This is a genomic window from Actinokineospora bangkokensis (genome assembly GCF_001940455.1).
In the GTDB taxonomy this organism is placed as follows: Bacteria; Actinomycetota; Actinomycetes; order Mycobacteriales; family Pseudonocardiaceae; genus Actinokineospora; species Actinokineospora bangkokensis.
On record NZ_MKQR01000017.1, the window covers coordinates 48,707 to 106,377 of the forward strand.

42 protein-coding genes (1 of these 42 cut by a window edge) are annotated in these 57,671 nt (G+C 74.2%); 8 read left to right on the forward strand and 34 right to left on the reverse strand.

The window, feature by feature from the left end:
• Window positions 1-26 precede the first annotated feature (26 nt).
• Entirely contained in the window at window positions 27-1,910 is a 1,884-nt protein-coding gene (locus tag BJP25_RS17145) for an ABC transporter ATP-binding protein (protein ID WP_198943542.1), read from the reverse strand.
• A 164-nt stretch (window positions 1,911-2,074) separates the two neighbouring features.
• Between BJP25_RS17145 and BJP25_RS17150 the strand changes: the two genes are divergently transcribed.
• Window positions 2,075-2,863, forward strand: coding sequence for an EI24 domain-containing protein (locus BJP25_RS17150; protein ID WP_233158124.1), 789 nt, complete (start codon window positions 2,075-2,077; stop codon window positions 2,861-2,863).
• Window positions 2,864-2,887: 24 nt separating this feature from the next.
• Here BJP25_RS17150 and BJP25_RS17155 read toward each other — a convergent pair whose 3' ends face one another.
• Together BJP25_RS17155 and BJP25_RS17160 are read right to left on the reverse strand one after the other, a co-directional pair.
• Window positions 2,888-3,697: an SAM-dependent methyltransferase gene (locus BJP25_RS17155; protein ID WP_075975967.1), complete on the reverse strand. Its 810-nt coding sequence runs from the start codon at window positions 3,695-3,697 to the stop codon at window positions 2,888-2,890.
• A 231-nt stretch (window positions 3,698-3,928) separates the two neighbouring features.
• The gene (locus BJP25_RS17160) at window positions 3,929-4,843 is read right to left on the reverse strand and encodes a carbohydrate kinase family protein (RefSeq protein WP_075975968.1); all 915 of its coding nucleotides are present in this window, start codon (window positions 4,841-4,843) and stop codon (window positions 3,929-3,931) included.
• 348 nt (window positions 4,844-5,191) lie between these two features.
• Here BJP25_RS17160 and BJP25_RS17165 point away from each other — a divergent pair, with 348 nt between their 5' ends.
• A complete protein-coding gene (locus BJP25_RS17165) occupies window positions 5,192-6,475 on the forward strand; it encodes a M14 family metallopeptidase (RefSeq protein ID WP_075975969.1) in 1,284 nt (427 codons plus the stop codon).
• A 60-nt stretch (window positions 6,476-6,535) separates the two neighbouring features.
• On the opposite strand, the gene BJP25_RS17170 is transcribed toward BJP25_RS17165, so the two are convergent.
• Window positions 6,536-7,786: a PucR family transcriptional regulator gene (locus tag BJP25_RS17170; protein WP_143219146.1), complete on the reverse strand. Its 1,251-nt coding sequence runs from the start codon at window positions 7,784-7,786 to the stop codon at window positions 6,536-6,538.
• Between the two features lie 257 nt (window positions 7,787-8,043).
• On the opposite strand from BJP25_RS17170, the gene BJP25_RS17175 reads away from it, so the two are divergent.
• Window positions 8,044-8,934 carry an alpha/beta fold hydrolase gene (locus BJP25_RS17175; protein WP_075975970.1) on the forward strand — a complete coding sequence of 297 codons (891 nt, stop codon included), beginning with the start codon at window positions 8,044-8,046 and terminating at the stop codon, window positions 8,932-8,934.
• 114 nt (window positions 8,935-9,048) lie between these two features.
• Here BJP25_RS17175 and BJP25_RS17180 read toward each other — a convergent pair whose 3' ends face one another.
• The 9 genes from BJP25_RS17180 to BJP25_RS17220 all read right to left on the reverse strand — a co-directional run bounded on the left by BJP25_RS17180 (window position 9,049) and on the right by BJP25_RS17220 (window position 23,222).
• Window positions 9,049-9,270, reverse strand: coding sequence for a hypothetical protein (locus BJP25_RS17180; RefSeq protein ID WP_075975971.1), 222 nt, complete (start codon window positions 9,268-9,270; stop codon window positions 9,049-9,051).
• A gap of 5 nt (window positions 9,271-9,275) precedes the next feature.
• A complete protein-coding gene (locus tag BJP25_RS17185) occupies window positions 9,276-14,735 on the reverse strand; it encodes a type I polyketide synthase (RefSeq protein ID WP_075975972.1) in 5,460 nt (1,819 codons plus the stop codon).
• Complete coding sequence (locus tag BJP25_RS17190) at window positions 14,732-16,486, reverse strand: fatty acyl-AMP ligase (RefSeq protein WP_075975973.1); 1,755 nt, start codon at window positions 16,484-16,486, stop codon at window positions 14,732-14,734. The genes BJP25_RS17185 and BJP25_RS17190 overlap by 4 nt, the downstream gene beginning before the upstream one ends.
• A gap of 142 nt (window positions 16,487-16,628) precedes the next feature.
• Window positions 16,629-18,059 carry an MFS transporter gene (locus BJP25_RS17195; RefSeq protein ID WP_233158125.1) on the reverse strand — a complete coding sequence of 477 codons (1,431 nt, stop codon included), beginning with the start codon at window positions 18,057-18,059 and terminating at the stop codon, window positions 16,629-16,631.
• 388 nt (window positions 18,060-18,447) lie between these two features.
• Complete coding sequence (locus BJP25_RS17200) at window positions 18,448-18,903, reverse strand: universal stress protein (RefSeq protein ID WP_075975974.1); 456 nt, start codon at window positions 18,901-18,903, stop codon at window positions 18,448-18,450.
• 37 nt (window positions 18,904-18,940) lie between these two features.
• Complete coding sequence (locus BJP25_RS17205) at window positions 18,941-20,539, reverse strand: dolichyl-phosphate-mannose--protein mannosyltransferase (protein WP_084794111.1); 1,599 nt, start codon at window positions 20,537-20,539, stop codon at window positions 18,941-18,943.
• Entirely contained in the window at window positions 20,529-21,980 is a 1,452-nt protein-coding gene (locus BJP25_RS17210) for a glycosyltransferase family 87 protein (RefSeq protein WP_075975975.1), read from the reverse strand. Before BJP25_RS17210 ends, BJP25_RS17205 begins: the two co-directional genes overlap by 11 nt.
• Window positions 21,980-22,495, reverse strand: coding sequence for a hypothetical protein (locus BJP25_RS36260; protein ID WP_075975976.1), 516 nt, complete (start codon window positions 22,493-22,495; stop codon window positions 21,980-21,982). The genes BJP25_RS17210 and BJP25_RS36260 overlap by 1 nt, the downstream gene beginning before the upstream one ends.
• A 127-nt stretch (window positions 22,496-22,622) precedes the next feature.
• Window positions 22,623-23,222, reverse strand: coding sequence for a hypothetical protein (locus tag BJP25_RS17220; protein ID WP_075975977.1), 600 nt, complete (start codon window positions 23,220-23,222; stop codon window positions 22,623-22,625).
• A 571-nt stretch (window positions 23,223-23,793) separates the two neighbouring features.
• Here BJP25_RS17220 and BJP25_RS17225 point away from each other — a divergent pair.
• Entirely contained in the window at window positions 23,794-25,161 is a 1,368-nt protein-coding gene (locus tag BJP25_RS17225; protein ID WP_084794113.1) for a helix-turn-helix domain-containing protein, read from the forward strand.
• Window positions 25,162-25,684: 523 nt separating this feature from the next.
• Entirely contained in the window at window positions 25,685-26,992 is a 1,308-nt protein-coding gene (locus tag BJP25_RS17230) for a PucR family transcriptional regulator (protein WP_233158126.1), read from the forward strand.
• Between the two features lie 567 nt (window positions 26,993-27,559).
• Here the strand turns inward: BJP25_RS17230 and BJP25_RS17235 are convergent.
• The 17 genes from BJP25_RS17235 to BJP25_RS17315 all read right to left on the reverse strand — a co-directional run bounded on the left by BJP25_RS17235 (window position 27,560) and on the right by BJP25_RS17315 (window position 49,550).
• A complete protein-coding gene (locus tag BJP25_RS17235) occupies window positions 27,560-28,351 on the reverse strand; it encodes a nuclear transport factor 2 family protein (protein WP_143219147.1) in 792 nt (263 codons plus the stop codon).
• Between the two features lie 28 nt (window positions 28,352-28,379).
• Window positions 28,380-29,159 carry a hypothetical protein gene (locus BJP25_RS32720; RefSeq protein ID WP_084794114.1) on the reverse strand — a complete coding sequence of 260 codons (780 nt, stop codon included), beginning with the start codon at window positions 29,157-29,159 and terminating at the stop codon, window positions 28,380-28,382.
• 19 nt (window positions 29,160-29,178) lie between these two features.
• A complete protein-coding gene (locus BJP25_RS17245; RefSeq protein WP_075975979.1) occupies window positions 29,179-30,405 on the reverse strand; it encodes an MCE family protein in 1,227 nt (408 codons plus the stop codon).
• Entirely contained in the window at window positions 30,405-31,463 is a 1,059-nt protein-coding gene (locus BJP25_RS17250; RefSeq protein ID WP_075975980.1) for an MCE family protein, read from the reverse strand. The genes BJP25_RS17245 and BJP25_RS17250 overlap by 1 nt, the downstream gene beginning before the upstream one ends.
• A complete protein-coding gene (locus BJP25_RS17255) occupies window positions 31,463-32,452 on the reverse strand; it encodes an MCE family protein (RefSeq protein WP_075975981.1) in 990 nt (329 codons plus the stop codon). The genes BJP25_RS17250 and BJP25_RS17255 overlap by 1 nt, the downstream gene beginning before the upstream one ends.
• Window positions 32,452-33,444, reverse strand: coding sequence for an MCE family protein (locus BJP25_RS17260; RefSeq protein WP_075975982.1), 993 nt, complete (start codon window positions 33,442-33,444; stop codon window positions 32,452-32,454). Before BJP25_RS17260 ends, BJP25_RS17255 begins: the two co-directional genes overlap by 1 nt.
• Complete coding sequence (locus BJP25_RS17265; RefSeq protein WP_075975983.1) at window positions 33,441-34,454, reverse strand: MCE family protein; 1,014 nt, start codon at window positions 34,452-34,454, stop codon at window positions 33,441-33,443. Before BJP25_RS17265 ends, BJP25_RS17260 begins: the two co-directional genes overlap by 4 nt.
• Window positions 34,451-35,716 (reverse strand): MCE family protein, encoded by a 1,266-nt coding sequence (locus BJP25_RS17270; protein WP_075975984.1) that lies wholly within the window; start codon window positions 35,714-35,716, stop codon window positions 34,451-34,453. Before BJP25_RS17270 ends, BJP25_RS17265 begins: the two co-directional genes overlap by 4 nt.
• Complete coding sequence (locus tag BJP25_RS17275) at window positions 35,713-36,549, reverse strand: MlaE family ABC transporter permease (protein ID WP_075975985.1); 837 nt, start codon at window positions 36,547-36,549, stop codon at window positions 35,713-35,715. The genes BJP25_RS17270 and BJP25_RS17275 overlap by 4 nt, the downstream gene beginning before the upstream one ends.
• Before the next feature lies 1 nt (window position 36,550).
• Window positions 36,551-37,300: an MlaE family ABC transporter permease gene (locus BJP25_RS17280; protein WP_075976184.1), complete on the reverse strand. Its 750-nt coding sequence runs from the start codon at window positions 37,298-37,300 to the stop codon at window positions 36,551-36,553.
• Window positions 37,301-37,416: 116 nt separating this feature from the next.
• Complete coding sequence (locus tag BJP25_RS17285) at window positions 37,417-38,652, reverse strand: ABC transporter ATP-binding protein (protein ID WP_084794116.1); 1,236 nt, start codon at window positions 38,650-38,652, stop codon at window positions 37,417-37,419.
• A 58-nt stretch (window positions 38,653-38,710) separates the two neighbouring features.
• Window positions 38,711-39,973, reverse strand: a complete 1,263-nt coding sequence (locus BJP25_RS17290) for a hypothetical protein (protein ID WP_143219148.1) — start codon at window positions 39,971-39,973, stop codon at window positions 38,711-38,713.
• 402 nt (window positions 39,974-40,375) lie between these two features.
• Window positions 40,376-40,711, reverse strand: a complete 336-nt coding sequence (locus tag BJP25_RS17295; protein ID WP_075975987.1) for a hypothetical protein — start codon at window positions 40,709-40,711, stop codon at window positions 40,376-40,378.
• Window positions 40,708-42,807, reverse strand: a complete 2,100-nt coding sequence (locus BJP25_RS17300) for an AMP-binding protein (protein WP_075975988.1) — start codon at window positions 42,805-42,807, stop codon at window positions 40,708-40,710. Before BJP25_RS17300 ends, BJP25_RS17295 begins: the two co-directional genes overlap by 4 nt.
• Window positions 42,808-43,178: 371 nt before the next feature.
• Complete coding sequence (locus BJP25_RS17305; RefSeq protein WP_075975989.1) at window positions 43,179-46,088, reverse strand: beta-ketoacyl synthase N-terminal-like domain-containing protein; 2,910 nt, start codon at window positions 46,086-46,088, stop codon at window positions 43,179-43,181.
• Between the two features lie 233 nt (window positions 46,089-46,321).
• Window positions 46,322-47,587, reverse strand: coding sequence for a lipase family protein (locus BJP25_RS17310; RefSeq protein ID WP_233158127.1), 1,266 nt, complete (start codon window positions 47,585-47,587; stop codon window positions 46,322-46,324).
• Between the two features lie 199 nt (window positions 47,588-47,786).
• The gene (locus BJP25_RS17315; RefSeq protein WP_075975990.1) at window positions 47,787-49,550 is read right to left on the reverse strand and encodes a DUF6801 domain-containing protein; all 1,764 of its coding nucleotides are present in this window, start codon (window positions 49,548-49,550) and stop codon (window positions 47,787-47,789) included.
• A 965-nt stretch (window positions 49,551-50,515) separates the two neighbouring features.
• Here BJP25_RS17315 and BJP25_RS17320 point away from each other — a divergent pair.
• Window positions 50,516-51,889 carry a PucR family transcriptional regulator gene (locus BJP25_RS17320; protein ID WP_075975991.1) on the forward strand — a complete coding sequence of 458 codons (1,374 nt, stop codon included), beginning with the start codon at window positions 50,516-50,518 and terminating at the stop codon, window positions 51,887-51,889.
• A gap of 406 nt (window positions 51,890-52,295) precedes the next feature.
• Window positions 52,296-52,736 (forward strand): STAS domain-containing protein, encoded by a 441-nt coding sequence (locus tag BJP25_RS17325; RefSeq protein WP_084794118.1) that lies wholly within the window; start codon window positions 52,296-52,298, stop codon window positions 52,734-52,736.
• A gap of 9 nt (window positions 52,737-52,745) precedes the next feature.
• Here BJP25_RS17325 and BJP25_RS17330 read toward each other — a convergent pair whose 3' ends face one another.
• On the reverse strand, window positions 52,746-53,513 hold the full coding sequence (locus BJP25_RS17330; protein ID WP_198943531.1) for a class I SAM-dependent methyltransferase: 768 nt from the start codon (window positions 53,511-53,513) through the stop codon (window positions 52,746-52,748).
• A 108-nt stretch (window positions 53,514-53,621) separates the two neighbouring features.
• Between BJP25_RS17330 and BJP25_RS17335 the strand changes: the two genes are divergently transcribed.
• Window positions 53,622-54,224: a serine O-acetyltransferase gene (locus BJP25_RS17335; protein WP_075975993.1), complete on the forward strand. Its 603-nt coding sequence runs from the start codon at window positions 53,622-53,624 to the stop codon at window positions 54,222-54,224.
• On the opposite strand, the gene BJP25_RS17340 is transcribed toward BJP25_RS17335, so the two are convergent.
• The 3 genes from BJP25_RS17340 to BJP25_RS17355 all read right to left on the reverse strand — a co-directional run.
• Entirely contained in the window at window positions 54,173-55,078 is a 906-nt protein-coding gene (locus BJP25_RS17340; protein WP_075975994.1) for an FkbM family methyltransferase, read from the reverse strand. The two genes, BJP25_RS17335 and BJP25_RS17340, sit on opposite strands and share 52 nt — an antisense overlap.
• Entirely contained in the window at window positions 55,075-55,818 is a 744-nt protein-coding gene (locus BJP25_RS32725) for an FkbM family methyltransferase (RefSeq protein WP_158075672.1), read from the reverse strand. Before BJP25_RS32725 ends, BJP25_RS17340 begins: the two co-directional genes overlap by 4 nt.
• Before the next feature lie 1,002 nt (window positions 55,819-56,820).
• Window positions 56,821-57,671: the 3' portion of an O-antigen ligase family protein gene (locus BJP25_RS17355; protein ID WP_143219150.1), read on the reverse strand. 670 nt of this gene lie beyond the right edge of the window; only the last 851 of its 1,521 coding nucleotides appear in the window; its start codon lies beyond the right edge, outside the window; it ends in the stop codon at window positions 56,821-56,823.

Genomic DNA, 57,671 nt, shown 5'->3' on the forward strand with positions numbered 1-57,671 from the left:
GTGGGGGTGAAGGAGGTGGGGGTGGGTTAGACCGGGGTGGTGGTCTTGCCCTCCTGGGCGGCGAACTGGGTGTGGTAGAGCTCGGCGTAGCGGCCCTGGTGGGTCAGGAGTTCGTCGTGGGTGCCCTGTTCGACGACCTCGCCGTGCTCGATGACGAGGATCTTGTCGGCGGCCCGGATGGTGGAGAGGCGGTGGGCGATGACGAGGGCCGTGCGGCCGGAGAGGGCTTCGGCGAGGGCTTCCTGGACGGCCAGTTCGGAGGTGGTGTCCAGGTGGGCGGTGGCCTCGTCGAGGATGACGACGCGGTGGCGGGCGAGCAGGAGGCGGGCGATGGTGAGGCGTTGGCGTTCGCCGCCGGAGAGGCGGTAGCCGCGTTCGCCGACGACGGTGTCGAGGCCGTCGGACAGGGAGCGGACGAGGTCGGCCAGGCGGGCGCGCTCCAGGGCGTCCCACAGGTCGGCCTCGGTGGCGCCGGGGTTGGCGAAGGCGAGGTTGGCGCGGACGGTGTCGTGGAACAGGTGGCCGTCCTGGGTGACCATGCCGACGGTGGTGCGGATGGACTCGCCGCGCAGGTCGCGGACGTCCACACCGGACAGGCGGACGGCGCCGGAGTCGACGTCGTAGAGGCGGGGGGCCAGCGAGGCGATGGTGGACTTGCCCGCGCCCGAGGAGCCCACCAGCGCGATCGTCTCGCCGGGGCGGGCGGTGAACGACACGCCGTGCAGGACCTCCACGCCGCCGCGGGTGTCGAGCGCGGCGACCTCCTCCAGGGACGCCAGCGAGACCTTGTCGGCCGAGGGGTAGGCGAAGCGCACGTCCTCGAACTCCACCGACACCGGACCCTCCGGCAGGGCGACCGCGTCCGGCTTGTCCTGGATCAGCGGGGGCAGGTCCAGCACCTCGAAGACCCGCTCGAAGCTGACCAGCGCGCCCATCAGCTCCACCCGGGCGCCCGCCAGCGCGGTCAGCGGGGCGTAGAGCCGGGTGAGCAGCAGGGCCAGCGACACCACCGCCCCGGCGTCGAGCGACCTGTCCACGGCCAGCGACCCGCCCACCCCGTACACCAGGGCCAGCGCCAGGGCGGACACCAGCGTCAGCGCGGTGACGAAGTACGACTGCACCATGGCCGAGCGCACCCCGATGTCGCGCACCCGCGCGGCCCTGGCGTGGAACTCGCGGGACTCCTCGGCGGGCTCGCCGAACAGCTTCACCAGGGTCGCGCCCGGGGCGGAGAACCGCTCGGTCATCTGGTTGAGCATGGAGCTGTCCAGGGCGGCGGCCTCGCGGCGCAGCGCGGCCACCCGGCGGCCGATGCGCCGGGCCGGGACGGCGAACACCGGGAGCAGCAGCAGCGCCAGCAGGGTGACCTGCCAGGAGATGCCGATCATCACGACCAGCGTGAGCACCAGCGTGACGGTGTTGGTGACCACCCCGGACAGGGTGTCGCTGAAGGCCCGCTGCGCGCCCAGCACGTCGTTGTTGAGCCTGCTGACCAGCGCGCCGGTGCGGGTGCGGGTGAAGAAGGCGACCGGCATCCGCTGCACGTGGTCGAACACCCGCGAGCGCAGGTCGAGGATCAGGCCCTCCCCGATGGTGGCCGACAGCCACCGCGACACCAGGCCCAGCCCGGCCTCGGCCAGCGCCGCCCCCGCGATCGCCAGGGCCAGCGGCACCACCAGGCCACCGGGGTCGCCCGCGACGATCTCGTTGACCACCCGGCCCGCCAGCACCGGGGCCAGCACCGCCAGGCCCGCCAGCGCGACGCCCACCACCAGGAACGCGGCGAGGCGCCTGCCCCGCCGCGCGGCGATCCGCGCGACCCGCCCGGCCGTCTCGCGCACCGGGCGGCCCGCGGGCGCGCCGCCCTCCCGGCTGGCCCGGTACAGCGCGGACCAGGCGGTCATCTGCATGTCCATGTCGGTTCCCCTCAGGTCGGTTCCCGCACGACGGTAGGACCTCGACCAAGGTCGAGGTCAACGCGGGCGGTGGTGACGACGGTAGGGCAGGGGACCGACACCGGCCGGTTCGCCGCCTTCGGCTCCGGGCAAAGCGGACAGCCCACTACACTGCGCCCGTGATCAAGAGCGTGCGGGACTTCGGCGTCGGGATCGGGTTGCTGGGACGCGGGTTCCGCATCGTGCTCAGCGACCCCAGGCTGCTGCTGCGCGGGGCGCTGCCCGCGCTGCTGACGACGCTGCTGCTGGCGGGCGCGGTGGTCGGGCTGGCGGTGGGCGTCGACGACCTGGTCGCCTGGGCCACGCCGTTCGCCGACGACTGGTCGGGCACGTGGCGCGGGCTGTTCCGCACGGCGCTGGGCGTCGGGGTCGTGGTGGGCGCGGTGGCGCTGTCGGTGGTGCTCTTCGCCGCCGTGGCGCTGATCGTCGGCGGCCCGTTCTACGAGTCCATCGCCGAGGAGGTCGAGGACCGGGAGCTGGGCGGGGTGCCCGGGGCGCAGCGCATCGGGTTCGCCCGCTCGGCGTGGATCGGCGTGCGCGACGGGCTGCGGCTGGTGCTGCTGGCCCTGCTGTGGGCGGTGCTGCTGTTCGCCCTCGGGTTCATCCCGGTGTTCGGGCAGACGGTGGTGCCGGTGCTGTCGGTGGTCGTGGGCGCCTGGCTGCTGGCGGTGGAGCTGACCGCGATCCCGTTCGTGCGCCGGGGCCGCAGCCTCAAGGAGCGGCGGCGGGCGCTGCGGACGCGCCGGGGGTTGGTGCTCGGGATGGCGGTGCCGGTGTACCTGCTGTGCCTGGTGCCGCTGCTGGCCCTGGTGGTGTTCCCGGCGGCGTTCGCGGGCGGGACGCTGCTCGCGGGCAAGCTGGTGGCCCCGGGCGCCGACCCCGCGCCGCGCGAGGGGTTCCCGCGCTGAGTCGCCGGCGCGGGGAACGCGGCTCTACGGCTTGTGGGCGACGACGCCGATGACGGTGTCGTGCAAGGGGGTCAGCGGGTCGAGTCGGGGGCCGTCGGGCCACCACGCGTGCAGGGGCACGAGGCCGGGGGGCACCGGTTCCAGGCCCGCCAGCATCGCCTCGACCTCGGGCAGCGCGCGGTGCACCCCGGCCAACTCGGTGCCGCGGAGGCGTTCGTCGTAGGTGCGCACCAGTCCGGAGTGCGCTCCGCCGGGGTCGCAGTGGTGGGTGAGCACCAGGTAGGACCCCGCGGGCAGCGCCGCGGTCCACTCCCGGACCACCCGGGTGGCCGTGGCGGTGTCGGTGATGTGGTGCACCACCCCGCACATCAGCAGGCCGACCGGTTCGTCGAGGTCGAGGTGCTTGGTGGCGGCGGTCAACGCCTCGTCCGGCCGCGTCAGGTCCGCGTCGACCACGTGGGTCGAGTCGTTCTCCTCCAGCAACGCGCGCCCGTGCGCCAGCACCACCGGGTCGTTGTCGAGGTACACCACCCGCGCCCCCGGCCGGTACCGCTGCACGACCTGGTGGGTGTTGTCCCGGTGGGGCAGGCCCGACCCGAGGTCGAGGAACTGCTCCACACCCCGGCCCGCCGCCAGCAGCCGCAGCGCCCGCCCCGCGAACGCCCGGTGCTCCCTGGCCACCTCCCGCGCCTGCGGTGCCACCTCCAGCACCCGCTCCACCCACGCCCGGTCGACGGCGTAGTTGTCCCGCCCCCCGAGCAGCGCGTCGGTGAACCGGGCCTGCGACGGACGTCCGGCATCGGGTTCCCGGGCGGGGAGCGGCGCGAGGGACAAGCTTCCTCCCCGGGAGTGGTCCGGACGGTCGGCGGAATGCGCACCAGTTTAGAGCAGCCGGTTGCGCACAACCATCCTCCTGCCACCGCCACACCCGTTCAGGTCAATCTCCTACCACCCCGATCGGGTGACGGTGTCACAAAACCGCAGCGCGCACCCATGAATCCGAATTCTCTTCATGAATGACCCGTGGGCCAAAACGGGAAACGACGGCGGTGAAAGCGGATGCCCTTACGGGAGGAGGTCGCGGACAGAGCCGAGTTCGTCCAGGGTCGGGGGGTTCGCGCCCGCGCGGGAGCAGGTGGTGGCGGCGACGGCGTTGGCGAAGTCGAGGGCGTTGTCGAGGGCGGTTGCCGGGAGTTCCGCGATGCGGGGGTGGGCGCCGCCGAGGAGGTGGGCCGTGGAGAGCCAGTGGAGCAGGCCCGCGGTGAAGGCGTCGCCCGCGCCGACGGTGTCGACGACCTGGGTCGGGGGGCCGGGGCGGGTGGTGGCGCGGGTGGCGGTCACGGCGTGCGCGCCCTGCGAGCCGAGGGTCACCACCACCAGGGACGGGCCGAGGGCGAGCCACTGGGCGGCCTTCGCGGCGGGGTCGGCACCCGGGTAGAGCCAGGCCAGGTCCTCCTCGCTGACCTTCACCACGCCCGACAGCGCGACCTGGCGCTCCACGCGGGGGCGCTCCTGCTCGGGGGTGCCCGACAGGGACGGGCGGACGTTCGGGTCGAAGGAGACCGTGGGGGCGGTGCGCATGGCCGCCTCGACGACCTCCGCGCCGGGGGCGAGGAGGGTGGCCAGGGAACCGGTGTGCAGGCACTCGGCGCCGTCGAGGGGCGGGAGGTCGGTGACGTCCCAGCTCAGGCGGAAGTCGTAGCGGGCCACGCCCGCCTCGTCGGTGGCGGCGAAGGCGACGCTGGTGTCGGCGGTCGGGGCGGGCAGGGCGCGCACGTCCACGCCGGACTCCACCAGGTGCGCGCGCACCATGCGGCCGAACAGGTCGTCGCCGAGGCGGGTGCCCAGCACCGCCCGCTGCCCCAGCCTGCTCAGCCCCAGCGCCACGTTCGCCGGGCTGCCGCCGGGGTGGGCGGTGAACGTGCGGCCGTCGGCGGCGGCGATCAGGTCGACCAGGGCTTCGCCAACAACAGTGATCATCGGGGCTCCGGCGGCGGTGGCGGGCGGGGGCACCGAGAGCGTGCCACACCGGCGCGGGCCGCCGGGCGCCGCGCGCGAACCGGGCACGGCCGCTGCCCGCGGCGCGGTGCGTGCGCGCCCGGGTGGGCGCGCTGGACCGAACGGGCGGGCACCGGGGCCCGGCCGTCACGCAGCGCTGCCCCCCGATCCGGCGCACCCCGCGCTGAGCTGGGCGGACACCACTGGGAACGAACGGCAACGACGGCCCTCGTCCGCCTGATTGTCCGGGTGGTCCGGTAGCGGACACGATGCCTGGAGCCGGGCGGACGAGGGCCTGCCCGCGCGAACCCCCTGCGAGAGGTGACCCGAGTGAAGAGAACCCGCACCCTGCTGGCCTGCGCGCTCGGCGCGCTGGCCGCCGCCACCCTGGCCACGGCCACCCCCGCGTCGGCCGGGCAGGCCGACGGCCAGACCGCGCAGTACCAGGTGACCGGCGTGCGCACCGCCGAGCAGCGCACCGCGATCGCCGCCACCGGCGCGGCCATCGACGGCGTCGAGGACAGCCGGACCCGGATCACCGCCACGGCCGCGGAGGTGCGGGCCCTGCGCGCCAGGGGCTTCACCGTCGTCGCCGAGCAGGCCGCCCCGACCGACCGGGGATCGATCGGCATCCAGGGCTTCCCCAGCGCCGACGCCGGCTACCACGACTACGCCGAGACGACCGCCGAGGTGAACAAGGCGGTGGCCGACCACCCCGGCCTGGTCACCAAGCGGGTCATCGGCAAGTCCTACGAGGGCCGCGACATCATCGCGGTGAAGATCTCCGACAACGCCGCCACCGACGAGGCCGAGCCGGAGGTGCTGTTCACCGCGCACCAGCACGCGCGCGAGCACCTGACCGTGGAGATGGCGCTCTACATCATCAACAACCTCACCGACACCTACGCCACCGACAGCCGCGTGCGGGCGCTGGTGGACACCCGCGAGGTGTGGGTCATCCCGGACGTCAACCCCGACGGCGGCGAGTACGACATCGCCACCGGCTCCTACCGCAGCTGGCGCAAGAACCGGCAGCCCAACGCCGGGTCGTCCTACGTCGGCACCGACCTCAACCGCAACTGGGACTACAAGTGGGGCTGCTGCGGCGGCTCCTCGGGCAGCACCTCCAGCGCGACCTACCGCGGCCCGTCCCCGGCCTCGGCGCCGGAGGTCCGCGTGCTGCAGGACTTCGTCAAGTCCCGCGTGGTCGGCGGCAAGCAGCAGATCACCACGGCGATCGACTGGCACACCTACAGCCAGCTGGTGCTGTGGCCCTTCGGCTGGACCTACGACCAGGTCGTGCCCGGCATGACCCAGGCCGAGTACACCACCTTCTCCACCCTGGGCCGGGCGATGGCCGCGACCAACGGCTACACCCCCGAGCAGTCCTCGGACCTCTACGTCACCGACGGCTCCATCGACGACTACTTGTGGGGCGTGCACAAGATCTGGGCGTTCACCTTCGAGATGTACCCGGGCAGCTCCGGCAGCGGCGGCGGCTTCTACCCGCCCGACGAGGTCATCTCCCGCGAGACCGCGCGCAACCGGGCCGCGGTGCTCTACCTGCTCGACTACGCCGACTGCCCGCCCAGGGCCAGCGGCCGCACCTGCTGACGCGCGGCGGGGCCGGGTCCACACCGGACCCGGCCCCGCCGGTGGTCGGCCCCGGGCCGGTCAGTTCTGGGACGCCTCGTCCGGGTCGTTCCAGGCGTGCATGGTGATCTCCATGAGGAACCGCTGCTCGGGGTCGTTGAGCCGGTCCCCGAGCAGCTCCTCGATCTGGTTCATGCGGTAGCGCACGGTCTGCGGGTGCACGGCCAGCCGGGCGGCGGTCTCGTTGATGTCGCCGCGGGTGTGCAGCCAGGTCCGCAGGGTCGACGACACCCGCTCGCGCTGCTTGTCGGTGAGGTCGGCGAACGCGGCGCGGATCGGCTGCGCCACGTGGGTCACCAGCGACTCGTCGGCGAACATCAGCAGCGTGGACAGGTTCTTGGCGCACCAGGTGACCTGGACCTCGGGCAGCACGCCCCGGTTGACCAGCGACATCGCCTGCCGGGCCAGCCGCTGCGAGCGGTGGGCGTCGGCCAGGGCCACCGTCGGGCCCACCGCGGCGCGGCGGCCCTGCAGCTGGGCCTCCAGGGCGGGCAGCTGCGCGCGCGGGTTGGGCAGCACCAGGCACGGGTCGCCGGACTCCAGGTCGACGAGCACGTCGCGGCCCAGCGAGGGCACCGGCAGGTGGTGCTGGTCGGCCCGGTACTCCAGGACGACCACGGCCACCTCCTCGGGCACCTGCCAGTCGGCGGCCGAGGCCAGGTCGACCAGGGCCTGGTGGGTGGGCGGCGGGTCGGACAGGATCAGCTTGAGCAGCTGCCTGCGCCTGCGCTCGTAGGAGCCGCTGGCCTGCGCCTGGGCCTCGGTGTAGCCCTCGACGGCGACCACGCACAGGTCGTCGACGTAGGCGAAGATCGCCTCGGCCACGGTGAGCAGCGTGTCCACCGGGATGCCGAGCTCCTGGCCCGCGAAGCTGACGTGCCGCCACACCGCGCGGGCGCCCACGCGCACCGCGGTCTGCAGGGCGTCCATCGTGCGGCCCTCCAGGAACTCCACGCGCCCGGCGTAGCGGAAGGCCGCCAGCCAGTCCTCGCGGCTGGCGGAGGGGTTGGCGATGAACTCGAAGCACTGCAGGATCGCGGCCTGCACGCTGCCGACGAGCACCTCGCGGAACTTGCCCTCCATCGGCTGCCGGTAGGCGGGCACCGCGTCCTGGATGGCCTCGATGGCGTCCTGGATGAGCGTCCCGGCCAGCGGCCGCACCTTCTCGGCGAGGTCGGGGACGACCGAGGCCCAGATGGGCACCGCGGTGACACCGGCGGCGACCTTGTCCGGGTCGCCGGGTCCCGGTCCGCCGCGTCGCGTCACCGCCATCTCGCCCTCCACCCGCGCGATATCGACACCCCCGCACGACTCCGTGTCCATTTGGTGCTCGTCGAACACTAAGGAGGGGCACCAGGGCTGTCAATCGTCCGCGGGTGTCGGCGGGCGCCCCCAGGTCGCGCCTTGCTGCCCCAGGGGCAGGCCAGCGCCGCGGAACTATCCGCACCCGCGCAATTCCCGCCGGTCCGGCCAATGCCGGGCGGGGCCGTTCTATGCTCGCGGAAAACCGCTCGGGAAAGGGCACGGGGATGGGCATTTCCGAACGCGAGGCCACCCTGCACGGACGGCGGGTCGGCTATCTGCACCTTGCACCGAGCGGTGCGCCCACCGACGACCCGCTGGTGCTCGTGCACGGGCTCGCGGGCACCAGCGCGACCTGGCGGCCCCTGCTGCGGACCCTGCACGAGCGCGGGTTCGACCGGGAGGTGCTGGCAGTGGACCTGCCGGGGCACGGCCGCAGCGAGGGCCCGCACGGCGACTACTCGATCGCCGGGTACGCCAACGTGGTGCGCGACCTGCTGGTGGCGCTGTCGCTGGAGCACGTCACCCTGGTCGGCCATTCCCTGGGTGGAGGTGTCGCCCTGCAATTCTCCTACCAGTTCCCGGACCAGTGCGGTCGCGTGGTGCTGGTCGACAGCGGCGGCCTGGGCAGCGGGGTGAGCGCGGCGATCCGCGCGGCGAACCTGCCCGGGACGGCGCTGGCGCTGCCGCTGCTGGCCAACCGGTTCACCGTGGCGCTGGCCAAGCGGGTCGCGGGCGAGCGGGTCGAGGTGCGCGAGCTGATCGACCACTTCGGCAGCCTCGCGGCCAAGGAGGCCCGCAAGTCGTTCGTGCGGACCGTGCGGGCGTCGGTGGGGCTGCGCGGGCAGCGGGTGAGCGCGCAGGAGAAGCTGTACCTGGCCGAGGACCTGCCGTCGCTGCTCGTGTGGGGCACCAAGGACCGGATCATCCCGGCCGGGCACGGGCGCCGGGCCGCGGAGCTGATGCCGGGGGCGCGGCTGGTGGAGCTGGCGGGGGCGGGCCACTTCCCGCACGTGGCCGAGCCGGGCTGGTTCGCCGACGTGCTCACCGACTTCCTGACCACCACCACGCCCGCCCGGCTCGACGTGGGGCAGCTGCGCCGCTTCGTCGTGGCCTGACCGCCGCCGGGGCCCCGGGCCGCCCCACGCCGACCGGGGCCTCCAGCGCCCACGCCGGGTCGATCAGCGTGAGTGGTCGCCCGGCACCGGCAGCACGCGCAGGTCCTGGCACAGCTAGGCCCACCCCGGCACCTCGTCAGTGCGGTGGTAGCGCGGGCGGCGACCCCGGGTCCGCAGTGCGCAGCAGCGGTGCGGCGACCACCGCTCCCCCACCCTGGCGTCCACGGAGGACGCGTACTGGTGGCGCAGCACGCGCGCCGCCTTGGCCTCCACCGCCGGCTCGTCGTCGAGCCGCTCGAACCCGAGCACCGGGTAGGACGTGGGCGGCTCGGCCACCAGCGCTAGTAGACGGTGGTGCGTCCGCCCGCGGGGTGGAACAGCGACAGCGGCGGCTCCTCCCCGCCCGAGCGCAGCACCGCCACCGGGCCGGCGTCCGACTCCCCGGGCACCGGCGCGTCCCCCGCGCCCGCCGGGGTGGGCGGCACCGGCGCCGCGGCGGGCAGGCCCAGCTCGTCGCCCAGGTGCTCGGCCACCTCGCGCAGGCTCGCCCCGCGCAGCAGCAGCGGGACCGGCAGGGCCACGTCGAAGTCCTGCTGGACGGCCGCGCGCAGCCGCATCGCCATCAGCGAGTCGACGCCGAGCCCGGTCAGCGGCGCGCCGGGGTCGACCTCGCCGGGGTCGGCGCCGGTCAGCCGCGCCAGCCCGGCGGCGAGGTGGGCGACCAGGGCGCCGCGCGGGTCCGGTCCCCTGGCCAGGTCGGGGGCGGGCAGCGGCGCGGGCGCGGCCGCGCCGGTCAGCGCGGACAGGAAGGGGCGGGTGGCCAGCTCGGGGAACAGCGACAGCGCCCGGGGCACGTCCAGCGCCGCCACCCCGAGGCCGGTGCGGTCGGCGGCCAGCGCGCCCGCCAGCGCCGCGAGCCCCCGCACCGGGTCGACCTCGGCGAAGGCGGCGCCTGGCTGGTCCGGGCGCGAGCCGTCGGCGCGGGCCCAGGCGCCCCAGTCCAGGCTCACCCCGGGCAGCCCGCGCGCCCGGCGCTGCTCCACCAGGGCGTCCAGCCAGGCGTTCGCCGTGGCGAACGCGGCCTGGCCGGGGGCGCCGACCAGGCCGGACATCGAGGCGAAGGCCACCCACCAGTCCAGCGGCAGGTGCTCGGTGGCCTGGTGCAGGCGCAGCCCGCCGAGCACCTTGGGCCGCCAGACCCGGGCGATGGACTCGGCGCTGACCTGGGCCACCGGGCGGTCGTCCTGCAGCCCGGCGGCGTGCACCACCCCGCGCAGCGGCAGGCCGTCGCGCTGGGCGCGGGCGACCAGGGCCGCGGCGAAGCCGGGTTCGGCGAGGTCGCCGAGCACCACCTCCACCTCGGCGTCGCGCGCCCACCGCGCGCGCGACGGCGGGTCGGGGCGGTGCGCGCGGCCGGCGAGCACGACCCGCGTGGCGCCGCCCTCGACCAGCCACCGGGTCAGCCGCGCGCCCAGCTCACCGGTGCCGCCGGTGATGACGTAGGCGCCCGCGCGCACGACCGGCCGGTCGGCGGTGGGCAGGGCGGTGGTGGTGAGCCGGGCGCGCAGCCGGTGGCCGCGGCGCCAGGCGACCTCGTCGTCGGGCCGGTCGGCCAGCAGCTCGGCGGCGGCGCACGCCGCGCCGGAGGCCCGGTCGACGTCGACGAGGGTCGCGCGCAGCTCCGGGTGCTCGAAGGCGAGCACCCGGACCAGGCCGCGCAGGCAGGCGAGCCCCGGCTCGGTCGCGGCGCCGGTCGTGAGCACCCACAACCGCGGCGGGTCGGGGCGGGCGGCGAGCGCGGCGGCGACCCGGGTGGCGGTGTGCACCAGGGCTTCGGCGTTCGCGGGGTCCCGGTAGTGGGCGGGCGGTCCGGCCAGCACGACGACCCCGGCCGCGCCCCCGGCGTCGAGCGCGTCGGGGCGCACGACCTCGGCGCCGAGCCGGGCGGCGAGGTCGGGCAGCGCGGGCTCGCCGTCGGCCACCACGACCCAGCCCGTGGTGGCGGGCGCGGGGGCCAGCGGCAGCGGGGCCGGGTCCCACCGGCGCTCCACGGCCTCGGTGGTGCCCGGGCCCGCGCCGGTGAGCCGCACGTCGAGCAGCTCGACCAGGACGGCGCCGTCGGCGTCGAGCAGCCGGGCGGACCCGAGCAACCCGCCCGCGGTGAGCCGGGCGGTGGCGGTGCAGCGGGTGGCCAGCGCCGGGTCGCCGGGGGCGCGGACGCGCCCGATCGCGGTGGGGCGGTAGGTCGCCGGGGCGGTGACCAGGTCCGCGGCCGCGGCGACGAGGGCCTGCAAGCACGCGTCGGCCAGGGCGGGGTGCAGGGCGAACCGGTCGGCGCCGCCCGCGGCGGCGGGCAGCCGGACGCGGCCGGTGGCCAGCCCCCGGCCGCGGCGCACATCGCTGAGGCCGAGGAACGCGGGCCCCGGTTCCTGGCCCGCCGCGGCCAGCGCCGCGCGCAGGTCGAATGGCTCTCCCGCGGGTGGCGCGGGCTGCGGCGCGGCGGGCTCGTCGCGGTCGGGCAGGACGCGGGCGGTGGCGTGGGTGACCCAGCCGCCGCCAGCGTCGCGGGAGCGGATGGTGAGCGCCCCCGCGCGGTCAAGCTCGGTGGTCAGGACGGTGTGCGGCCCCGGCACCAGCGGCTCGGCCAGGCGCAGGTCCGCCACTAGCACCCGGGGGTCGAGCGCCGAGCGGCCAGCGGCCATGGCCAGCTCGGCCAGCGCGGCGGGTGGCAGCGCGGCACCGGCGCGCGGGCGGTGGTCGGCCAGCCAGGGCAGCCGGTCCACCGGCAGCCGCGACTGCCACAGGTGCCGCCCGTCGTCGGGCAGCTCCACGTGCGCGCCGAGCAGCGGGTGCGCGGCGGGCGGGCCGGGGGCGCGCTCGGGCACCCAGTGCCTGCGGTGGCGCCAGGCCGGGCCGGGCAGCTCGACCACCGGGCCGGGCGGGTAGCGGGTGGCCAGCGCCGCCGGGTCGCCGTGCACGTGCAGGGTCGCCTGGGCGCGCAACCACTCCGCGAGCGCGGCGCCGCGGCGCAGGGTGGGCACCACCAGCACCGGGTCCCCGCCCGCCGCGGCGGCGGTCTGCTCGACCGCGGCCAGCGCGACCGGGTGCGGGGCCACCTCGACGAACCGGGTGTGGCCGCGCTCCAGCGCCGCGGCGACGGCCTGGGTGAAGCGCACCGGCAGGCGCAGGTTGAGCGCCCAGTAGTCCGGGTCCCCCACGCAGGCCTCGGGGGTGTCCTCGCCCAGGACGCTGGAGAAGAACGGCACCCGGGGCGCGGCGGGCACGAGCCCGTCGAGCGCGGCGCGCAGCCGGGGCAGGCCGGGGTCGACGGCCGCGGAGTGCCCGGCGACGCCCAGCCGCAGCGGCTTGGCGAACCCGCCGCCGGAGTCGACCCGCTCGACCAGCCGCGCCACCTGCGCCGCCGGTCCGCTGACGGTGCACATCCGCGGCGCGGCGTGCACGGCGATGCCCACCCCGGGGAACTGCTCGGCCAGCGCGGCGAACCCGGCGCCGGAGAGCTCCACCGCCGCCATCGCGCCGCCGCCCTCGGTGTCGAGCCCGCCCAGCACCTCGGTGCGGGCCAGCACCACGCGCAGGCCCTGGCGCACGTCCAGCACGCCCGCGACCACCGCGGCGGCGACCTCGCCCACCGAGTGCCCCAGCACCGCCGCGGGTTCGACGCCGTGCGCCCGCCAGAGCCCGGCGAGCGCCACCTGCATGCCGAACAGGGCGGGCGCCGCGGTGGTGAACGGCGCGGGCCGCCGGTCGCACAGCGCGGCCCGCAGCGAGAAGCCCGCCGCGGCGGTGAACAGCGGCTCCAGCCGGTCGACCTCCGCGGCGAAGGCCGGTTCTCCGGTGAGCAGCTGCTCGCCCATGCCCGCCCAGTGCGAGCCGAAGCCGGAGAAGACGAACACCGGGCCGTCCGGGGTGACCGGGGTACGCGGCGCGCGGCCGTGCACGGCCGCGGCCGAGGACGCCCCGGCGGCGACCGCGCGCAGCGCCTCCGCCAGCTCCTCGCGCCCGGTGGCCACCACCGCCGCGCGCACCGCCAGGTGCTCCCGGCGCGCGGCCAGCGTCGCCGCGAGGTCCGCTGTGGACACCCGGGCGCCGTCGGTGGACTCCAACCAGTCCACCAGGTCCGCCGCCCGGTCGCGCAGCGCCACCGGGGTGCGGCCGGAGAGCGCGAACACCTCCGGGCGCGGCACCGGCGGCGGCGGCTCCGGCGCCGCGGGCCACTCCTCCAGCACGACGTGGGCGTTGCTGCCGCCGAAGCCGAACGCCGACACCCCGGCGCAGGCGTAGCCGGAGTAGCGCGGCCACGGCGTCGCCGCCGCGGTCACCCGCAGCCCCAGCGCGGCGAAGTCGATCAGCGGGTTGGGCGCGCGGTAGTGCAGCGTCGGCGGGATGCGCCCGTGCACCAGCGAGAGCACGACCTTGATCAGCCCGACGATGCCCGCCGCGGCCTCCAGGTGGCCCAGGTTCGTCTTCACCGACCCCACCAGCAGCGGCCGGTCGGCGCCGCGGCCCGCGCCGAGCACCGCGCCCAGCGCGCCCGCCTCGATCGGGTCGCCCAGCGGGGTGCCGGTGCCGTGCGCCTCCACGTAGTCCACGGTGGTCGGGTCGACCTCGGCGGCCGGGTACACCTCGGCCAGCAGCGCGGTCTGCGCGTCCGGGTTCGGGGCCATGATGCCGTTGGAGCGGCCGTCGGAGTTGGTGGCGCTGCCGCGCACCACCGCCAGCACCCGGTCGCCGCGGGCGCGCGCGTCGGCCAAGCGGCGCAGCACCACCACCCCGCACCCCTCGCCCCGGCCGATGCCGTCGGCGGCGGCGTCGAAGGACTTGCACCGGCCGTCGGCGGCGAGCACCCCGGAGCGGGCGAAGGTGCCGGTGACCGCGGCGGTGAGCATGACGTTCACCCCGCCGACCAGCGCCAGGTCGATCTCGCCGCGGCGCAGCGCGCTGACCGCGTGGTGCACGGCCACCAGCGACGACGAGCAGGCGGTGTCGACCACCATCGACGGCCCGCGCAGGTCCAGCAGGTAGGACAGCCGGTTGGCCACCGTGCTGGCCGCCGCGCCGGTGCCCGACCACGGCTCCACGCCCTCCGGGTCGGCCAGGCTGAACAGCCCGTACTCCGAGGCCGCCACCCCCATGTACACCCCGGTGCGCGAGCCGCGCAGCGACCCGGGCACCACGCCCGCGTGCTCCAGCGCCGCCCAGGCGACCTCCAGGGTGATGCGCTGCTGGGGGTCCATCACGTCCGCCTCGCGCGGGGTGATGCCGAAGAAGTCCGCGTCGAACCCGGCGACGTCGTCGAGGAACCCACCGGTGGCGGGCAGCGCGGCGAGCACGTGCGGCGGGGCGGCCCAGCGGTCGGGCGGGCGCGGGCGCACGGCGTCGGCGCCGCGGTCGAGCAGGTCCCAGAACGCCGACGGCGAGTCGACCCCGCCGGGCAGCCTGCACCCCAGGCCGATGACCGCGATCGGCTCGCCGGGGCCCTCGTGCGGGTGCCCGCCCGGCGGCGGGGCGACCCCGGGCGCGGCCGCGGCGGCGCCCGCGGTCACCTCGGCGGCACCGGCCAGCGCGGCGATGGTGGGGTACCGGTAGCCCAGGGTGGGCGGCAGCGAGCGGCCGGTGCGCCTGCCCAGGTCGCCGACCAGGCCCACCAGGTCGCGCGAGGACAGCCCGTAGTCCAGCAGCGGCCGCTGCGGGTCCACCGCCGCGGGCGCCAGCCCCACCGCCTCGGCCACCCGCCCGGTCAACCAGCCGACGAGGTCCCGGTCCCCGCCGGGCACGGTCATGCCGGACCGGTCTCGGCCAGCGAGTCGGCCAGGTACCGCTCGCGGCAGGCGATCCGCGACAGCTTGCCGCTGGAGGTGCGCGGCAGGCTGTCCGGCGCCACGATCTGCACCTCGCGCAGCGACAGGGCGTGCTTGTCGGCCACCGCCCGGCGCACCGCCGCCTCCACCTCCCCGGTGTCGAGGTCGGCGGCGGCCACGGTCTTGGCCCGCTCGGCCAGCACGACCGCGCGCTCGCCGTCGGGGCCCGACACCGCGAACGCCACGCAGTTGCGCGGGCGGATCGCCGGGTGCGCGGCCTCGACGGTGCGCTCGACGTCGTGCGGGTAGTGGTTGCGGCCGTCGACGACGATGAGGTCCTTGATCCGGCCGGTGATGTAGAGCTCGCCGTCGAACCACACGCCCAGGTCGCCGGTGGCCAGCCACGGCCCGTCCGGGGCGCCGACGCCCGCGACGGAGTTGCGGAACACCCGGCCGCTCTCCTCCGGGCGGTTCCAGTAGCCGGTGCCCACGTTCGGGCCCGCCACCCAGATCTCACCGACCCGCCCGTCGGCGCACGGCACCCGGGTCCTCGGGTCGACCACCAGCACGCCCTGCTCGATGGGCTGGCCGCAGGACACCAGGCGCACCACGTCGGCGTCGTCGGAGGACACCCGCACCGCGCGGCCCTCGGCCAGCGCCACCCGGTCGAAGCAGCGGTCCACCGCGGGCCTGCCCGGCCTGCTGGCGGAGACGAACACGGTGGCCTCGGCCAGCCCGTAGGAGGGCCGGTGCACCTCCGGGCGCAGCCCGCACGGGCCGAACGCGGCGCCGAAGCGCTCGATCACCCCGGCCTGCACCGGTTCGCTGCCGTCGATGAGCGCGGTGACGGTGTCCAGGCGCAGCCGGGACTTCTCCCACTCCGAGACCCGGGAGGCGGCGTAGGCGTAGGCGAAGCTGGGCGCGGCGCTGATCGCGCCGGGGTTGACCGACAGCGCGCGCAGCCACCGCTCGGGGCGCTCGACGAAGGCCAGCGGGTCCATCAGCACCGTGCGCACGCCCGCGGCCAGCGGCGCGGCCACCGACAGCACCAGCCCCATGTCGTGGAACAGCGGCAGCCAGCTCACCGTCACCGAGTCCTGGCGCAGGCCGTAGGCCCGGTTGGCCTGGCGGGCGTTGGCCACCACGTTGCCGTGGGTGATCATCACCCCGCGCGGGTCGCCGGTGGAGCCGGAGGTGTACTGGAGGTAGGCCAGGTCGTCGGCGGCCAGCGGCACCGGCTCGAAGTGCGCCGCGATGGCCGACGGCAGCGTGTCGACCGAGATGACCTGGGCGACCGGCAGCCGGTGCACCTCGACGAACGCGGTGACCGACGGCGCGGCGTCCTGGGTGGTGAGCACGGTGGAGGAGGCGCAGTCGCGCAGCACGGCGGCGAGCCGGTCGGCGTGGCCGGGCATGTCGGGGGTGAACAGCGGGACCGCGGCTGCGCCTGCGCGCAGCGCGCCGAGGAAGGCCACCACGTAGTCGGGTGTCTGTCCGATGCAGACGGCCACCGGCGCGCCGCGGCGCACCCGGCGCTGCAACCACGCGGCCACGGCGCCGACGCGCGCGTCGAGCTCGCGCCAGGTCCAGCTGGACTGGGCCCCGCCGCTGTGCGAGCGGAAGTCGAGGTAGCTCAGCGCCACCTCGTCGGGGTGGCGCGCCGCCCAGGCGCCGAGCAGACCGGGGAGGTCATCCGCGGGGGGTGTCCCGCCGTTCTTGGTCGCGGAAGTCATCTGCACAGTCCTCACCAGGGGGCCACGTCGACACCGGACGAGAAGGAAGCGCTGCACCGCGTTCCCCCGGGTGCGGCGGAAAAGGCGGTCCGCCCACCGTAGAGGCGATGTTACTGGTGAGTCAACATAACGGATGACGCGATTATCGGACCGGCGCGCGGTCCCCGTCGCGCTTTCCCGCGGCGGGTGCGGAACGCTGGTTCGACTTGTGCCGGGGCGACAAGTACGGGGTCAGCCTGGGCGACAGCAGCACCGCGACGACCTGGAGCGCGGCGGCCGCGAGCAGCGTGCGGGTGTAGCCGGTGGCCAGCGCGGGCCCGTCGGCCACCGCGCCGATGAGCGCGGTCGTCACCGCCACGCCCAGGGCGCCCGCGAACTCCCGGGCGGCGCTGAGGATCCCCGACGCCACGCCCGCCATGGAGTCGTCGACCACGTCGAGGGCGGTGGTGGTGAGCGGGACGGTGAACGCCGAGCCGAAGCCGATCAGCACCAGCCCCGGGAGCCGGGGCAGCACCTCGGTCGAGCCGTTCACCGCGGCCACCAGCACCAGGCCGATGGCCACGATGAGCATGCCGCCGCCGACGGTGCGGGTCGGCCCGTACCTGGCCAGCACCCTGGGCACCACCGGCGCGGTGCCCACCAGCGCCAGCGCCACGGCGACCAGCGGCAGCGACGCGGTGGCCGGGTCCAGCCCGAGCCAGCGCTGGTGCACCAGCGGGGTCACCACGGTCACGCCGGTGACGCCCAGGCCCCACAGCGTCTGGATCACCAGGGCCGAGCGGAAGACGGGGTTGCCGAGCAGCACCGCGGGCAGCACCGGGTTGCGCGAGCGGCGGTCGCGCATGCGGAAGCCCACCAGGGCCAGCGCGGCGGTCGCGGCCAGCGGCGCGGTCCACTCGGGGGTGTCGGCCAGCACCAGCAGCGCGCCGGTGACGGCCAGCATCGCGGTGGCGGCCAGGGTGGTGGAGACGACGTCGGTGCCCGCCGCGGTGCTGCGCGGGCCCTGCCGGGGCACCACCAGCCAGCTGAAGCCCAGGAACGGCAGGAAGCCCCAGAACACCCAGCTCCAGTGCACCGCCGCGGTGACCGCGCCGCCGAGCGCGGGGCCCAGCGCCAGCGCCGAGGCGAGCGCGATGGTCCAGGTCGCGGCCGCCTTGGGCCGGTCGTCGGGGGCGAGCCTGGTGCGCACCAGGCTCAGCGTGGCGGGCACCAGGATGGCCGCGGCCAGGCCCTGCACCACCCGCCCGGCCAGCAGCAGCTCGAACCCGCGCGCGGTGCCCGCGACGATGGTGCCGACGGTGAAGCCGAAGATGCCCAGCCGCAGCATGGCGCGCTCGCCGTGGCGGTCGACGACCGACCCGGCGGCCATCATCAGCCCGGCGAAGGGCAGCAGGTAGGCGACGGTGATCGCCTGCGTCCCCGCGGTCCCCAGGCCCATCTCGGCGGCGACCGAGGGGGCGGCGGCGGACACGACCGAGTTGTCCGCCGAGCTGAGGAAGGCGATCGAGGCTATGGTGATCAGCACCCGGGTGCGGTCGCTGATCCAGCTGGGGGCGGACTCGGCGCGGTGCACGTCAACGGCCCCGCGCGGCGGTGGCGGCAGGGGATCTGGTGCCCGGGGTTGTCGGGCACCGCTCGGCGGGGGCGGGCGTGACCGCTTCCGCCGGGAGCGTCAGCACCTGGCGTCGGGGGGACATGGCACCGACGTTAACGTCGAGACAATCTCGGTGTCGACGGTGCTGTTCGTTCTTCTCGGCAATGCAACACTTCATGGCTGTCCTTTGTCACCGACGACCACAAACCCGCACCCCCCACCCTTGTCACCGGCGCACAAACCGCGGCGCCGCAATGCTCACCCCGCGCGCGCACCGGTCCCGCAGCGTCAGCGCGCGTGCACAGCGCGTCCCCGGTGCCCACCCCGCCGGACCGCACCCCGGCCGAGCGGGCACCGCGGGGGCGCCTCAGCCGACGGTGTGCACGATCAGGACGTCCACAGAGGACTTGCGCGCGGCGTCGGAGGGCACCGAGCCCAGCAGCCTGCCGGTCAGCGTGTTCAGCCCCCGGTTGCCCACCACCAGCAGGTCGGCGTCGAACTTGGCCACGGTCTTCGACAGCACCGCCACCGGCTCGCCCGAGCGCACGATCGCCTCGACGTCCGCGGCCCCGAGGCGGGTGGCGCGCTCGGTGGCGGTGCGCACGGTGTCCTCGGCCGGGTTGGCCCCGGACACCTGGTAGGCCACGTCGCTGCCGAGGCGGTCCTGGGCGACCTCGACCCGGCGCTGGTCGGGGGCGATGTAGGCGCAGACGATGACCAGCTTGGCGCCGGTGTCGGCGGCGATCGCGGCGGCGCGGTCCACCGCCCGGTACGACGAGTTCGAGCCGTCGGTGCCGACGACGATGGTGCGGTAGGCGGGCACTTCGTTCCTCCGGTGGGTGCGGTTGCTCGTGATCGGGTCAGCGCCAGGACGGCAGCCAGAGCTCGGCCTGCCAGTGGCCGGGGGTGATGGGGTCGCCGTTGAGGATCGGCCACAGCCAGGCGAAGTTCGCCACGACGAGCACGGCGTACACCCCCACGACCCACCTGCCCCCGGGCACCCTGGACAGCTGCTGGAGCACCAGGACGATGCCCAGCACCAGGAACGCGGCCATCGGGGTGGCGTAGAAGAAGTACATCTGCCGGTCGACGTTGAGGAACCACGGCAGCAGGCCCGCCAGGTAGCCCACCAGGACCGCGGCGTAGCGCCAGTCCCGGCGGCCCAGCACCCGCCACAGCGACCACGCCAGCACGGGGAAGGCCAACCACCACATCGCCGGGGTGCCCACGAGCATCGTCGCCGAGACGCAACTGGCCGCGCCGCACCCGGTCAGCGAGCCGTCGTAGTAGTAGAGCATCGGCCGCAGCCCCATCGGCCACGTCCAGGGCTTGCTCTCCCACGGGTGCGGCTTCTCCGGGGTCACCAGGCTCTCGTGGAAGTCCAGGATCTTCACCGAGTTCTCGAACAGCGAGCCCAGCGCCCCGCGGGCCACCGACACCGGGTCCGAGCCGGTGGTCTCGACCAGGTTCCTGGCGTACCCGGTCTCCGAGGCGAACCAGCCCCAGTACGTCGCCAGGTACGCGACCAGGCCCACCACGACGAACGCCCACAACCCGGGCAGCACATCCCTGGCCAGGGTGCTCAGCAGCGGCTTGCGCACCCCCGCCGCGCGCCGCGCCGACAGGTCGAACAGGACGGTGAGCAGCCCGAACGCCGCGATGTAGTACAGGCCCGACCACTTCACCCCGCAGGCCAGGCCCAGCAGCACGCCCGCCCCGAGGCGCCACCAGCGCACCCCCAGGCGGGGGCCGAGCGCGTCGGCGCCCACCCAGCCCTCGGCGGCGGCGACCGCCAGCCTGGCGCGCACCTGGTCGCGGTCGACGAGCACGCACGCGAAGGCGGCCAGCACGAAGAAGGCCAGGAAGATGTCGAGCATGCCCATGCGGGACTGCAGGTGCGAGACGCCGTCGGCGATGACCAGCAGGCCCGCGAGCGCGCCGAACCACGTGCTGCGGGTGAGCCTGCGGCCGATGCGCACGGCCAGCACCACCATCAGCGTCCCGCACAGCGCCGCGGTGAACCGCCACCCCCAGCCGTCGTAGCCGAACAGCTGCTCGCCCAGGGCGATCAGCGACTTGCCCAGCGGCGGGTGCACGGTGAGCATGTAGCCCGGGTTGTCCTCGAAGCCCCCGTTGCGCAGCATCTGCCACGCCTGCGGGGTGTAGTGCTTCTCGTCGAAGACCGGGGTGCCCTTGTCGGTGGGGAAGCCGAGGTCCTGGAACCGGACGATCCCGCCGATGATCCCGAGCACCAGCGCGGCCAGCCACCCGCGCAGCCGGTCGCCCGGCGGGTCGTCGGCGGGGCGGGTGGGCTCCTCGTCGGCGGGCGTGGGCGGCTCGGCACCGGTCCGCGCGGCGCCGTCGGTGCTGTCAGGGCTGTCAGTGCCGTCGGGGCTGTGCGGGCTGTCTGTGTCGGGCAGCGGGCGCTCGGCCTCGTCGGTGGTGGCCTCAGCCTGCATGGGCGGGTTCCTCCGTGCTCGGGCGCACGACCCGCAGGCCGCGCAACCGCCAGGCGTCGGGGTGGTCGGCGGTGTCCCCCGCGAGCGGGTCGCCGCCCCCGGCGCGGACCCCGTCGCGGTCGGGGCGCAGGATCTCACGCACCACCAGCGCGCACAGCAGCAGGAGCAGCGCGTCGCGGGCCACGACGGTCCACAGGAACAGCGTCGGCTCCACGTCGACCTGGCCGAACCAGCGCATCCTGGGGAACCACACCGCCGCGTCGACCACCATCCACGCCAGCAGCGGCTTCCACCGGGGCAGGGCCAGCACCGCCAGCGGCACCAGCCACAGCGAGTACTGCGGGCTCCACACCTTGTTCGTCAGCAGGAACGCCGCCACCACCAGGAACCCGAGCTGGGCGACCCGCGGGCGCGCGGGGGCGCTCAGCCCCAGGTAGGCGATGAACGCGCACACCACCAGGAACAGCAGCAGGCTGATCGTGTTCAGGTTGCTCGGGCCCACCCCGGGCACGAGCGGCTGCGGGTCGAAGCCCTCCCACGGCGTCAGCGAGCGCAGCACGAAGTAGACCGAGTCGGGGTCCATGTCGCGGGTGGTGTTCAGCCGGAAGAACTCGCCCCAGCCCGGCTTGGTGGCGGGCAGCAGCGCGAACGGCGCGTTGATGACCACCCAGGTCACCAGGGCGGCGCCGGTGGTGGACCAGAACGCCTGCATGCGCCTGGCCCGCAGGCACACGACCAGCAGCGCGCCCACCAGCAGCACCGGGTAGAGCTTGAACGCGCAGCCGACGCCGAGCAGCACCCCGGCCAGCACCGTGCGCGAGCGCGCCCAGGCCAGCAGCGCCAGCGTCGCCGCGGCCACGGCGAGGGTGTCGAAGTTGGTGAACGCGTGCACCACGACCAGCGGCGAGGCCGCCACCAGCAGCACCACCCACGGCCTGCGCGGGAACAGGCGCAGGCACGACCACACCACCAGCAGCCAGGCCAGGGCCAGGAACACCGCGCAGATGGCGAAGTAGGGGATGACCGGCTCGGGGACCTCGACCACCGCGCGGTAGGCCAGGTTCAGCCGGGCGGCGGCGTACATGAACACCCCGGTGAGCACCGGGTACTCCAGGAACCGCACGCGCGGGGCACCGCTGCTCAGGTCGACCCAGCTGTGCGCGTAGGGCAGCAACCCGTCGGCGAGGCCGTTCTGGCCGAACAGCGGGATGGTGTCGGAGTAGCAGAACTCGCGGGTGGCCAGCCCGTCGCGCCAGTCCAGGCGGGTGATGCCGAAGTCGTCGACGTAGGTGCCCAGGCAGGGGGCCTTGGCCAGGAAAGCGAGGCCGAGCGCGAGCACGGCGACGCCGAGGACCACCCACACCGCGGTGCGCGGCGGGCGGGGTGCGGGGGTGGCTGTCGGCTCGGTCCCCGGCCCGAGCTCGGCCGGGGCCGCGCTCATCAGCGGCCCCAGAGCAACCGGGTCGCGTCCAGCACGATCTCCACCGGGTTGGGGATGTCCAGCGACCGCTGGCGGGCCTCGCGCTGCGGGGCGGCCTGGGTCCGCGGCGGCGGGGCGGCGGTGGTCACCGGGGCCGGGGGCGGCGGGGGCGGCGCCGGGGTGCCGATCAGCTCGGCCGAGGCCGACCCCGGCGGGGCGATCGCGACCGGGGGCGGCGCGGCGGTGGTCGGCTCGGGCGCGCGCTCGGCGCTGGAGCGGTCGGCGGTGATGGCGGTGTGGTCGGGGGTGAACTGGTCGTGCAGGCCCCACAGGGCGCTGACGACCACCGCGGCGCCCGCCGCGGTGCGCAGGGCGCGCCGACCCCGCCGGGGCTGCTCCGCGAGCGGCGGTTCGACCGGGGTCAGCACCGTCGTCGGCGCGTCGACCGGGCTCAGCACCACCGTCGGCGGGTCGACCTCGTGCGGGTCCACCACCGCGGGCAGCGGGCGGGTCAGGGGCTCCTGGCGGTCGGTCACGCGGCCACCCTCCGGGGTTCGGGGACGCTGGGCGCGGAGCGGCCGGGCCGGGTGGACCCGGTCGCTCCCGCCCCCGGTGGTACCACGGGGGCGGGGCGACCGGACACCCAGGGGGCGCTCGCGGGCGTCAGGAGGTCGGGGCGGAGCTGTCCGAGCCGGTGCCCGAGTCGACCTGCTTGCACGCGGGGGTCTTGCCGAAGGCCTCGTTCAGCTCGGGGTTGGCCTTGAGGTCCTTGAGCGGGCCCTCGGTGTTGCTGAAGGCCGACAGGCTCGGCGAGATCTCCTGCAGGGCGTTGGTGAAGGCGACCGGGTCGGTGGCCGAGACGGCCTCCAGCCGGGTCTTGGCCGAGTCCAGCGAGGTGCGCGCGCCGTCGATGGTGGCCTGCGCCTTGTCCACGGTGGCCTGGCCGTCGGCCACCGGCGGGACGCCCGCGTCCTTGATGGAGGTCGACACCGAGCCCAGCGCGGTGCTGAGGTTGGTCAGGAAGGTCACCAGCCCGGCCTTGGCCTTGCTCGGGTCGGTCGGGTCCACCGAGGGGATCTCCGAGAGCTGCTTGCCCCCGGCGGCGAGGCTGCCGCACACCTTGTCCATCCAGGCCACGGCGGGGTCGGAGGCGGGGCCTGCGCTGCCCCCCGACCCCGAGCCCGAATCCGAACCGCACGCCGAGAGGGAGCCGATGGCGATGGCCACCGAGGCGAGCGCGGGGACGACACGACGACGGATCATCTGCTGGCTTCCTTCTCGAATCACGAAAAAAGAACGCGGCCGGAATCGACTGCGGCCGCGAATGCCCGACCCGGAAGGCACCGGGTGGCTACTGCTGGCGAAACCCTACTGAAACACACCACGCCGGGCAAGAACCTGGCTGTGACCAGCCGCCGACCACCCCCGGTTTTGTCAGCCGCGCACACACCCGGCGCGGGTGTTTTGTGCCCGTGGCCTGGGCCGTCACCGTGAGCAGCGGTTGCGCCGTCCGGGTGAGTTTCCCCGCGGAACCGCACCTGACGTGGGAAAATATTGCCAGGTGCACCCGGATCCGGTCACCGAGCGCGACGGCCGGGGTGCTTGCGGCAGGCAGCATGGGGGTCGTTTTGTCACAGACCCACAAGACCGCGATACTGTTTCCACCGGATCCATTAAAACGGGCCGGAAACTCTGGACCAATCGAGTGTCCAGCAGGTCACGTAACGGTTGCATTTGACACCGCAGGTCCCGCGAACTTATGGTCGTCGTCACAAAATGGCGCCCGCCCGACGGCGCGCTGCGGCGGAGTTTTGTGAGCGACAAGGGGACGAGAATGCCGATTGAACTGGGCAACCGACCCGCACCCCCGGCCACCCGGAAGGACCAGCGCAAAGGAAGTCACCCGGCCATCCCGGCCCCGGCGGGCCCCGGCGGGCGGGTGTCGGTCCAGGACGACCGGGCGACCGCGCTGTGGGCCAGCCTGCCCAGGGAGCTGGTGGCGCGCTTCCGGCCGATGGTCGGCCAGCTCACCCAGGACATGATCCGCGAGATCCAGCGCGCCGTGCCCGCCTACGCCCAGCCGCTGGAGGGCCACTTCGGCGCCATCATGGTCGCGGGCGTGGAGCAGTCGGTGCTGCGCATCCTGGACACCATCGGCATCGGCGGCACCCCGGACGAGAACTGGGCCAACGTCTTCCGCCAGCTCGGCAGGGTGGAGTTCGGCGAGGGCCGCAGCCTCGACTGCCTGCAGACCGCCTACCGGGTCGGCGGCCGGGTGGCCTGGCGGCACCTGGCGGCCTGGGGCCAGCAGCAGCGGCTGCCCACCGCCATGCTCACCGTGGCCGCCGAGGCGATCTTCGCCTACGTCGACGAGATCTCCACGCTGTCGATCGAGGGCTACACCGCCGCGCAGGCGCAGTCGGTCGGCGTGATCGAGCGGTGCAGGCGCCGCCTGGTCGAGCTGATCCTGTCCGAGCCGCCCGCCTCGATGGCCACCATCACCAAGCTGGCCGCGACCGCGCGCTGGCGGGTGCCCGACCAGGTCGCCGTGGTCGTCGTGGAGCCCGCAGGCGACGGCGGCTCCGACGACCTGACCGGCCCCGGCCTGGCCGAGGACGTGCTCACCGACTTCGACGGCGACCTGCCCTGCCTGGTGATGTCCGACCCGCAGCGGCAGCTGCGCGGGCTGCGCGAGCAGCTGCGCGGGCGCCGCGCGGTGATCGGCCCGATGGTCTCGCTGCGCGAGGCGGCCACCTCGCTGCGCTGGGCGCGGCGGGCGATGGGCCTGGTGCACCGCGGCATCATCGACGACGGCCCGGTCACCTGGTGCCGCGACCACCTGTCGACGCTGTGGCTGCTGGCCGACGAGTTCCTGGTGCGCGAGCTGCTCAAGCGCACCCTGGCCCCGCTGACCGACCTCACCGTCAAGCAGCGCGCCCGCACCGCCGAGACGCTGCTGGCCTGGCTGGAGACCCGCGGCAGCGCCCCCGAGATCGCCGAGCGGTTGCAGATCCACCCGCAGACGGTGCGCTACCGCATGCGCCAGGTGGAGAAGCTGTTCGGCGACCAGCTCGCCGACCCGGACTCCCGGCTGGACCTGGAGATCGCGCTGCGCGCGCACCGGCTGCTGTGGCCGACCGACCGCGGCGCCGAGGCCACCGGCCGCGACACCCGCCGCGAGGCGACCCGCGCCGCGAGCTGAGGCCCGCCCGCCGACCGCGCGCGCCAGCACGACGAGCACAGCGAGCACCACGAGCACGGCGAGCACCACGAGCACGGCGAGCACCACGAGCACGAACCCGGGAAAACCCGACAACCGAATCACCTCCTCGCGCGAAGGCCGGTACCGCACCCCCGCGGACCGGCCTTCGCCGCGCCCGGGGGACGGCGCACCCGCCCCGACTGCCACGCACCTGTGAGCTCGGCGGACGCCAAAAGGTTGCCGCGCGACCGGTCACGATCCACAAACTGCGCCGTACCCCGGTGTGCTCCGATGTTTCGCACTGCCGAGCACGCCGCTTGTCGGGCCATGACAAACTTGGCCCGGACGCGATCCACATTCGGGGAATGGCGGACGAATTTGTTCCGGGGCGGCCCGCAGCGCTGTAGATTCCCCAGGGTGCGCACGGCGCGTTCCGCACGCGCCGCACCCTTTCATCAATGCCCTATTGCGCGCGGCACCCACGGCTGACCGGTCGTGCACGCCGGTGCCGGAGGAGGCGACCGTGTCAGAGCAGCGGGACGAACCGGACGGGCTCGCCGAGTTCCCGCTGCGGATCGCCTTCGACTCCCTGCTGTCCCCGGCGAGCACCGCCGCGGCCACCGATGAGCAGGACGTCACCTCGATCGACCTGTGGTCGTTGCTCCCCACCGACCTCGCGCCGCTGTTCCGGCCGGGTGTGCAGGACCTCACCGAGGAGATCCGCAGCGAGCTCAGCCGGGCCATCCCGGCCTTCGCCCGGCGCATGGACGGCCCGTTCGGCAAGGCGGTGACCGAGGGCATCCAGCAGGCGGTGCTCCAGTTCATCGACCGGCTGGCCGACCCCACCGCCCCGCAGGACGACCGCGCGCAGCTGTTCCGCGAGATGGGCCTGCACGACTTCTACGACGGCCCGATCCTCGACGTGCTCCAGACCGCCTACCGCATCGGCGCCAGGGTCGCGTGGCGGCGCATCGCCCAGGTCGGCGACCGCGCGGGCGTGCCGACGGCGACGTTGTGCCTGCTCGCGGAGGCCATCTTCGCCTACATCGACGAGCTGTCCGCGCTGTCGGTGGAGGGCCACGCCTCGGTGCGGGCGCGGGAGATGGGCGCGCTGGAGCGGCGGCGCAGGCAGCTGCTGGAGGTCATCCTCTCCCCCGCCGCGGCCACCCCGCAGGCGCTGACCCGGTTGGCCGAGGCGGCCCGCTGGCCGGTGCCCGACAAGATCACCACCGTCGCCCTGGAGCTGCGCGACGAGCAGTCCGAGCTGCCCGGGGCCACCCTGGACAGCCGGGTGCTGGTCGACCTGGAGGGCTCCGAGCCGTGCCTGGTGCTCTCCGACGAGCACCGCGACCTGCTGCACAAGCTGCCCCAGGAGCTGCCGGGCTGGCGCGCCGCGGTCGGCCCGACGGTGCCGGTGGCCGAGGCCGCGGAGTCGCTGCGCTGGGCCCGGCGGACGCTGAGCCTGGTCAGCCAGGGCGCGCTGCCGGACGTGGAGGTCACCTGGTTCGAGCGGCACATGTCGGTGCTGTGGCTGCTCAACGACCCGTTCCTGGTGCAGGAGATCTCCGAGCGCGCGCTGGCGCCGATGGCCGAGCTGACCGGCAAGCAGCGCGACAAGCTCTCCGAGACCCTGCTCATCTGGCTGGAGACCCGGCGCAGCGCCCCGGAGATCGCCCAACTGCTCGACGTGCACCCGCAGACCGTGCGCTACCGCCTGCGGCAGTTGGAGCGGCTGTTCGGGGCCTCGCTGGACGACCCGGACCGCCGCTTCGACATCGAGGTGGCCCTGCGCGCCCGGCGCACGCTGCGCGGCGTGGAGCTGACCAGGTAAGCGCGGCGCGCGGGCGGGCCCCCGGTCGGGGAACACCGGCACGGGGGCCTTTCCGCGCGCCGCGGGCGCGAGGCGGGGGGAACGCGGAAAGGGGGCAGGCGCGGTGCGGGCGCCTACCCCCTTTCCAGCGGATGCTCGCCCAACGGCAGCCGGGGCCTGAACCACCACCGGGGCATCGCGCTCGCGGCGGGCACCATTGCCCACCCGACCGCGTGGTCGGCCCCCACGGGAGGAAGGGACCGCGGCACGCGGCGGCATTGTGTGGAACTGGAGGTTCCGCCGGGTGGGGGTTTTCCCATCCCCGCACCGTGGCAACGACGATACCCATTTCCGTATTTGGCGGACAACCATCCCGGCGCAATTCACCGCGAACCGAGTGAGCCACCACCGATAATTGTCATCCGGAGGTGGCCCACCCGGTCAGGCCGGGGACGATGCCGGGCGGGGACCACAGTGGCGCAACCTGCCCGGTGGAGAACCGTCGCCACCCAGAACCGGCGGCCGTGGTGCCAAGCCGGGGACGATGCCGGGTGGGGACGAGGGGGCGGGTGGCGGGAGAAATCAAGCTCAGCGCGGTTGCAGGGAAGCGATGCGCCAGACGCCGTCGACGCGCTGCGCGGTCACGGTCAGCTGGGCGCCGCCGTAGGTGGGCTGGCCACCGGCGCGGGTGGAGGTCTGGTTGAGGAACACCAGCAGGGTCGCCCGGTCACCCTCCAGGACGGACACCCCCGCGGCGACGGCCTTGGAGGTCAGCACGAGCTGCTGGGCGGGTGCCTGCTCGCGCACCTGCCCGATCAGCGCGTCGTACTGGGTGGCCGCGTCGCCGGTCAGGACCTCCTTCGCGGCCTGCGCGGTGGCGTCGGTGTTCTGGTAGTTGAAGCTGAAGATGCGCTCCAGGCCGTCCTTCACCGTGCCGGTGAGGTCCACGGTCTCGCTCACGTCGACCAGGGCGGTGTTCGTGCCCGCGCGGTCGTCGATGGCGTTCGCGCGCAGCCACAGGGCCAGGCCGCCACCGGCCAGCAGGACGGCCACCACGAGCAGGATGACCGACAGCCGCGTCGAGAAGTCCCGGCGCGGCGCCCGCTCGTCCTCGTCGTCGGGCTCGTCGGCGGCGTCCCGCGCGGCGGGCTCGGGCAGCTCCAGCGGCTCGTCGGTCGACCAGACCGGCGCGGGGGCGGCGGCGTCGACCGGACCGGCGCCGCGGGTGTCGTCCAGCCCGGTGTCGTCGACCTGGCCGTCCTGCTCGACCGGGCGGTCGGCGGGGCGGCGGGAGGTGGTGCTGCGGCCCGCGACGCGGCGGGCGGTGGTGCGGGGTGCGCGACCGCGGACCGAGGCGTCGCGGCGGGGTGGCGTGCTCATGGGGTCTCCTGTTGACCGGGCGCCGGGCTCAGATGTCGACCTGGCCGATCGACGACAGCAACCAGCCCTGGTCGGTCCTGGCCAGCTCGGCCTGGATGCGGACGCGCTTGGTGACGCCCTCGGCGCCCTCGGGGGTGACGGTGGTGCGCACGGCGGCGATGACCGTCGCGGTGCCGCGGCCCGCGTCGAGGTCGACCACGCCGAGGTCGTCGATCTCGGCCCTGGTGACCGTGCGGGCGGTGGTGAGCCGCTGCACCTGGGCCTGCTGCGCCGCGACCAGGTCCTCGCGCAGCTTGCCGGTCGAGATGGCCAGCCAGCCGGCGTAGACGTCGGAGGCGGTGCGGTAGTCCAGGGTGTTGAACTGGATGATCTCCGACCGCGCGGCGCGCAGGGCGTCGTCGCGGGTGTTGGCGGTGTCCGCGGCGGCCTCGTCGGTGCCGAGGAACCGCACGCCCGCCCAGCCCGCGAAGGCGATCGCGAGCACCAGCAGCACCACGGCGGCCACCCGCAGCGGGCCACCGCGCCTGCCACCGGGCCGGGCGGTGGGCTCGTCCCCAGCGTCCTCGGCGTCCTCGTCCCCCGCGGTGCCTGCCGAACCGTCCCGATCGGACGGGGAGGAGTCTGCGGTGCCTGCGGGGTCTGTGAGGTCTTCGGGGTCAGCCGCCCGGGGGGCCCGTGCGCCGATCACCCCGTCGCCGGGGTCGTCGTCGGCCGCAACGCCCGAGGCGGGCGCCGCGTCGGCGCCCGCCCTGGTCGGGTCGTCCGCCGCGCCCTCGGCGCGGCGGTCGTCCTGGTCGTGCTCGCTCATCCGGTCCTGCACCAGCTTCCTACGGGTTCAGCGCCAGCAGCTGGTCCAGCGACCTGCTCAGCTCGCCGGACCCGCCCGGAGCGGTGCCCTGCTGCTCCGGTGTCGCCACGGCCCCGAAGTCGGCGGGCCGCACCGCCGGGGGGACCCCGCCGTTGGGCGCGTTCTGCGACCCCCGCACGTTACCGCTGCCCGGCGCCAGGGCGCAGCGGGCGTTGGTGTTGAGCGGGGCGGGCGAGGTGTCCAGGCCGTTGCGGCGCTGGGTGCCCTCGTAGCCGACGGTGCAGGGCAGCGGGTCGAAGAACGTGGTCTGCAACCCGAAGCGGGCGCCCTGGTCGGTGAACACGTCGCTGGCCGCGGCGATGCCCTTGGGGGCCACCACCAGCAGCTGCTCGATGCCCGCCTGCCGGGTCACCAGCACGTTCGAGGTGGTCAGCAGGTTCGCCAGCACCACGCTCAGCGGCTTGCCGCTCTCGGCCAGCAGGCCGTTGATCTGCTCGGCGGCGCCCGGGGCGTTGGACAGGATCGAGCGGATGTCCCCGTCGGACTTGGCCAGCTGCTCGGCGATGAGCTTGGCGTTGACGCCGAAGTTCTGGATCGCCTGCGACACCTCGACCTGGGTGGCCAGCACGGTGCCCGAGTCGGTGATCAGCTGCAGGGTCTGCGGCAGGTTCTCGGTGGCCAGCTTGGTGAAGCTGTTCGCCGAGTCCAGCAGCACCTGCAGGCTGGGCCCGGTGCCCTGGGTGGCCAGGTAGAGCTCGTCGACGACCTTGCGCAGGTCGTCGTTGGGCACCGAGGCGACCAGCTTGTCCAGGTTGAGCACCAGCTTCTCGTTGGCCAGCGGCAGCGAGGTGGCGTCCTTGGAGATGACCGAGCCGTCGGCCAGGTAGGGCTCGCCGTCGCGGCGCGGGCGCAGGTCGAGGTACTGCTCACCGACCGCGGAGCGGTTGGCCACCACGGCGTCGACGTCGGCGGGCACCCTGGGCGCGTCGTCGTCGATCCGCAGGTCGACCTCGACCCCGTCGTTGACCAGGTGCAGCTCGGAGACCCGGCCGATGGCCACGCCGCGGTAGGTGACCTCGGCGTTGGAGAAGATGCCGCCGGAGTCGGCCAGCCGGACCTTCACCACGTACCCGCTGGCGCCGAACATCGAGTCCAGGCCCGCGTACTTCGCGCCGACGTAGCTGATGCCCAGCAGCGCGGCGATGACGAAGATCGTCAGTTGGATGCGTACCCGTCGGGTGATCATCAGCCGTTGCCCCCCTGGGCGCCGTCCGCGGGCGGCAGCGGCAGCTGGGCCGAGGACGGCTGGGCCTGCGCGCTCGTCGACGACCGGTAGTTGAGGTAGACGTTGAGGTAGTCACCCTTGATCGCGTTCATCGCCCCGTCCGGGAACGGGAACGTGAACAGCAGCTCCATCGCCTGCGGCAGGTTCTTGCCCGCCTCGTTCAGCTTGCGCAGGGTGGGTTCGAGGGCCTTGAGGTCGGCGACGAAGTTGTCCTTGCTCCGGGTCACCACGTCGACGGCCACGTCCGAGAGCCCGTCGAGGGACTTGAGCATGTCGACGAACTGCGCGCGCTGGTCGGAGAGCACCTGGATGCCCGGGCCGAGGCCGTCGAGCAGCTGGGCGATCTGGTCCTTGCGCTGGCCGAGGGAGGCGCTGAGCCGGTCCAGGGCGTCGAGCGCCCTGGTGATCTCCGCCTTGTGCTGGTCCAGGCCGCCCGCGAAGGTGTTGAGGTTGGTCAGCAGCGCCTTGATGTCGCCGGAGTTGCCGCCCAGCGCGGCGTTCATCTCCCGGGTGATCTGCTGGAGCTGCCCCACGCCGCCGCCGTTGAGCAGCAGCGACAGCGCGCCGAAGACCTCCTCGATCTCCGGGTTGCGGTTGGTGCGCTCCAGCGGGATGGTCGCCCCGTCGGTCAGCGAGCCGCTGGCCACACCGCTGTCGGGGTCGGCCAGCTCGACGAACTTCTCACCGAGCACCGAGGACTGGCGCAGCCGCGCCAGCGCCGTGCCCGACAGCTTCACCGAGCGGTTGACCAGCATGCTGACCTGGGCGCTGCGGCCGTCGGGGGCCAGCTCGATGCCGTCGACCTTGCCGACGGTGACGTCGTTGACCTTCACCGCCGACTGCGGGACCAGGTCCAGCACGTCCTTGAAGTCGGCGGTGACGTGGAACGGGTTGTCGCCCAGGTCGGCGCCGCCGGGCAGGTCGACGTCGTAGAGGCCGGACCCGCAGCCCGCCAGCAGCACCATCCCCATCCCGGCGGCCACCGCCGCCCGGACGGCGCCGCGCAGCTCCGCGCGCATCAGTTCCCTCCCGTGGGGAGCAGGAACTCGACGAGGTTGCCGCGCCCGTCGAGGGTCCTGGTGTTCGGGTCGTAGGCGTTGACCAGGTTCGTCAGCGCCAGCGGGGTGGCGTCGAGCGCCTCCGACAGCGACGCGCGCTGCTGGCTGAGCAGCGTGGTGGTGCCCGCGAGCTTGTCGACGTTGCTCTTGATCCGGCCGCGGTTGTCCTTGATGAAGCCCTGCACCGTGCCCAGCGCCGAGGCCAGCTCGCGCAGCGCCTCGTCGAAGTTGCCGCGCTCGTCGGCGAAGGTCTTCGACACCGTGTCCAGCAGCTGGTCGAGCTTGCGCACCTGGCTGTCGTTCTGGGCCAGCATGGTGGTGAACTTCTGCAGGCCGTCGACGGTGGCGAACAGGTCGTCCTGGGAGTTGCTCAGCGTGCGGGCCAGGTCGCCGAGGTCGCGCACGGTCTGGCCGAACTCCGCGCCGTTGCCCTCCAGGTAGGTCGACCCGGTCTTGAGCAGCTCGCTGAGCGCGCCGTCCTTGTTCGACCCCTCCGGGCCCAGGGCGGTGGTCAGCTCGTCGAGGCTGGAGAACAGCTGGTCGATCTCGATGGGGACCTGGGTGCGCTCGACCGGGATGGTGGTCCCGTCCGCGATGGACTGGCCACCCTTGTCCACCGGGGTGAGCTGGACGTAGCGGTCGGAGACCAGGCTGGGGGTGACGATCAGGGCGTTGGCGCCCTGCGGGATCGGGGCGTCGGCGTCGATGGTCATGGTGACCTTGACGTTGGGCCCCTGCGGCTCGACGGTGTCCACCGAGCCGATCTTCACCCCGAGCGCGCGCACGTCGGAGTCGGCGTAGAGGCCGACCGCGGCGGTGAAGTACGCGGTCAGCGACTTGGTCTTGCCGACGTTGAGCAGCGCCCAGGTGCCCGCGGCGACCAGCAGGACCGCCGCCGCGCCGATGGCCAGGCCGCGGATCAGCCGGTACCGGTTCTTCGTGGTGGGCATCAGCGTCCTCCGGTGGTGGGCGGCAGGCAGCCCGCGGAGCCGTCCGGGTTGGGCACCAGGCCGCAGATGTAGCCGTCGAGCCAGCGGCCGTTGCCGACCGCGTTGCCGATCAGCCGGTAGAACGGCCCGGCCAGCCGCAGCGCCTTGTCCAGGTTGTCCTGGTTGCGCTGGAGCACGTCGGTGACCCGGTCGAGCTGTTCGAGGGCCGGGCCGATCTGCGCCTGGTTCTCCGCGACCAGGCCCTGCAGCTGCCTGGCCAGGTCGCGGCTGCCGACGAGCAGGTCGTGGATGGCGCCGCGGCGCTTGTCCAGCTCGTCGAGCAGCGCGCCGCCGTCGTTGATCAGCGCGGTGAACTGGTCGGTGCGGTCGGCGATGGTCTTGGCCACCCCGCCGGAGCTCTCCAGCAGCTGCTTGAGGTCCTGGTCGCGGGTGGAGATCGTCTTCGACAGCGAGGAGAGCCCGTCGAGCGCGGCCCGGACGTTGTCGGGGGTGGAGGCGGAGAAGGTCTGCGCCAGGGTGCGGAAGCTCTCCGCGAGCCGGTCGGTGTCGATCTCGCCGGTGGTCTTGGCCAGGTCCGCGAAGGCGTCGTTGACGTCGTAGGCGGTGACCGTGCGCTCCAGCGGGATCGGGTTGTCCGGGTCCTGCTCGCCGGTGCCCAGCGGGTCGAGCGCGAGGTTCTTCTGGCCCAGCAGGGTCTTGATCTTGATGGCGGCGACCGTCTGGTCCCCGATCCACACCCCCCTGGCCCGGAAGGTGACCTTGACGTAGGTGTTCTCCAGCTCCACGTCGGTCACCTTGCCGACCTTGACCCCCGCGACCCGGACCTCGTCGTCGGGCTTGAGGCCCGCGGCCTCCTTGAAGTGCGCGGTGTAGACCGTGCCGCCGATGACCGGCAGCGACTCCCAGGAGAAGACGAACAGCCCGAGCACCGCGATGATCACGGCCCCGACCAGGCCGACCTTGATGGTGTTGCGTTCCCGGAACGGTTTCACGCGCGGCACCTCGCAGCGGTGATCGGCAGGCCGACGCCGGACTGCCCCGGGGCGGGCTTGACGTCGGTGCTCGCCGAGCACAGGTAGAAGTTGAGCCACGAGCCGTACGAGGCCAACCGGCCGATCGCCTCGTACTTGCCGGGCAGGTTCTGCAGGAACTTCTCGAACTGGGGGGTGTTGTCGGCCAGCGTGCCCGACAGGGCCCCCAGGGCGTCGATGTCGCGGCGCAGCGGCTCGCGGCCCTCGGCCAGCAGCTGCGAGGTCGAGGTGGTCAGCGCGGCGATGCCGGAGAGCGCGTCGCCGATCGGCTTGGAGTCCTTGGCCAGCCCGGACACCAGCTGCTGGGTGGTGAGCAGCAGCGAGGAGAGCTGGTCGCCCTGGGAGTTCACCTGGCTCAGCACGGTGTTGAGGTTGGTGATGACCCGGCCGATCACGTCGTCCTTGTCGGCCAGCGTGCTGGTCAGCGAGGCGACGTGGGTGAGCAGGCTGTCCACCGTGCCGCCCTCGCCCTGCAGGACCTGCACGACCTCCAGCGACAGCTTGTTGACGTCGTCGGGCGAGAGCGCCTGGAACAGCGGCTTGAAGCCGTTGAACATGGCGGTCAGGTCCAGCGCGGGGCGGGTGCGGTCCAGCGGGATCTCCGCGTCCTCGGGCAGGGTGCCGGTGCCGGTGCCCTGGTCGAGGGAGATGTAGCGCTGACCGATGAGGTTGCGGAACTTCACCGTCGCGATCACCGTCGGCGACAGCGCCCAGCGCTTGTCCACGGTGAACTCGACCCGGCTGAACCGGCGGTCGACGACCTCGATGTCCTCGACCTGGCCCACCCGGACACCGGACATGCGCACGTCGTCGCCGACGTTGAGCGAGGTGACGTCGGTGAACTTCGCCGAGTAGTCCAGGGTGTCGCCGTTGCCCTTGTTGGCGATGGTGATGCCCAGCACGAGGGTGGCCACCACCGTCACCACGGTGAAGATGAGGCCCTTGACCAGGGGCCCGGTCACGGACTTCACGACAGGTTCACCTCAGCTCCGCGCAGGATCGGCCCGACCAGCACGCTGCTCCAGTCCGGCAGGTCGGCCGCGGTCAGGTCGTCGGTGGTCGGGGCGATCAGGTGGTTGATGAACTGGCTCTCCGCCACCGAGTTCACCTCGCCCAGGTCGGCCGAGCCGGTGCCGTCGGTGCCCGCCGTGGTCTGCCCCTGGTCGGTGGCCACCGCGGGGGTGGCACCGCCCGCGAGGCCGCCGGTGTAGCAGCGGGGGCCGCCGCCCGCGCCGAAGGTGGGCCGGTCGCGGCCGGGGACGTAGGCGCCCCTGGACTCCTTGACCACCAGGTTGACGTGCATGCCCGGCTCGTTGGTGCCCACGCCGAGGGCCTTCTCCACCCGCGGCTTGAGGTTCACCACGGCCTGGGCCAGGCACGGGTACTCCGGGGAGTACCTGGCCAGCAGCTCCAGGGTGGGCCTGCTGTTCTCGGACAGGTCGATGATGGTCTTGCGGTTGCCGCCGACGAAGTTGGCGAGGTTGTCCGACGCGGTGGTCAGGCTGCTGAACAGCGCGGCCACCTGGTCCTTCTGCTCGGCGATCGTCTTCGTCGTCGTGGTCAGGCCGTCGAGGGCGTCGATGATGTCCGGCGCGGCCTTCTCGTAGACCCCGAGGGTGTCGGCGAACTTGGTGATGTCGTTCTGGATCTCGGGCATCTTGGGGTTGAGCTGGTCGAGGTAGGAGTTCAGCAGCACCAGCGTCTCGCCCAGCGACTTGCCCCGGCCCTCCAGCGCCTGCGACAGCGCGCCCAGGGTGGAGTTGAGCTTCTGCGGCTGCACCGCCTGCAGCACCGGCAGCAGGTCGCGCAGCGCCTTCTCCAGCTCCACCGACTCCACCGAGGTGTCCTGCTTGATGGTGTCGCCCTCGCGCAGCGGGCGGTCGGCGTCCTCGGGCAGCTGGAGGGCGACGTACCGCTGGCCGAACAGGGTCTTGGGCAGCAGCCGCGCGGTGACGTTGCTGGGCAGCATCCGCAGCTTGTCGGGGTCCAGCGCCAGGGTCACCGACACGCCGTCGCCGTCGGTGTCCACCCCGCGCACGGTGCCCACGACCACGCCGCGCACCTTGACGTCGGCGTTCTCCTTGAGCTGGTTGCCGACCCGGTCGGCCTGCAGGGTGACCCGGGTGGAGGAGACGAACTGCTTGTCGTAGATGGCGATCGCCAGCCACATCAGCAGGCCGATGATGACGATGAACACCAGGCCCATCGTCTGCTTGCGCAGTCTCGTGCTCATCCGGCCACCCGCACCGTCGTGGTCGCTCCCCAGATCGCGAGGCTGGAGAAGAAGTCGAGGATGGAGACGATGACGATCGAGGTCCGCACCGAGCGGCCCACCGCGACGCCCACGCCCGCCGGGCCGCCGCTGGCGCGGTAGCCGTAGAAGCAGTGGGTGAGGATGATCGCCACGCTGAAGATCATCACCTTGACGAACGACCAGACCACGTCCTCGGGCGGGAGGAACAGGGTGAAGTAGTGGTCGTAGGTGCCCGCAGACTGCCCGTAGGCCACCACCGTGATGGTGCGCGCCGCGAGGTAGGAGGTGAGCAGGCCGATCGTGTAGAGCGGGATGATCGCCACGAACCCGGCGATGATCCGGGAGGTGACCAGGTAGGGCATCGAGCGCACCGCCATGACCTCCAGCGCGTCGATCTCCTCGGAGATGCGCATCGCGCCGAGCTGGGCGGTGAAGCCGGAGCCGACCGTCGACGACAGCGCCAGGCTGGCCGCCAGCGGGGCGATCTCGCGGGTGTTGAAGTACGCCGAGAGGAAGCCCGCGAAGGCCGACGTGCCGATCTGGTTGAGCGCGGCGAAGCCCTGCAGGCCGACGACGGTGCCGGTGAACACCGCCAGGCCGACCATCACCCCGATCGTGCCGCCGATGACCGCCAGCGCGCCGGAGCCGAAGCTCACCTCCGACAGCAGCCGGATGATCTCGCGGGAGTAGCGGGTGACGGCGAACGGGATCCAGGCCAGCGCGCGCAGGTAGAAGCTGAGCTGGTCGCCCAGGGACTCCAGGGCGTTGAACGGGCGGGCGAAGGCGGCCCGACCTCGGCGGAGGGTTGCCACCTCACGCTCCCTTCGCGGGGACGAGCTGCAGGTACACGACGGAGATGATCAGGTTGACCAGGAACAGCAGCAGGAAGGTGATGACGACGGACTGGTTGACCACGTCGCCGACGCCCTTGGGCCCGCCCTTGGGGTTCATGCCGCGGTAGGCCGCGACCAGCCCGGCCAGGAAGCCGAAGATGAGCGCCTTGATGGTGCCGACCCACAGGTCCGACAGCTGCGCCAGGGCGGAGAACGAGGACAGGAAGGCACCGGGGGTGCCGCCCTGCACGATCACGTTGAACACGTAGCCGCCGACCACGCCGACGACCGAGACCATGCCGTTGAGCAGCGCGGCCACGCCCATGGCGGCGAGCACGCGGGGCACCACCAGGCGCTGGATCGGGGACACGCCCAGCACCATCATCGCGTCGATCTCCTCGCGGATGGTCCGCGAGCCCAGGTCGGCGCAGATGGCCGAACCACCGGCGCCCGCGACCACCAGCGTGGTGACGATCGGGCTGGCCTGCTGGATGACCGCGAGCACCGAGGCGGCGCCGTTGAACGAGTCCGCGCCGATCTGCGCGGTCAGCGACCCCAGCTGCAGGGTGATGACCGCGCCGAACGGGATGGCCACCAGCGCCGCGGGCATGATCGAGACGCTGGCGATGAACCAGAACTGCTGGATGAACTCCCGCGCCTGGAACGGCCGCTTGAAGATCTGCACGATCACGTCGAGCGCGAGGGCGAACATGTTGCCGAACTCGCGCATCGAGCTGGTGGCGCCGTTGACGATCGGCTGCAGCGGCGACTGCTTGCGCGAGGTCCGCGCGGGCACCTTGCGCGTCGGCGGGCCCGCCGCGGGGGGCGGGGGCGGGGTGGTGGTGCTCATTGCCCCTCTTCCCGTCGCCAGGGCCGCGGCCGCGGCCGGGTCGGCGGCGCCTGCTGCGGCTGCGGCGGGGCGGCCGGGCGCTGCTGGGGCGGGCGCTGGACCTGCTGGGTGGGCTGCCCCGCGCGGCTCGCGGGCCGGGTCGGCAGCTGCTGGCTGACCTGGGTCTGCTCGCGCGGCAGCGTCGCGGTGGGCGAGCTGGGCATGGGCATGCCGGTGGTGCGGCGGCGCCACTCCTGGTAGCGCTCGTAGTCGTCGCGCGAGAGGCTGGCGAGGATGCCGTGCTGGGCGGACTCGGGCAGCGTGTGCAGGATCTGCATGACCCGCTGGCGGCGGCGCCGGGCGGCGTCGCGCGGCGGCAGGCCGGGGGTGGGCTCCAGCTGGGGCACCACGCCGCGCAGGTCCTCGTCGAGGGCGCCGTCGGAGTGCCCGGCCTCGACGTGCGCGCGCTCCTGGGCCATCTGCGCTTGGTCCTTCTCCTCGGACATGCCGATGGGGCCCAGGCGGCGGCCGTTGAGGAACTGCTCGACCACCGGCTCCTCGGAGGTCAGCAGCACCTCGCGCGGGCCGAACATGACCAGCTCCTTGCGGAAGAGCATGCCCAGGTTGTCCGGCACCGTGCGCGCCACGTTGATGTTGTGGGTCACGATGAGGATGGTGGCGTCGATCTGGGCGTTGAGGTCGATCAGCAGCTGCGACAGGTACGCGGTGCGCACCGGGTCGAGGCCGGAGTCCGGCTCGTCGCACAGGATGATCTGCGGGTCGAGCACCAGCGCGCGGGCCAGGCCCGCGCGCTTGCGCATGCCGCCGGAGATCTCGCCGGGCAGCTTCATCTCCGCGCCGAGCATGCCGACCATGTCCATCTTGGACATGACGATGTCGCGGATCTCCTTCTCCGACTTCTTCGTGTGCTCGCGCAGGGGGAACGCCACGTTGTCGAAGATGCTCATCGACCCGAACAGCGCGCCGTCCTGGAACAGCACGCCGAACAGCTTGCGGATCTCGTAGAGGTCGCGCTCCGGGCAGGAGCACAGGTCGACCCCGTTGATCACCACGCGGCCCTTCTCCGGCTTGAGCAGCCCGATCAGGCACTTGAGGAACACCGACTTGCCGGTGCCCGAGGGACCCAGCAGCACGCTGACCTCACCGGAGGGCAACGTGAGCGTGACGTCCCGCCAGATGGCCTGGTTGCCGAACGACTTGCTCAGGCCCTCGACGGCGACCTCGACACCCATCACACCTCCCGTAGGGGTACAGCTCGTTGTTCTCTGCTCCGCGCCCGACCCGGCGCGATCACGCCGGGCAGTCGCCCAGGCACAGCGACTTCAGCTTGACGACCACCGGGGTGTCCGGGCCGGACACCAGGCCGGTGAACAACCGGCTCATGTCCTCGCCGGTCCTGGCGGTGCAGCCCGCGAACGGCGGGATGGTGGCCTTGGTGGAGATCTCGGTCTCGGTCCCGGGGCGGATGCCGATCTTGCCGCTGATCGGGACCTCGATCGGGCTCGCGGTGCGGCAGTTGACGCCCTTGTCGATGACCAGGACCCCGCCGTTGGGGTCGCTGCTGCCCTGGCGGACCCGGTCGATCTTGAGCACGACCTTCGACACGGCCTTGGTGTCGGCGGTGCCGCTGGCGACGTCGACGAACACCCGGCCGGTGACCGGGCCGTCGGAGGTCGCGGTGATGTCGTTGAAGACCGGCATGAACCGGAAGACCACGAGGTAGTTGTCCTTCACCGGGTTCAGCGTCAGCTCGCCGGTGAGCGGGTTGCCCTCCGGCGGCGGCGGCGCGACCGGCAGCTCGGACTTGAGCGTGCCGGTGAGCACGACCTGCGCGTTGTCCACCTTCTTCAGGGTGGTGGTGACGGTGACGTCGAAGTTGACCTTGAACCCGGCCTGGGCGCTGACCCCGCCGCCGGGCGCGGCCTGCACCCGCTGCTGCGGCTGCTGGGTGGGGGTGGCCTTGGTGGCGCCCACCTCGAAGCTGCCCAGGGCGCCGGTGTTCGACGAGGAGGTGCACTCGACCTGCCGCTCCCCCGCGGCCAGCTGCGCGGTGAGGCCGGTGAGCTGGATCTGGGCGGTGCCCGCCCCGGACGGGGTCACCTGCACCGGGGTGCCCGCCAGCGGCAGCACCAGCTCGCCCTCGGCGGGCAGCGCCATCGCCTTGATGGCCAGCGGGTTGGCCTTGACCTCGCTGGTGCCCGACGCGTCGGTCAGCTCCAGCTTCGGGGTGAGGGTGGCGTCCACGGTGGTGGCCTCGGTGCCGCGCAGCGCGGTCACGGCGGCAGCGGGGAGGGTGACCTTGGCGCTCGGGGTGATCGTGGTGGCGGTGCCCGCGGTGGCGGTGTCCGGCACGCTCACCCCGAACTCGATCGGCACGGCGACCTGCTGCCCGCCCGGCAGCGCGCAGCTGAACGAGGCGGCGACCGGGGTCTGGCCCGCGGTGGCGGCGCTGGTGCTGTAGTACACCCCGCCCGCGACGGCACCGAGGACGACCGCGGCGAGCGCGGACCGGACCGCGAGGCGGCGGCGCTTTCGGGTCACGGAAACGTTCATGGGTTGTCCACTCACCTGCCGATGAATATGCGGGCAAAATGACGCGCAGGGCGCGCCGCGAGCACGGGATCGGACGTTACCAGCGTGTCACCACGGTGACAACAGCGCTTTCCATACCGAGCGGTAACACTTCTGTTGTTGTCATCGACCGCGCAGTGGGAGCCGCTCTTTGTGGTCGGGGTGCAACATCATCAGGCACTCCGACCTGCGTCTAAACCTCCCCCGGGGGCAACTTTGTCCGCCGGTGAGCATCGGGGCGCGCAGACTTGTCACCGGCGGAGGCAAGTGGGCGACCGGTGCCGACAATTCCGGATCGCGCCCCTATTCCGAGAACATTGGGAGCCGGTGCAACTGGGCCGAACGGGCCCGCCCCGGATTTTCCGCGGTGCCCGACCGGTCCCTTCACGCCCCTTCGCGCACGATTCTGAGGTCGTCGCGGCTGCCCCGGGCGATGGCGCAGGCGGCGCCGAGGTCGGCGGGCGTGCGGGCCGCGGCGAGCAGCCTGCTGGCCTCGCGGTGGGCCAGGGTGGAGCGGCGGCGCTGCTCGGCGACGACGCCGCCGCAGCGGCGCGGCAGCGCGGCCAGGTCGTCGGCGAGGCCGGAGACCTCCAGCGCCACCTCGTCGAGCACCAGCCGGAAGCGGCTGCGGGCGCGGCGCGCGCGGCGCCGCAGCAGCGCACCGGCCAGGGCGGCGGCGGCGAGCAGCGCAGTCGCCGCCGCCCACCACCCCGGGCTCACGCGGCGTCGCCGTCGCCCGCGCCCGCGTGCTCCATCAGGTCGCCCTCGGCCAGCACGCGCTTGAGCACCTTGCCGGTCTGGTTGCGCGGCAGCTCGTCGACGAAGATGACCTCGCGCGGCACCGAGAACCGGGCCAGCCGCTGGTGGACGTAGGCGCGGATGGAGTCCTCGTCGAGGCGGGCGCCGGGGCGGACCACCACGTAGGCGACCAGCCGCTGGCCGTACTCGGTGTCCGGCACGCCGACCACCGCGGCCTCCTCCACCTGCGGCAGGTCGACCAGCACCTCCTCCACCGGGCGCGGGAACACGTTCTCCCCGCCGGAGACGATCATCTCGTCGTCGCGGCCGGAGACGAACAGCCGCCCGTCGGCGTCGAAGTAGCCGCGGTCGCCGGTGTCCATGAGCTTGTGCCGCATCTCCCTGGCCTGCCCGTCGGTGTAGCCGTCGAAGAGCATGTCGTTGCCGACGAAGATGCGCCCGACCACCCCCGGCGGCACCGGGTCGCCGTCCGGGCCGAGCAGGCCGATGCGGGTGCCCTGCGGCGGGCGGCCCGCGGTGGTGGGCGCCGCGCGCAGGTCGGCGGGCCCGGCCACGGTGGCCGAGGAGACCTCGGTGGAGCCGTAGAAGTTGTAGAGGATGTCGCCGAAGTCGTCCATGAACGCGGTGACCAGCTGGCCCGGCAGCGCCGACCCGGAGGAGGCCACCACGCGCAGCGACGAGGTGTCGTAGCGCGAGCGCACCTCCCGGGGCAGGTTCATGATCCGCTGGAGCATGATCGGCACGGCGATCAGCGCGGTGCACCTGTTGTCCTGGATGGCCCGCAGCGTGCTCTCCGCGTCGAACCGGCGCTGCACGACCAACCCAGCGCGCAGCGGCATGGCGATCTGCAACGCGGTCAGGCCCCAGCTGTGGAAGATCGGCGCGGCGACGAAGATCCGGTCGTTGGCCTTGAGCGGGATGCGGGAGAGCACCTGCGCGGCGTCGGAGAGCCCGGGGGTGGGGCGGCGGGCGCCCTTGGGGGTGCCGGTGGTGCCCGAGGTGAGCACGATCAGCCTGCCCGGCTCCTTGGGGGCGGGCAGCTTGGCCCGCTCGCCCTCCTCGATGAGCTCGTCGATGGTGGTGTCGGTGTCCTCGGTGGGCTTGCCGGTGCCGATGATCGGCACGTCCTGGGGCACGTAGCGCAGCAGCGGCACGAACTCGTCGTCGGAGACCAGGGCGGTGACGGTGTGCCTGCGCACCATGTCGTCGATCTGCGCACCGGCCAGGCCGGTGTTGAACAGCACCGCGTCGGCGCCGAGCTTGCCCAGCGCCACCAGCGCCTGCACGAGGTAGCGGTGGTTGCGGCAGAGCACGCCGACCTTCTTGCCCTCGACGACGCCGAGGGCCTGGAACGCGTTGGCCAGCTTGGTGGTGCGCGCGTCGACCTCGGCGAAGGTCAGCTCGCCCTCCTCGTCGGAGATGGCGAGGTTGCGCGGGGACCGGGCCGCGGCGGCGCAGTAGCCGCCCGCGAGGGTGGCGCCCCACTTGAACAGCGCGTGCAGCTGGCGCACCGTGCGGTCGGGCCGGGCCGGGGAGAAGATGCCCGCGCCGACCAGCGTCCTGGCCACGTGCACCTTGGTGCCGCCGGGCTCGCGGTGGCGGTCGGCGCGCGCGTCGGGCACCTGGGCCAGGTGGTCGCAGACCCGGCGCAGGCCGTCGCGGGCCCAGCCGCGGATCTCCGACTCCGACCAGGTGGCGCCGCGCTCGTGGCGCAGCATCGGCTTGAAGAACACGATCTTGACCTGGGTGCGGCCGGGGCCCGCGTCGGACAGCCGCACCGAGACCCAGCCGCCGGTGTCGGGCACGCCCGCGAGCACCAGCTGCTCGTCCCGGCGGTTGATGACCGCGCGCAGCCGGTGCTCGATGACGGCGAAGTCGCCGAGGCAGGCGCGCAGCGCGTACTCGTCGGGCGCGCCGTAGGCGTCGACGGCGAGCTTGTCGCAGCTGGAGATGCCGCGGAAGAACCGGGGGTAGCGGGCGGGCTCGCCCAGCACCTCCCAGAGGGCGGACCGGGTGTGGTCCACCGTCATGTCGAAAACCACGCAGTCGGCAGCCATGACAACCGTCCTCGGTCTCGCTTCCTCGGCCCGTTCGCACCTCGGTTCACCGAATGAATCACCCGAATTAACCCCGGGTCAAGGGCGTGCGCGCTCCTGCGGGGAAAGTGCTCCCGGAGCGCACACCCACGGCCGTTTTTTGTCACCGGCGCGCAGCGCCGGGATCTTGATCCGTGAGTAGGTTTCCCGCGACGACCTGCGACTATACGGGTGCCCAGGGTGTCAGGGCGTCGGCCATCCGGAGCAGCCCCCCGCGGCCGCGCGACGCGGGCCCCGCCACCGGTACCACGGCGGGCCGACGTGCATGCTGCGAATCGCAACAATGGCGTCGAGTGCATTTCCCACGGGGTGCGCCGCCCCGCCCGGGAATCTCACGCCGACGGCGGGAGCGCGGTGAGCCCGCCCCCGCCGAGCGCCCAGCGCGGGTGCGCGGGCACCGGCGGCGCGGGGACCTCGCGACCGCCCCGGCCCGCCGTCAGCCACCGGGTGCGCACCCCCACCCCGGCCACCGCCAGCTCCGCCAGCGCCGCGAGCAGCCCGGGCAGCCCGCCACCGGGGGCGCGGCCCGGCTCGGGCTCCAGGGCGACCGCGACGTGCGGCCGCCCGCCCAGCACGGCCCGCACCCGCTCCCCCAGCGCCCGCCCCGGCCCGGCCTCGACGAACACCCGCACCCCCGCGGCGTGCATGGCCTCCACCTGCTCGGCCCAGCGCGCCCGCGCCGCCCGGGGCTCGGCGTCGCGGGTGGAGAACACCGGCACCCGGGGCGGGGCCAGGCGCACGTCGGCGAAGGCGGCGTGGCCGGTGGCCAGCGGCACCAGCAGCCTGGGGTCGAAGCACCCGGCCGCGGCCAGCGCGACCAGCTCGCCGTAGCCGTGGCCCGCGTACGCGTCGGCCACCACGCCCAGCTCGCCCAGCAGCTCGTCGTAGACCAGCCCGGCCGCGCCGAGGGCGGCCGGGGCCAGGCCGGGGTCGAGCCCGGCGCGCCCGAGCGCGCCCGGCCCGTGCAGGGCCTCGGCCAGCGTGCCGCGGCCGAGGTGGCGGGCCAGGTGGGGGAAGGCGACGAGGACGTGGGCGAGCATTCCGGGCCGCGCGCCGCCCGCGCCGGGGAACAGCACCGCGACCCCGCCCGGCTCCGCGCCCGCGCGGTGCAGGCCCGCCGCCGGGTCGGTCTCGCCGCGCAGCGCGCGGCGCAGCAGCGCCACCAGCTCGGCCACCCCGGTGGCGACGAGCGCGACGCCCGCGGGCCCGGCGCCGGTGCGCAGCGCGCTGGTGCGGGCGAGGTCGAGCAGGGTGCCCGGGGTGCCGGAGGTGGCCAGGTCGAGCAGCGCGGCCAGGTGCTCCTGCACCGCGGCCGCGCTGCCGTGGAAGGTGAACAGCTCCGCGGGCCAGCGCCGCAGCCCGCGCCGGGTGAACGCCGCCGAGGGGTGGCCCACCAGCACCAGGTGGTGCTCGGCGGCGCCCAGCCCCGCGGCGCCGATGCCCGCCACCCGGTCGAGCGGGGCCCGCGGCCAGGGGGCCGCCGGGCCGTCCGGGCGCGGTCGGACGCCGGTGTGCAGCGCCATCGCCGCGCGCACCACGCCCGCCAGGCCCGCCACCCGGTCCACGTGCCCGGGGCGCCCGTGGCCGTGCAGCTCGACGAGCCCGGCCGCCGCGGGCGCCGTGCCCGCGTCGGCGTGCGCCCGCTCGACCGCGCCGCGCCCGGCACCCGCCCCGCCGAGCACGGCGTAGACCCGGTCGCCGTCGTGCTCGGCGTCGGTCAACCGCTTGAGGACGACGCACGCGGTGCCGCCCACCGGGTCGGTGGCGCCCGCCAGCACCACCCGCGACCCGCCGCAGGCCAGCTCCTTGCGCGCGGCGTCCACGGCGGCCAGCCCGGAGGCCCACGCGGCGTCGACCAGGAGCGCGGGGCCGCCCAGGCCCAGCGCGCCGAGCTGCGCGGCGACGAGGTCGGCCCCCGGTCCGGCGCCGAACACCACGCCCGTGCGCTCGGCGTCGTGCGCCACGCCCGCGTCGGCGAGCGCGCGACGGGCGACCTCCAGCACCGCCACCGGCTCCCCCGGTGGTCGCGCCGGGACCTCGCCGTGCACCGCGCCCGCCCAGAACCCGTCGAGGTCGTCGGCGCCCGCCACCGCGCACGCCAGGCCGACGACGGCGACGTCGAGCGACTGCCGCTCGGGCGCCTGCGCCCACGCCGTGCCCAGCTCCGCGCGCACCTGGGCGGCGCGCTCGCCCAGCACGCCCGCGGCGTCGCCGGTCCCAGCGCCCACGTCGCCGGTCCCCGCCACCAGCAGGCCGACCTCGACACCGCGCGCGACCAGCCCGCTGGTGAGCCCGGCGACCAGGGGGACCGCTCCAGCGCCGCCCCCACCGGCGAACACCACCTGCGCGCCTGGGGCGCGGGGGTGGTCGGCCAGCACGTCGACCTGCGCCTGCCACTGCGCGAACCCGCTGCCGCCCGCAGGCTCGTCGAGGACGAGCCGCCGCTCCCCCGCGTCGAGCGCGCGCGCCAGCTCGGCGGCCGTCCGCACGCGCGCGGCCGAGCCCGGCGCGGTGGTGTGCGGGACGGGCGGGTGAGCGGCGCCCGCGGCGTCGGCGACGGTGTTGAGCACCGCGCGCACGGCCTTGGCGGCCCCGCCGAACCGGTCGAGGAACCGCACTGCCTGGGCGTCGTCGAGCACGGGGTCCGGCACGTCCGCCTCGGGCAGCAGCGCCAGCTGGGTGTCGAGCACGACGCCCGCGGCACCGCCCAGCACGGCGGCCGCGGCGGCGGCCGGGCCGATGCCGCCGCGCAGCCACACCGGCAGCGGTTGGCGCCCGGGGTCGAGCAGCCGCCGCGCCAGCAGCACCCCGCCGGGGCCGCCGACCTGCGCCACCAGCCCGTCCGCGCCCTGCTCGTCCGCGGCCGCCGCCGCGGCGTCCGACCCCACCTCGACCAGCACGAAGTACCGGTCGGGCACGTCGGCGACCCGCCACGGCGAGCCCGCGCCGAGCACCACGGCGGCCAGCCGCGCCGCGGCCGGGCCCAGCACGGCGGTGACGGCGGCCGGGTCCAGCGCGCAGCCCGCCGGGACCCGGATGCCGAAGCGGCGGTCGGCGGGCCACCCGGCCGCGTGGCGCAGCGCGGCGGTCGCCAGGTGGTCGCCCGCGCCCAGGTCCAGCACGCCCAGCCCGCCCGCGGCCGAGACCGCGCCGCAGAGGGCGGCGCACGCCCGCCCGCCGGGGCCGCCCGCCAGCACCAGCTCCGGGCGCTCGTCGTGCGCGCGGTCCTGGGCCTCGGTCATCTCGCGCCGCCCTCCCGTCCCAGCAGGCCTGGTCGGGCGACCGTAGGAGTCCACACCGGACAGCGTCAAGGCGCGCCGCGGAACTTGGCGCGCAACGCCGTTTCCGCCGCGCGGTGTTGTCCCGCCGGGAGCAGCGGGTCCAGTTGGGACAGTCCGGGAACGCCGCGAGGGCCCTGCCGGGGTGCTCGTCGCACCCCGCCAGGGCCCTCGCGGGTCCGGCGGTCAGGCCTCGGTCACGCGCCGCAGTTCGGCGTGGCGGGCTTGCCGTCGATCCGGTCCTTCATGAACGCCAGCGCGTCCTTGTTGCCGGTGTAGACCAGGGTGATGTGGTCGGACTGGAACTCCTTGAACTGCACCGAGGTCCCGTTGGCGCACAGGTCCTTGCGCAGCTGGCGGCCCTGCGAGGGCGCCACCAGGTCGTCCTGGGCGCCGAGGTACTGGTACACCGGCACGGCGATCTTGGCGGTGCCGAGCTTGTTCTCCGCGACCCTGGCCAGCCACGGCGGGGTGAGCACCGGGCTGGTCGTGGTGTAGTCGATCAGCTTCTTGTTCGCGTAGGTGCTCAGCAGCTCGACGGTGCAGGCCCCGTTCTCCAGCTCGGAGAACAGCTGGCGCCCGGCGTCGTTGTAGTAGTTCGCCAGCTTGAGGTCCGGGTAGGCGTGGTCGAGGCCCAGCAGGGCGTAGGCCAGGAAGCCGAAGCCCTTCTTGCCGTCGAGCGAGAGCGCCACCTGGGTCAGGTCGGCGGGCACGCCGCCGCCCGCCGCGCCGACGAGGTTGACGTCGGCGGCGTAGGTCGGCTGGAGCTGGGCGGCCCACAGCGCGGCGCCGCCGCCCTGGGAGTAGCCGCGGGTGAGCACCTTCGCGCTCGCCGACCAGCCGACCTCGGGCACGTTGCGGCCCGCGCGCACGATGTCGAGCACCGCGCGGCCCTCGGACTGGCCGGTGATGTAGGTGGTCTTGCTCGGGTTGGGGCCGTAGCCCTCGTAGTCGGTGATGGCCACCGACCAGCCCTGGGCGATGAAGTCGTTGACCGCGGGCTGCTCGTAGAGCGCGCCGATCTCGGACATGTAGCTGGGCGTGCACTTGAACGCCGGGCCGTGCGTGCCGACCGCGAAGCTCACCACGGGGGTGGTCTTGGGGTCCTTGCCCTTGGGCGTGAGCAGGGTGCCGGTGACCGCCATCGGCTGGCCCAGCGCGCTGGTGGACAGGTACATGACCTTCCACGCGCTGATCTTGTCGGTGGCCGAGCCGGACTGCGTGGCCTTGACCCGGATGACGTCGCCGGGCTTGCCCGAGGGCAGCGGGTTCGGCGGCACGTAGAAATCGGGGTCGATCGGTTCCTTGGAATCGGCCAGGCTCTGCGCCAACCCCTTCTCCGCCGCCGCCCCGGCCGCGGTCGCCGAGCTCGCCGGGGCCGACCAGACCCCCGCGACCAGGCTCGCCGCCAGCAGCGGCACCACCGCCGCGGCCCGCGACGCGCGCGCGTGCTTCCTGGACACCATTGACCTCCGCACCGACCGGAAATAGGAACGACAATGAACCAGCAGCAGATTACCACCGGTTAGTGCCGTATTTCCTCATTGATTTCTCACAAATACCCACCGGCCGCGCGTGGGACCGGTGACAAGCCGGATGCCCGGCGGAGCGGGGTGCTCCACCGGGCATCCGGGGATCGTGCTCAGCGGTCGGTCAGGACCGTCAGACCTGCTTGCGGGCCCGGCGGCGCTGCCAGACGAGCGCGCCAGCGCCCGCCAGCACCAGCGCGGCGCCGATGCCCAGCGGCAGGCCGATGGAGGCACCGGTGGAGGCCAGGCCGCCGCCGCTGCCGCCGGAGGGGTAGCCCCCGCCCCAGCTGCCGCCGCCGGTGTTGCCGCCGTCCGGGTACCCGATCGGGTCCTGGGTGAGCACGGGCGGCTCGGTGGTGGTCACCGTGGTGGTCGGCACCGTCGGCAGGGTCGCCGAGGTGGTGGTGCCGGAGGTCGGCGGGGTGGTGCTGCCCGAGGTGGGCGGGGTGGTGCTGCCCGAGGTCGGCGGCGTGGTGCTGCCGGAGGTGGGCGGGGTGGTGGAACCCGAGGTCGGCGGGGTCGTCGAGCCCGAGGTCGGCGGCGTGGTGCTGCCCGAGGTGGGCGGGGTGGTGGTGCCGCCGCCGGTGCCCACGGTGAAGGTCGCCAGCAGGGTGTCCTGGCCCTCGATCAGGGTGCACGCGGAGGTGAAGGTGCCCAGGCCGGTCTCGGCGCCCGCGGCGGTCTTCGGGGTCAGCGTGGTCGTGAAGTCGCCCACCTTGACCGTGGTCTCACCGGCGTTGGGGACCGGCTGCGGGGCCACGTCGCCGGAGGCGGTCACGGTGAAGGTGCCCGCGGCCGGGACGTCGGTCTTCGGCACGACCAGGCCGGGGATGGTGACGTCGATCTGCTGACCGGCGTTGTCGGCGATGACCTTGGCCTCGGCCGAGCCCTCGACGGTCTTGGCGCCCACGAGCGCCAGGCCCGAGGTCGCGGTCTCCGGGACGGTCGCGATGGCGGAGAAGTCCGAGGTGGTCAGGTTGCCGCCTGCCGCCGCGGGCGGGGTCAGCGTCGCCTTGATCTGCACCGCGAGCGTCTGCTTGCCGATCAGCGGGAACGGGCAGGTGTAGTTGAGCGACTTGTCGACGGTCACCGGCTGGCCGCCGCCGCCACCGGGCTGGCTGGTGGTGGTCGTCGGCTCGGTCGTCGGCTCCGTGGTGCCCGAGGTGGGCTCGGTGGTGCCGGAGGTCGGCTCGGTCGTGCCCGAGGTGGGCTCGGTCGTGCCCGAGGTGGGCTCAGTCGAGCTGCCCGAGGTCGGCACCGTGGTGGTGGGGCCACCGGTGGGCGGGCCCACGGTGAAGTCGAGGATCTTGGTGTCCTGGCCGGGGTCCAGGGTGCAGTCCGAGGTGAAGGTGCCCAGGCCGGTCTCGGCGCCCGCGGCGGTCTTCGGCGTCAGCGTGGTGGAGAAGTTGCCGATGGAGACCGACGTCGGGCCCTGCTTCGGGAACGCCGTGGGCACCTTGCCGGTCGCGCTCACGGTGAACGTGCCGGAGGCGGGGACGTCGGTCTTGGCCACCGCGAGGTCGGGGATCGAGATCGGCAGCGTGGTCCCGGCGTTGACCAGGGTGATCCCGGCGCTGCCGGTGCCCTCCACGGTCTTCGCGCCGACCAGCACCAGGCCCTGGGTGGCGGTCTCGGGGACGGTCACCGTCGCGGTGAAGTCGCCCGCCTTGAGCTCGCCGCCCTCGTTGGCCGGGGTCTCGACGGTCGTCTTGATCTGCACCGTGAGCTTCTGGATGCCGATCAGCGGGAAGGGGCAGCTGTAGGTCAGCGTCTTGTCGACCTGCACGGTCTCCGCGGCGGAGGACCCGGCCGAGAGCAGCAGACCGGCGATCACCACCCCGGTCACGCCGACGGCGGACGAGGCCGCCACCAGCTTCTTCGACTTCAGGACTCTCATATCCTCTTTCCGTTCCCGTGGGGACGCACTCGACCCGCGAGCGGCGGGGACGAGCCCGGGGGTTGCGGCGGCCGGGCGGCGTTGACCGCGCCTGCCGCACTCGGACCTATCTCGGTGCGGTCAGGACCTCCTCGACCGCGGTGCCGGGTCCCGCGGTGCGCGGGGTGGCGGGGCGTCGACGCGACGCGGGCGGCCCGGGAACGACGACCCGGTCGTGGCGCGCGCACCGGCGGCTGCGACCTGGTCCCATTTCCCGTCTCCTTTGCCGACAAATAGCGCTCCGTTGTCCGGAGCGGGCGACAATTGCGACTTCACCCGCCCCTTACCACCCGCACTGGACCCTGAAACCACGGTAATCCACGCCGGTGGGCACCGGAGCACGACTGAAGCATTTCAGTCATGACCAGGCAACTTACCCACTGGTAAGGTTGCCGCACAACCCCGTCGAAGAAGCCGATGTCAAGAATTGATTAGCCATTGCTGCCAATGCCGGACACCCGGCCGCGCACGGGGATGACAACTGTCACGATGCGCGCACGCGCGGGTGCGGTCCGTGCGCCGACGCGGTCCTCGCAGCTAGCAGCGGTGAACGGCGCTGTCCGCATACCCCCGGTCGCCGGCTGAGGTCTTGTCACCGGGGTACGAGGTCGCCCGCGCGAACCCCTCACCCCGCGACAAGAAACTTCTTCACGTTCGCCGGTTGCCGCTGATTTCCTGGATGTTTCACCAACCGTTTGACACGTTCCGGATGGCGAATTTATCGTCAGCGGAGCAAACCGGTCACCGTCCCTGTTGACACGGACGGCTGTTTTGTCACGAAGAGGTGGCGCATGTCGATGGAACCGAGACCGACCACCGGACGACCCGGAGCGGCCGCGGGCCCGGTGCGACTCGCGGGCCCTTCGGCGAACGCCCACCGGCCCGGTCCGGGGTCGACCAGGGCCGCGGTCCCCGGGACGGGCCGGGTGCCCGCCGGGCCGCCCCGCCCCGCGGGCCAGCCCCCGGCCCGCGGCGCGCTCGCGCCCCGGGCGCACGCCCAGCACCCGCCGACGCCGCCGAGCCCGGTGGACCCGACCCGCACCATCGGCGCGGCCAGGGCGCTGTGGTCGGCGATCCCGCAGGCGCTGGCCGACCGGCTGCGCCGCGAGTCCACCGACCTCGTCCGCGAGGTGATCACCGAGATCCGCGCCGCCGTCCCGGCCTACGACCAGCCGCTGCAGGGCCAGTTCCGGGAGGTGCTGGTGGGGTCGGTCGAGATGGCGGTGGTGCGCTGCTTCGACTCCTCCGCCGACGTCAGCGGCGCGGTGCACGACTGGACGAACGCCTTCACCTACGCGGGCAAGGTCGAGCACGCGCAGGGCCGCACGATGGACGCGCTGCAGACGGCGGTGCGCGTCGGCGCCCGCGTGGTCTGGCGCAGGATGAGCGCGGTCGGCCGCGAGATGGGCGTGCCCACCGACACCCTGTTCACCCTGGCCGACCGCATCTTCGCCTACGTCGACGAGGTGTGCGCGGTGGCGATCGCGGGCTTCTCCGAGGCGCAGAGCAACGCCACCGGCGCCCTGGAGCGCAGGCGCAGGCAGCTGATGAAGCTGATCCTGGCCACGCCCCCGGTCGCCCCGCAGGCCATCGCCGACCTGGCGGGCACGACCGACTGGGTGGTGCCCGACGAGGTCGCCGTCATCGCCGTCGAGCACCGCCCCGGCTTCCCCACCACCACCGCCCTGGGCGGTGAGCTGCTGGTCGACCTGGAGAGCGCCGACCCGTGCGTGGTCGTGGCCGACCCCGACCGCCACCTGCCCGCCCTCACCCGCGCCCTGGCGGGTCGCCGGGCCGCCGTCGGTCCCACGGTGCCGCTGTCGGAGGCCCACCGCTCGCTGGCCTGCGCCCGCCGCGCCCTCACCCTCGTCCAGCGCGGCGTCCTGCCCGACACCCCCACCACCCGCTGCACCGACCACCTCTCGGCCCTGGTCCTGCTCTCCGACGAGTTCCTGCTCGACCAGCTCACCGCCCGGGCCCTGGCCCCCTTCGCCGACCTCACCGACAAGCAGCGCGAACGCCTCACCGCCACCCTCCTGGCCTGGCTGGAGACCCGCGGCGGCATCAACGACATCGCCGCCCGCCTCGACGTCCACCCCCAGACCGTCCGCTACCGCATGCACCAGGTCGAAGAACTCCTCGGCGAACGCCTGGACGACCCCCAGGAACGCCTCTGCATGGAGATCGCGCTGCGCGCCAGGGCTCTGCTCACCCCCCGGGTCCCCAACCAGCGCACCCCCGCCGACCACGACGAGGACGACGAACCCCGTCCCCCCTACCGCCTGGCGGCAGCCAGATAACCCCCGCACCCGGATAACCCCGTAGTCACAGCACATCCACGCACCACCACGCAGGCGGGCCCCACCCCAGGGCCCGCCTGTGCTTGCCACCAGAGCACCCGGCAGCCCGGCCAAGCCCCTATCGCCGCAGGGGCCCCGGCCACACGAGACCACCGCATCGAGCCAGCCCCAAAAATCCCGGCTCTTCCAGAGCCGACGCCGAAGGCGAGGCGACACCCACCCCCCTCACCAGCCACAACGCCACGATCGGGCCATGGGGGTTGTGCTCCCCGTCAACCGGCGTACCGTCGGTAGGGAGTCCCGCCCAAGGTGACGCTGCGTTGGGAATGTGCCCGGGGACCCTGACCTCCCCGGTGTGACGACCAAGCATCCTCCGCGTGGCCGCCCCGACAACAGGGAGCGCCACATGCCCATGCGGCCCATCGTGCCCGCACAACGCGCCACACCCGCCACCGGCGCCGAGCGCGCGCGGCACGAGACCACACCCCTCCTGTCCGTCCACCACTACCGCGTCGCGGACGTGCCGGTGCTGCGGCTGTCCGGCGACATCGACCTGGCCACCCGCGACACCGCCGAGGCGGCGATCGCGGTGCGCCAGCGCGGCCCCGCCCTGGTGCTGGACCTGGCCGAGGTCGACTTCGTCGGCGCCTGCGGGATCACCCTGCTGGTGCGGGCCCGGCGCCGGGCCGAGGACGACGGCGGCCGCTTCCACCTGGCCTGCTGCGGCCCGGTGGTGCGCCGCGGGTTGGAAGCCACCGGCCTGCTCGGCACGCTGCGCCCGTTCGACTCCGTGGCCGAGGCGGTCGCCGCCTGCTCGGACGTCCCGTCCCCCCGCACGGGGAAGTAGCGCCGCGCGTCAGACCCGGCCGGTGGCGGTGATGCCGAAGGTGGTGCGGGGTCCGATCCGCTCGCCCGCGGACTGCAACCACCCGGCCTGGGTCGACCAGTACCGGTCCACCTCCACCGAGGCGAAGTGCGGGGCGAGCGCGGCCACGAGCGCCTGCTCGTCCACCCCCTGCCGCACCACGTGGTACTCCACCATGTCCGAGGGGTTCTCCGGGTCATGCGCGTGGCGCAGCCTGCGGCCCAGCGACGCCACCCCGCGCAGCAGGTCGCCCCGGGTGACGCGCCAGGCGAAGTACGCGCCGCGGTCGACGGCGAAGGACAGCCGCGACCGCCGGGGGTACCACAGCGGGTCCTGGTAGCTGACGAACGCGCCACCCGGGGCGATCCTGGGCAGCAGCGCCTCCACCGCGCCCACGTAGTCGGGGATGTGGTGCAGCACCGACACCGCGAGCACCACGTCCACCTCCGGGCCGCGCGCCCCCGCGGTGCCGTCCGGGTCGTGCACCACGTGCACCCGGTCGTTGTGGACGAACCGCCGGGCCAGGAAGTCCGCGCTGGCCGGGCTCATCTCCGTCACCCACACCTCCGCGCCGAGCGCGGCCACGTGCTCGGTGAACGTGCCGTGCCCGGCACCCACCTCCAGCACCCGGCAGCGGCCGTCGCGGTCGAGCACGTCGCGCACCGCCGCCTGGCAGGCCGCCACCACCTTCGCCCGCAGCGCGCGGTGCCGCAGGTGCGGGGACCCCGCTGTGTAGTCGAACCCCTCGCCGAAACCCACACTTTGGTGTTGTGCCACGGCGTTCGGCTCGGTGAGCCCGGTCATCGGCGCCTACCCTTCGAGCAGTCGATCCGGAGTGGAGTGATGATGCGTCCCCCATGGACTGAGATGTTCCGCGCGGACCTGCGCGCGGTGACCGGGCGCGACCGCGTGGGCCCGGTGCGCGCGGCCTGGCTGGTGCTGACCCGGCCGGGTGTGCTGGCCACGCTGCTCTACCGCTGGCAGCAGGCCGCCGACCAGCGCGTCGCCGCCCCGCTGCTGCGCTCGCTGAACCACGTGCTCACCGGCGCGGACTTCGTCGTGGGGGCCGAGATCGGCCCGGGGGTGCGCATCGAGCACCCCAACGGCATCGCCATCGGCACCAGGGCGGTGGTGGGCGCCAACGCGTTCATCTGCCAGCGGGTGACCCTGGGCGAGCGGCTGGGCGAGAACCGCGGCCACGAGTACCCGGTGGTCGGTGATGACGTGTTCCTCGGCGCGGGCGCGACCGTGCTCGGCCCGGTGCGCATCGGCTCGGGCGCGATGGTCGGCGCCGCCGCGGTGGTGCTGCACGACGTGCCCGCGGGCGCGGTGGCGGCGGGCAACCCGGCGCGCATCGTCCGCAGGCACGCCCACACCGCGGGCCGCAACGCCGGGCAGGCCACCGAGCAGTGGTCGCATCAGCGCTCCGCGACCCCGGACACGGCCGAGGCGCAGAAGACCGCGTTGTAGGGCAGCACCCCCGGGCACTCCCGCGGCCGGTAGCCCAGCGGGCGCACCGCGTCGGCCACCGCGCGGCGGGAGTCCTCGGTCGGCGCCTCGACGACCAGCACCGGCCGGTGCGCCCGCAGCAGCTCCCCCATCCCCGCCAGCGCGTCCAGCTCGGCGCCCTCCACGTCGACCTTCACCGCGTCGACCCGGGGGGCGCCGCGCTCGCGCCACACCTCGTCCAGCGGCACCACCGGGCACTCCACCTCGCCGGTGCTGCGCTGGGGCACCCGCACGTCCTCGGCGAGGCCGTCGCGGTGGGCGTAGGCGCTGTCCTCGTGCAGGGTGAACACCGCCGTGCCGCGCACCCGCCCGGCGGCCACCCGCACCACCTCGACCCCGGTGAGCCCGGAGGCGGCGACGTTCTGCGCCAGCAGGTCCGCGGTGGCGGGCACGGCCTCCACGGCCCACACCGCGGCGTCGCGGCGGTGCGCGGCCACCAGCAGGCTGAACCAGCCCACGTTGGCGCCCACGTCCAGGAACACCCCGCCCGGGCGCAGCGCCCCGGCCAGCAGCTCGGCCTCGCGGTGCTCGTAACCCGCGGCCAGCACCGCCCCGCGGGCGAGCGCCCCGTCCACCCGCAGCCCGATCCCGGGCGCGAACGTGGCGGCGACCGGCGGCAGGCCGGGGGGCAGCAGCCGGTCGAGGGCGGCGAGCACCGGCATGGCCTGCGCGCCCCGGGTGGCCCAGGCGTGCCCGCGGGCCAGCGCGGCGACGACCCTGGCGCGGGCGGGCACCGGCCCGGTGGGGCGCAGGGCGGGCCGGGGCAGCGGCTGCGGCAGCGGCCCGGACAGCGCCTCGGCGGTGGGCGCGCTCACGAGCCGGACCGCACGAACACGCCGTCGCACTGGAGCATCCGCCCGGTGGCCGGGTCGCAGAAGCCCGGCTCGATCGCCCACAGCTCCAGCCCGGCCGCCACCAGCAGGTCGCTGATGTCGCCCATGAGCCGCTGGCCGTCGTAGAGCGGGGTGAGCGAGAGCTCGACCTGCACCGCGGCCAGCGCGGGCAGCACCGCGCGGGCGCCCTGCAGCACCTCCCACTCGTAGCCCTGCACGTCGATCTTGAGCAGGGTGCGCTCCGGCGGGTAGCCGTAGGTGCCCAGCAGGTCATCCACAGTGGACATCGGTGCGCTCTCGGTGCGCACGTAGGCCGACTCCGGTGCGGCGTCGCGGTGCGCGTCGAGCATCGGCAGCACGGACGAGGAGTAGGAGTTGCCCGACACGTTCACCTCGACCTCGCCCGCGCTCGGGCCCAGGGCCAGCCGCTCGGGGTGCCAGGCCGGGTCGGCGGCCGCGGCGCGGACCAGCTTGGCGTGCGCGTCGGCCACCGGTTCGCAGGACACGATGTGCCCGGCGAACCCGGCCTGGCGCAGGAACGTCGCGTACTGCCCGCTGTTGGCGCCGACGTCGAGCACGGCGCGCACGTCGAGCCGGTCGCACAGCGCGGTGAGCCGCTTGGCGAAGGGGTTGCGGGTGATCTCCACGCCCACGGCCAGCGCGGCGCGCTTGGCGATGGTGCGCAGGGAGGTGGGGACGTAGTCCAGCAGGGCGGCAGCCACGGCGACACATCCTTCTAACCGGCGAACTTCCGGTTCCGACGGGGCACGGGGGGTTCGATTGTGGACATACTGCGGACCATGTCGCTCCCCGGATCCCCGAAGTCCACCAGATCGAGTCACCCCGCGCTGGCACTGCTCACCGTCGGCGGTGGGCAGCTGGTCGCCCAGGTGCTCACCGCCGTCGCCCTGGTCGCCCTCGGCCACGACGACGTGCAGGCGCTCGGCCGCGTCGCGGTCTACTACGGCATCGCCGTGGCGGCGGCCAACATCGCCGACGCGGGCGCCTCCGTGCGCGTGCTGCGCGACTGCGCGCACGGCCCGGACGGCATCGGACCGAGCGCGGCGCGGGCGATCGGCTTGGTGAAACCCGTGCTGGTGCTGGTGGTCGCGGTGTTGGCGGGCGTGGTCTCGGGGGATCCCGCGCTCGCCCTGGCCCTGGGGTACGCGGGCGTGCGCGGGGTCGGCCTGTTCGCCCAGGCGCTGTGGAACGCGGGCGGCATGCAGCGCCGGGCGGCGGCCACCGTCGTGCTGGAGCGGGCCGTCGCGGTCGCGACCGCGCTCGGCGCCTCCGCGATCGGCGCCCCCGCCGCGATCGCGCTGTGCGGCGGTCTGGTGCTCGGGGCGCTGGTCGTGGTGCTCGTGGCGCTGCCGACTGTGCTGCGGGCCAGTGCGGGCGCGCGTGGGCTGCGCGCCCGCGTGGTCGTCTGCTACGGCGGCCGGTTCCTGGGCGCGACGGTCGCGGGAAACCTGCTGCTGCTGGACACCACGCTCGTCGCGCTGGCCGCCGGTGCGACCCAGGCCGGCCTGTACGCGGTGGGAGCGCGGCTGCTGGGGCCCATGGGGTTGCTCATCACCGCCGCCGGGACCGCGCTGCTGCCCGGGGTGGCGCGCGGCGAGCAGTCCGCCCGCCGGGCGCTGGACCTGGTGGGCGTGGTGTCGGTGGCCGGGCTCGCGGTGGTGTTCGCGCTCGCGGACTGGGTGGTGCCGCTGTTGGCGGGCCCGTCATTCGAGGCCGCCGTCCCGGCGGTGCGGTGCTACATCGCGGTCACCGCCATGGTGGTGTTCGCGCAGGTGCTGGTGATCCGGTTGCAGGCCTGCGGGCGCGAGGGCGCGGTGAGCGCGGTCCTGGCCGGGATGATGCCCTTCGGGCTCGCCGCCGTCTTCGTCGGGGCCCTGCTCTGGCCAGCGGATGGTGCCGTCGCCGGGGTCATCGGGTACGCGGTCATGACCGCCATCACCACCGGGATGCTCTTCGCGCTGCTGGTGCGCTCGCCCGACCGTGGCGGTGAGCGCGAGCGCCACGGCGACCGCGATGTGGCCGCGGGTCGAGTCGCCGAGGGGTGAGAACAGCACGTGCCAGGCGGCCACCAGCAGCATGTACGCCTCGGCCAGCGCGCGGTCGCGCACCGCGCGCGCCAGCCCGCGCAGCACGACGCAGAACACCAGCAGCCAGGCGAGGAACCCGAGCACGCCCCCGGTGACCCAGGCGCCGAGCAGCACCGAGTGCAGGTACAGCGAATCGGGCAGCACGTAGGTGAGCAGGTCGTAGCCGTAGACGGGGTAGCCGTGCTCGCGCAGCCACAGCACCGCCTCGGACTTGACCTCCGAGGGCACCCTGGCCGACGGCCCCCACCCGGTGATCGGGCTCTGGAGCACCCCGGACACCAGGAACACCACGTCCTTGCGCCCGCCGACGGCGATGCCGAAGTCCCCGGTCTGGAAGGACACCTTCTGCTGCTCGGCCGCGCCGAGGTCGCCGTCGGTGGCCAGCTGGGTGTAGAGCTGGCCGAGCAGGACGCCCGCCAGCCCGGCCGCCACGGCCACGGCGACCAGCCGCGGCCAGCCCCGCCGCC

Excerpts from the sequence above, each read along its gene's own strand:
- BJP25_RS17245 (WP_075975979.1), bottom strand. The coding sequence starts at position 30,405 with ATGATCACCCGACGGGTACGCATCCAACTGACGATCTTCGTCATCGCC.
- BJP25_RS17145 (WP_198943542.1), bottom strand. The coding sequence starts at position 1,910 with ATGCAGATGACCGCCTGGTCCGCGCTGTACCGGGCCAGCCGGGAGGGC.
- BJP25_RS17205 (WP_084794111.1), bottom strand. The coding sequence starts at position 20,539 with ATGCAGGCTGAGGCCACCACCGACGAGGCCGAGCGCCCGCTGCCCGAC.
- BJP25_RS17235 (WP_143219147.1), bottom strand. The coding sequence starts at position 28,351 with ATGAGCACGCCACCCCGCCGCGACGCCTCGGTCCGCGGTCGCGCACCC.
- BJP25_RS17290 (WP_143219148.1), bottom strand. The coding sequence starts at position 39,973 with ATGAACGTTTCCGTGACCCGAAAGCGCCGCCGCCTCGCGGTCCGGTCC.
- BJP25_RS17325 (WP_084794118.1), top strand. The coding sequence starts at position 52,296 with ATGCCCATGCGGCCCATCGTGCCCGCACAACGCGCCACACCCGCCACC.
- BJP25_RS17300 (WP_075975988.1), bottom strand. The coding sequence starts at position 42,807 with ATGGCTGCCGACTGCGTGGTTTTCGACATGACGGTGGACCACACCCGG.
- BJP25_RS17220 (WP_075975977.1), bottom strand. The coding sequence starts at position 23,222 with ATGATCCGTCGTCGTGTCGTCCCCGCGCTCGCCTCGGTGGCCATCGCC.
- BJP25_RS17160 (WP_075975968.1), bottom strand. The coding sequence starts at position 4,843 with ATGATCACTGTTGTTGGCGAAGCCCTGGTCGACCTGATCGCCGCCGCC.
- BJP25_RS17185 (WP_075975972.1), bottom strand. The coding sequence starts at position 14,735 with ATGACCGTGCCCGGCGGGGACCGGGACCTCGTCGGCTGGTTGACCGGG.
- BJP25_RS17250 (WP_075975980.1), bottom strand. The coding sequence starts at position 31,463 with ATGCGCGCGGAGCTGCGCGGCGCCGTCCGGGCGGCGGTGGCCGCCGGG.
- BJP25_RS17190 (WP_075975973.1), bottom strand. The coding sequence starts at position 16,486 with ATGACTTCCGCGACCAAGAACGGCGGGACACCCCCCGCGGATGACCTC.
- BJP25_RS17285 (WP_084794116.1), bottom strand. The coding sequence starts at position 38,652 with ATGGGTGTCGAGGTCGCCGTCGAGGGCCTGAGCAAGTCGTTCGGCAAC.
- BJP25_RS17255 (WP_075975981.1), bottom strand. The coding sequence starts at position 32,452 with ATGCCCACCACGAAGAACCGGTACCGGCTGATCCGCGGCCTGGCCATC.
- BJP25_RS17280 (WP_075976184.1), bottom strand. The coding sequence starts at position 37,300 with ATGCGCGAGTTCGGCAACATGTTCGCCCTCGCGCTCGACGTGATCGTG.
- BJP25_RS17175 (WP_075975970.1), top strand. The coding sequence starts at position 8,044 with ATGGGCATTTCCGAACGCGAGGCCACCCTGCACGGACGGCGGGTCGGC.
- BJP25_RS17315 (WP_075975990.1), bottom strand. The coding sequence starts at position 49,550 with ATGAGAGTCCTGAAGTCGAAGAAGCTGGTGGCGGCCTCGTCCGCCGTC.
- BJP25_RS32720 (WP_084794114.1), bottom strand. The coding sequence starts at position 29,159 with ATGAGCGAGCACGACCAGGACGACCGCCGCGCCGAGGGCGCGGCGGAC.
- BJP25_RS17270 (WP_075975984.1), bottom strand. The coding sequence starts at position 35,716 with ATGAGCACGAGACTGCGCAAGCAGACGATGGGCCTGGTGTTCATCGTC.
- BJP25_RS17210 (WP_075975975.1), bottom strand. The coding sequence starts at position 21,980 with ATGAGCGCGGCCCCGGCCGAGCTCGGGCCGGGGACCGAGCCGACAGCC.
- BJP25_RS17170 (WP_143219146.1), bottom strand. The coding sequence starts at position 7,786 with ATGGCGGTGACGCGACGCGGCGGACCGGGACCCGGCGACCCGGACAAG.
- BJP25_RS17225 (WP_084794113.1), top strand. The coding sequence starts at position 23,794 with ATGCCGATTGAACTGGGCAACCGACCCGCACCCCCGGCCACCCGGAAG.
- BJP25_RS17305 (WP_075975989.1), bottom strand. The coding sequence starts at position 46,088 with ATGACCGAGGCCCAGGACCGCGCGCACGACGAGCGCCCGGAGCTGGTG.
- BJP25_RS17335 (WP_075975993.1), top strand. The coding sequence starts at position 53,622 with ATGTTCCGCGCGGACCTGCGCGCGGTGACCGGGCGCGACCGCGTGGGC.